40 protein-coding genes are annotated in these 42,380 nt (G+C 73.0%); 20 read left to right on the top strand and 20 right to left on the bottom strand.

Features of this window, described 5'->3' with window-relative positions:
- Positions 1-200 precede the first annotated feature (200 nt).
- Genes ACWD12_RS19055 through ACWD12_RS19035 form a run of 5 tightly spaced genes read left to right on the top strand, consistent with a single transcriptional unit; the run spans position 201 to position 5,498 of the window.
- Positions 201-542: a TcmI family type II polyketide cyclase gene (locus ACWD12_RS19055; protein WP_358353350.1), complete on the top strand. Its 342-nt coding sequence runs from the start codon at positions 201-203 to the stop codon at positions 540-542.
- A gap of 39 nt (positions 543-581) precedes the next feature.
- Positions 582-2,375, top strand: coding sequence for an acetyl-CoA carboxylase, carboxyltransferase subunit beta (gene accD, locus ACWD12_RS19050; protein WP_450100489.1), 1,794 nt, complete (start codon positions 582-584; stop codon positions 2,373-2,375).
- Positions 2,375-2,944, top strand: coding sequence for an acetyl-CoA carboxylase biotin carboxyl carrier protein (locus tag ACWD12_RS19045; RefSeq protein ID WP_450100488.1), 570 nt, complete (start codon positions 2,375-2,377; stop codon positions 2,942-2,944). Before accD ends, ACWD12_RS19045 begins: the two co-directional genes overlap by 1 nt.
- Positions 2,945-2,949: 5 nt before the next feature.
- Positions 2,950-4,443: an acetyl-CoA carboxylase biotin carboxylase subunit gene (locus tag ACWD12_RS19040; RefSeq protein WP_450100487.1), complete on the top strand. Its 1,494-nt coding sequence runs from the start codon at positions 2,950-2,952 to the stop codon at positions 4,441-4,443.
- An 11-nt stretch (positions 4,444-4,454) separates the two neighbouring features.
- Positions 4,455-5,498, top strand: a complete 1,044-nt coding sequence (locus ACWD12_RS19035; RefSeq protein WP_450100486.1) for a right-handed parallel beta-helix repeat-containing protein — start codon at positions 4,455-4,457, stop codon at positions 5,496-5,498.
- A 77-nt stretch (positions 5,499-5,575) separates the two neighbouring features.
- On the opposite strand, the gene ACWD12_RS19030 is transcribed toward ACWD12_RS19035, so the two are convergent.
- Complete coding sequence (locus ACWD12_RS19030) at positions 5,576-5,917, bottom strand: chaplin (RefSeq protein ID WP_358353358.1); 342 nt, start codon at positions 5,915-5,917, stop codon at positions 5,576-5,578.
- 289 nt (positions 5,918-6,206) lie between these two features.
- Here ACWD12_RS19030 and ACWD12_RS19025 point away from each other — a divergent pair, with 289 nt between their 5' ends.
- From ACWD12_RS19025 to ACWD12_RS19010, 4 genes are all read left to right on the top strand, one after another.
- Positions 6,207-7,751, top strand: a complete 1,545-nt coding sequence (locus ACWD12_RS19025) for a hypothetical protein (protein ID WP_450100485.1) — start codon at positions 6,207-6,209, stop codon at positions 7,749-7,751.
- Between the two features lie 90 nt (positions 7,752-7,841).
- On the top strand, positions 7,842-9,146 hold the full coding sequence (locus ACWD12_RS19020; RefSeq protein WP_450100484.1) for an AAA family ATPase: 1,305 nt from the start codon (positions 7,842-7,844) through the stop codon (positions 9,144-9,146).
- The gene (locus tag ACWD12_RS19015) at positions 9,143-10,453 is read left to right on the top strand and encodes a vWA domain-containing protein (protein WP_450100483.1); all 1,311 of its coding nucleotides are present in this window, start codon (positions 9,143-9,145) and stop codon (positions 10,451-10,453) included. The genes ACWD12_RS19020 and ACWD12_RS19015 overlap by 4 nt, the downstream gene beginning before the upstream one ends.
- 90 nt (positions 10,454-10,543) lie before the next feature.
- Positions 10,544-11,395: a Mut7-C RNAse domain-containing protein gene (locus ACWD12_RS19010; protein WP_450100482.1), complete on the top strand. Its 852-nt coding sequence runs from the start codon at positions 10,544-10,546 to the stop codon at positions 11,393-11,395.
- Between the two features lie 21 nt (positions 11,396-11,416).
- Here the strand turns inward: ACWD12_RS19010 and ACWD12_RS19005 are convergent, their stop codons facing one another.
- Positions 11,417-11,923, bottom strand: a complete 507-nt coding sequence (locus ACWD12_RS19005; RefSeq protein ID WP_358353366.1) for an Ntn hydrolase family protein — start codon at positions 11,921-11,923, stop codon at positions 11,417-11,419.
- Positions 11,924-12,086: 163 nt separating this feature from the next.
- The gene (locus ACWD12_RS19000) at positions 12,087-12,515 is read right to left on the bottom strand and encodes a PepSY domain-containing protein (RefSeq protein ID WP_450100481.1); all 429 of its coding nucleotides are present in this window, start codon (positions 12,513-12,515) and stop codon (positions 12,087-12,089) included.
- Positions 12,516-12,713: 198 nt separating this feature from the next.
- On the opposite strand from ACWD12_RS19000, the gene ACWD12_RS18995 reads away from it, so the two are divergent.
- The 4 genes from ACWD12_RS18995 to ACWD12_RS18980 all read left to right on the top strand — a co-directional run bounded on the left by ACWD12_RS18995 (position 12,714) and on the right by ACWD12_RS18980 (position 16,677).
- On the top strand, positions 12,714-13,409 hold the full coding sequence (locus ACWD12_RS18995; protein ID WP_450100480.1) for a response regulator transcription factor: 696 nt from the start codon (positions 12,714-12,716) through the stop codon (positions 13,407-13,409).
- A gap of 1 nt (position 13,410) precedes the next feature.
- Positions 13,411-14,982, top strand: a complete 1,572-nt coding sequence (locus ACWD12_RS18990) for a sensor histidine kinase (RefSeq protein WP_450100479.1) — start codon at positions 13,411-13,413, stop codon at positions 14,980-14,982.
- Between the two features lie 146 nt (positions 14,983-15,128).
- Positions 15,129-16,247, top strand: coding sequence for an NUDIX domain-containing protein (locus ACWD12_RS18985; RefSeq protein WP_450100478.1), 1,119 nt, complete (start codon positions 15,129-15,131; stop codon positions 16,245-16,247).
- A 193-nt stretch (positions 16,248-16,440) separates the two neighbouring features.
- Positions 16,441-16,677, top strand: coding sequence for a DUF5302 domain-containing protein (locus ACWD12_RS18980; protein WP_450100477.1), 237 nt, complete (start codon positions 16,441-16,443; stop codon positions 16,675-16,677).
- Between the two features lie 187 nt (positions 16,678-16,864).
- Here the strand turns inward: ACWD12_RS18980 and ACWD12_RS18975 are convergent, their stop codons facing one another.
- Together ACWD12_RS18975 and ACWD12_RS18970 are read right to left on the bottom strand one after the other, a co-directional pair.
- Entirely contained in the window at positions 16,865-17,179 is a 315-nt protein-coding gene (locus ACWD12_RS18975) for an MTH1187 family thiamine-binding protein (protein WP_358353378.1), read from the bottom strand.
- 116 nt (positions 17,180-17,295) lie between these two features.
- A complete protein-coding gene (locus tag ACWD12_RS18970; RefSeq protein WP_450100476.1) occupies positions 17,296-17,718 on the bottom strand; it encodes a hypothetical protein in 423 nt (140 codons plus the stop codon).
- A gap of 55 nt (positions 17,719-17,773) precedes the next feature.
- Here ACWD12_RS18970 and ACWD12_RS18965 point away from each other — a divergent pair, with 55 nt between their 5' ends.
- Complete coding sequence (locus tag ACWD12_RS18965; RefSeq protein ID WP_450100475.1) at positions 17,774-19,126, top strand: TIGR04013 family B12-binding domain/radical SAM domain-containing protein; 1,353 nt, start codon at positions 17,774-17,776, stop codon at positions 19,124-19,126.
- Positions 19,127-19,188: 62 nt separating this feature from the next.
- Here the strand turns inward: ACWD12_RS18965 and ACWD12_RS18960 are convergent, their stop codons facing one another.
- Complete coding sequence (locus tag ACWD12_RS18960; protein ID WP_450100474.1) at positions 19,189-19,734, bottom strand: hypothetical protein; 546 nt, start codon at positions 19,732-19,734, stop codon at positions 19,189-19,191.
- Between the two features lie 298 nt (positions 19,735-20,032).
- On the opposite strand from ACWD12_RS18960, the gene ACWD12_RS18955 reads away from it, so the two are divergent.
- Positions 20,033-21,118 (top strand): CHRD domain-containing protein, encoded by a 1,086-nt coding sequence (locus ACWD12_RS18955; RefSeq protein WP_450100473.1) that lies wholly within the window; start codon positions 20,033-20,035, stop codon positions 21,116-21,118.
- Between the two features lie 31 nt (positions 21,119-21,149).
- On the opposite strand, the gene ACWD12_RS18950 is transcribed toward ACWD12_RS18955, so the two are convergent.
- From ACWD12_RS18950 to ACWD12_RS18940, 3 genes are read right to left on the bottom strand one after another with little or no spacing between them, the layout of a single operon-like run.
- Positions 21,150-22,376 carry a DmpA family aminopeptidase gene (locus ACWD12_RS18950; RefSeq protein WP_450100472.1) on the bottom strand — a complete coding sequence of 409 codons (1,227 nt, stop codon included), beginning with the start codon at positions 22,374-22,376 and terminating at the stop codon, positions 21,150-21,152.
- A 56-nt stretch (positions 22,377-22,432) separates the two neighbouring features.
- Positions 22,433-23,392, bottom strand: a complete 960-nt coding sequence (locus ACWD12_RS18945) for a PucR family transcriptional regulator (RefSeq protein WP_450100471.1) — start codon at positions 23,390-23,392, stop codon at positions 22,433-22,435.
- 25 nt (positions 23,393-23,417) lie between these two features.
- Positions 23,418-24,584 carry an acyl-CoA dehydrogenase family protein gene (locus ACWD12_RS18940; RefSeq protein ID WP_358353429.1) on the bottom strand — a complete coding sequence of 389 codons (1,167 nt, stop codon included), beginning with the start codon at positions 24,582-24,584 and terminating at the stop codon, positions 23,418-23,420.
- 121 nt (positions 24,585-24,705) lie between these two features.
- On the opposite strand from ACWD12_RS18940, the gene ACWD12_RS18935 reads away from it, so the two are divergent.
- Entirely contained in the window at positions 24,706-25,110 is a 405-nt protein-coding gene (locus ACWD12_RS18935) for a glyoxalase superfamily protein (RefSeq protein WP_450100470.1), read from the top strand.
- Positions 25,111-25,363: 253 nt separating this feature from the next.
- Here ACWD12_RS18935 and ACWD12_RS18930 read toward each other — a convergent pair whose 3' ends face one another.
- The 4 genes from ACWD12_RS18930 to ACWD12_RS18915 all read right to left on the bottom strand — a co-directional run bounded on the left by ACWD12_RS18930 (position 25,364) and on the right by ACWD12_RS18915 (position 30,718).
- On the bottom strand, positions 25,364-27,193 hold the full coding sequence (locus ACWD12_RS18930) for a hypothetical protein (protein ID WP_450100469.1): 1,830 nt from the start codon (positions 27,191-27,193) through the stop codon (positions 25,364-25,366).
- Positions 27,194-27,471: 278 nt separating this feature from the next.
- Entirely contained in the window at positions 27,472-27,906 is a 435-nt protein-coding gene (locus ACWD12_RS18925; protein ID WP_450100468.1) for a GlcG/HbpS family heme-binding protein, read from the bottom strand.
- A 76-nt stretch (positions 27,907-27,982) separates the two neighbouring features.
- Positions 27,983-28,480 (bottom strand): RNA-binding S4 domain-containing protein, encoded by a 498-nt coding sequence (locus tag ACWD12_RS18920; RefSeq protein ID WP_450100523.1) that lies wholly within the window; start codon positions 28,478-28,480, stop codon positions 27,983-27,985.
- A 336-nt stretch (positions 28,481-28,816) separates the two neighbouring features.
- On the bottom strand, positions 28,817-30,718 hold the full coding sequence (locus ACWD12_RS18915; protein WP_450100522.1) for an NAD-binding protein: 1,902 nt from the start codon (positions 30,716-30,718) through the stop codon (positions 28,817-28,819).
- Between the two features lie 413 nt (positions 30,719-31,131).
- On the opposite strand from ACWD12_RS18915, the gene ACWD12_RS18910 reads away from it, so the two are divergent.
- Positions 31,132-32,415, top strand: a complete 1,284-nt coding sequence (locus ACWD12_RS18910) for an ATP-binding protein (RefSeq protein WP_450100467.1) — start codon at positions 31,132-31,134, stop codon at positions 32,413-32,415.
- A 90-nt stretch (positions 32,416-32,505) separates the two neighbouring features.
- Here the strand turns inward: ACWD12_RS18910 and ACWD12_RS18905 are convergent, their stop codons facing one another.
- A complete protein-coding gene (locus ACWD12_RS18905; protein ID WP_358353439.1) occupies positions 32,506-32,712 on the bottom strand; it encodes a hypothetical protein in 207 nt (68 codons plus the stop codon).
- Positions 32,713-33,094: 382 nt separating this feature from the next.
- Here ACWD12_RS18905 and ACWD12_RS18900 point away from each other — a divergent pair, with 382 nt between their 5' ends.
- The gene (locus ACWD12_RS18900) at positions 33,095-34,066 is read left to right on the top strand and encodes a hypothetical protein (protein ID WP_450100466.1); all 972 of its coding nucleotides are present in this window, start codon (positions 33,095-33,097) and stop codon (positions 34,064-34,066) included.
- On the opposite strand, the gene ACWD12_RS18895 is transcribed toward ACWD12_RS18900, so the two are convergent.
- The 6 genes from ACWD12_RS18895 to ACWD12_RS18870 form a co-directional block, all read right to left on the bottom strand.
- Positions 34,051-34,887 carry an acyl-CoA thioesterase domain-containing protein gene (locus ACWD12_RS18895; protein ID WP_450100465.1) on the bottom strand — a complete coding sequence of 279 codons (837 nt, stop codon included), beginning with the start codon at positions 34,885-34,887 and terminating at the stop codon, positions 34,051-34,053. The two genes, ACWD12_RS18900 and ACWD12_RS18895, sit on opposite strands and share 16 nt — an antisense overlap.
- A 209-nt stretch (positions 34,888-35,096) precedes the next feature.
- Positions 35,097-36,242, bottom strand: a complete 1,146-nt coding sequence (locus ACWD12_RS18890; protein ID WP_450100521.1) for an NAD(P)/FAD-dependent oxidoreductase — start codon at positions 36,240-36,242, stop codon at positions 35,097-35,099.
- Positions 36,243-36,331: 89 nt separating this feature from the next.
- Positions 36,332-36,520 carry a ferredoxin gene (locus ACWD12_RS18885; protein ID WP_358353445.1) on the bottom strand — a complete coding sequence of 63 codons (189 nt, stop codon included), beginning with the start codon at positions 36,518-36,520 and terminating at the stop codon, positions 36,332-36,334.
- A gap of 58 nt (positions 36,521-36,578) precedes the next feature.
- Positions 36,579-37,463 (bottom strand): fumarylacetoacetate hydrolase family protein, encoded by an 885-nt coding sequence (locus tag ACWD12_RS18880; RefSeq protein ID WP_450100464.1) that lies wholly within the window; start codon positions 37,461-37,463, stop codon positions 36,579-36,581.
- A gap of 66 nt (positions 37,464-37,529) precedes the next feature.
- Positions 37,530-38,414, bottom strand: coding sequence for a DODA-type extradiol aromatic ring-opening family dioxygenase (locus tag ACWD12_RS18875; protein WP_450100463.1), 885 nt, complete (start codon positions 38,412-38,414; stop codon positions 37,530-37,532).
- A 1-nt stretch (position 38,415) separates the two neighbouring features.
- The gene (locus tag ACWD12_RS18870) at positions 38,416-39,912 is read right to left on the bottom strand and encodes an aldehyde dehydrogenase (protein WP_450100462.1); all 1,497 of its coding nucleotides are present in this window, start codon (positions 39,910-39,912) and stop codon (positions 38,416-38,418) included.
- A gap of 135 nt (positions 39,913-40,047) precedes the next feature.
- Here ACWD12_RS18870 and ACWD12_RS18865 point away from each other — a divergent pair, with 135 nt between their 5' ends.
- Positions 40,048-41,532 (top strand): aldehyde dehydrogenase, encoded by a 1,485-nt coding sequence (locus ACWD12_RS18865; RefSeq protein ID WP_450100461.1) that lies wholly within the window; start codon positions 40,048-40,050, stop codon positions 41,530-41,532.
- Positions 41,529-42,275 (top strand): gamma-glutamyl-gamma-aminobutyrate hydrolase family protein, encoded by a 747-nt coding sequence (locus tag ACWD12_RS18860; protein ID WP_450100460.1) that lies wholly within the window; start codon positions 41,529-41,531, stop codon positions 42,273-42,275. Before ACWD12_RS18865 ends, ACWD12_RS18860 begins: the two co-directional genes overlap by 4 nt.
- Positions 42,276-42,380 lie beyond the last annotated feature (105 nt).

The raw sequence follows: 42,380 nt of genomic DNA, 5'->3' as shown, positions 1-42,380 counted from the left end.
GCGCCCTCTGGGTTGGGGCGTCTCGGCGGGGGCGTCCTTCGCGCGCGCGGCCGGGGGGGTAGGCCGCGGCGCCCCCCGACCGGTCCACGGGCCCTGCCGCCGCTCCGATCCGATCCCGACGCCCGGCCCGATCCGGACGGCCGATCCGATCCGGACGGCCGATCCGATCCCGACGCCCGATCCGAAGCGAAGGACCTCTCGTGACCACGTACCGAAGCCTCATCGTCGCCCGCATGCGCCCGGGAGCCGCCGACGACGTCGCGGACATCTTCGCCGCGTCCGACCGCGGTGAGCTGCCCGGTCTCGTCGGCGTCACCGGACGCAGCCTGTTCCGGTTCGGCGACGACCTGTACCTGCACCTGATCGAGGCGGACCGTCCTCCGGCGGCGGGCGTCGCCGAGGTGGCCGGCCACCCGGAGTTCATGGCCATCAGCGACCGGCTCTCGGCCCACGTCAGCGCGTACGACCCGGCCACCTGGCGTGGTCCCAAGGACGCCATGGCCCACGAGTTCTACCGGTGGGAGCGGCCGCGCAACGGCTGAGTCCGCGACGCCCCGACCCACCGACTCTCGGAGGAACCCGTGGTCGACATCGACAACCGGCCGCACGCGCCGGACGCAGGGCCCGCGGCGACCGCGGCGGCCGACTGGGTGCGGTGCACCGAGTGCTGCGACCTCGTGTACGGCAAGCGCTTCGCCCGTGCCCTGCAGGTGTGCCCCGGCTGCGGTGCGCACGCCCGGCTGACCGCCCGGCAGCGGCTCGACCAGCTTCTCGACCCCGGCCTGCGGATCCCGCTCGAGACCGGGCCCGCCCCGCACGACCCGCTGGGCTTCACCGACTCGCGGCCGTACCCCGACAGGTTGGCCGAGGCGCAGGCGGCGACCGGGATGCCCGACGCGGCGCTCGCGGTCCGGGCCACCATCGCCGGCCATCCGGTGGTCGTCGCGGTCATGGACTTCCGGTTCCTCGGCGGCAGCCTCGGCTGCGCCGTCGGGGCGCTGGTCACCCGGGCCGCCGAGGAGAGCCTGCGCGAGCGCGTGCCGCTGCTGATCGTCACCGCCTCGGGCGGCGCGCGCATGCAGGAGGGCGCGCTGTCGCTCATGCAGATGGCCAAGACCGCGCAGGCTCTCGCCGAACTCGACGAGGCCGGGATCCTGGTGGTCACGCTGGCGACCGACCCGACGTACGGCGGGGTCGCCGCGTCGTTCGCGACGCTCGCGGACGTGATCCTCATCGAGCCGGGTGCCCGCATGGGGTTCGCGGGACCGCGCGTGATCGAGCAGACCATCGGCGAGCGGCTGCCGGAGGGGTTCCAGAGCGCCGAGTTCCTGTTGGCGCACGGCATGGTCGACGCGGTCGTCCCCCGGGACCAACTGCGGCGCATGCTCGGGCACTTGCTGGACGTGGCGGACCCCGCGAACAGCGCCGAGGTCGACCCGGACGCCGACCAGGGGACCTGGCGGCAGCGCGTCGAGCCGTACCCGCGGGCCGCTCTCCGGTCGGAGCCGTCCGGCGGCGAGGGCGCGGCGGCGGGTGGCGCCGCGTGGGACGTGGTACGCCGCGCCCGGCACCCCGAACGGCCCTCGGCCCTCGACTACGCCGGCCGTCTGCTGGAGGGCTTCGAGGAACTGCACGGCGACCGCATCGGCGCCGACTGCCCGGCGGTCGTCGGCGGCGTGGGACTCCTCGCGGGGCAGCCGGTCGTGCTGATCGGCCACCACAAGGGCGGATCGGACCTCCAGGAACGCCGCCGCCGGCACTTCGGGATGGCCACCCCCGCGGGCTTCCGCAAGGCCGCGCGGCTGATGAACCTGGCCGCGAAGCTGAAGATCCCCGTCGTGACGCTCGTCGACACCCCGGGGGCCAATCCCGACCTGGACGCCGAGCGCGGCGGGCAGGCGGTCGCGATCGCCGAGAACCTGCGCCTGATGTCGCGGCTGCCGGTGCCCGTCGTGAGCGTGGTCACCGGCGAGGGCGGCAGCGGCGGCGCTCTCGCGCTGGCGGTCGCCGACCGCGTCCTGATCTGCGAACACGCCGTCTACTCCGTCATCAGTCCGGAGGGGTGCGCGGCCATCCTGTGGAAGGACCAAGACGCCGCCCCTACGGCGGCCGAGGCATTGCGGCTGCGGGCGTCCGACCTGCTGCGGCTGGGCGTAGTGGACGAAATCGTGCCCGAGCCGGCGGGCGGCGCCCACACCGACCCGGAGACCGCCGCCGACCTCATGCGTGCCGCCCTGGTGCCGGTCCTCACCGAGCTGCGGCACCGCGACCACGACCGGCGGATCCGGGAACGCCGCGACCGCTACCGGAAGTTCGGCGCGTCGCCCGCGGTGGCGGGCGCCGGCGCCGGGGACACGTATCCAGGAGGGCACTGATGAGCATCGAGTGTGAGGGCGGCGCGAACGGCGCCGGCAACGAGGTCGTTTCCCGGGTGCCGAGGCGCTTCCGCCTGCAGGCCGGGGACACCGTGATCGAGATCGACTGGCTCCCCGGGGAGTCCGCGGCCCCGGTGACGGTTACCGCGAACGGCACCGCGGTCCTGCGGGAGGCTCCGGCACCCGCCGCGATCTCCTCGGCGTCGCCCGCCGCCCACACCGCGTCCCACGCCGCTTCGTCCGCCGCGACCGTCATCGCGTCCGTCGCCGCGTGCCCGGCCACGCCGGCCGGGGGTCCGGCCGCGGTGCCGGAGGCCGCCGCGTTGTTCGTCCGGGCGCCGATGGTCGGCACGTTCTACCACTCGCCGGACGCGGGAGCGCGGCCGTTCGTCGGCGTCGGCGACATCGTCCGGCCCGGCCAGACGATCGGGATCCTGGAGGTGATGAAGATGATGAACCCCATCACCGCCGAAGTCACCGGACGCGTCGTCGACATGGTGGCGGGCGACGCCGAACCGGTCGAGTACGACCAGCCGTTGATCGCCCTCGAACCCGTCGGCAGCGGGTGAGGCGCATGTTCTCCACGGTTCTGGTCGCCAATCGGGGCGAGATCGCGCTGCGTGTCGTCCGCGCCTGCCGCGAGGCGGGCATCCGCAGCGTCGCGGTCTATTCGACCGCGGACCGGGACTCGGCCGCCGTGCGCTGCGCCGACGCCGCCGTGCACATCGGGCCGCCGCCGGCGAAGTCCAGCTACCTCAGCATCCCCGCGATCATCGAGGCCGCCCGGGCGGTCGGGGCCGACGCCATCCACCCGGGCTACGGGTTCCTCTCCGAGGACCCGGACTTCGCCGAGGTCTGCGCGGCGCACGGCATCACCTTCATCGGTCCCCCGCCCGAGGTCATGCAGCGCCTCGGCGACAAGGCCGCGGCGCGCGCGGCGATGGCCGACGCGGGCCTGCCGGTGCTGCCCGGCAGTTGCGGCGCGCTGTCCTCGCCGGGCCAGGCGGCCGAGATCGCCGACCGGATCGGCTTCCCGGTCATCCTCAAGGCCGTCGCGGGCGGTGGCGGCCGGGGCATGCGCGTGGTGCGCGAACCGGGCGCGTTGGCCCGGGCATACGGCGAGACCCGGGCTCAGGCCCGCGCGGTGTTCGGCGACGAGCGCGTCTACATGGAGAAGTTCGTCGACAACGCCCGACATATCGAGGTCCAGGTGCTGTGCGACATGCACGGCGGGGCCATCCACCTGGGCGAGCGCGACTGCTCGGTGCAACGGCGGCACCAGAAGCTGATCGAGGAGGCACCGGCGGCCGGTCTCGATCCGGGCGTACGCGACGCGATGTGCGACGCGGCGCTGCAAGGCGCCAAGGCGGTCGGCTATGTGGGGGCGGGCACCTTCGAGTTCGTCGTCTCGGCCGCCCAGGAGTTCCACCTCATGGAGGTGAACTGCCGTCTCCAGGTGGAGCATCCGGTGACCGAGATGGTCACCGGGATCGACCTGGTGCACGAGCAGTTGCGCATCGCCGCCGGGGCACCGCTGACGATGCGTCAGGACGACGTGGTGATCCGGGGGGCCGCGATCGAGTGCCGCGTCAACGCCGAGGACCCCGAGAACGACTTCGTGCCCACGCCCGGGACGCTCGAGGAATTCGTGGCGCCCGGCGGCCCGTTCGTACGCGTCGACACGCACGCCTTCGCGGGCTGGCGGATCGGCCCCGACTACGACTCGCTCCTGGCCAAGGTGATCGCCTGGGCACCGGACCGCGAGGCGGCCCGGGCGCGTGCCGCCCGAGCCCTCGACGAGTTCCGGGTGGAGGGGGGCGGGGTCCGCACCACGATCCCGTTCCTGCGCCGCATCATCGACCACCCGGCCTTCGGCGCGGCCACGCACACCACGACCCTTGTCGACGCGATTGTCCGCGGCGACGAAGGGTCCGACGTCTCCCCCGATCTCCCTCAGCCGCAATGGCTTTCGCATTCGACACAGTACGCAAAGGCGGGCTTGGCACCATGGGTCAGCAGCGACGAAGCATCACCGAACGGTCAGGACGCGCAACCCGCGGTGTTGTAGCCGCCGCGTCCGTGCTCGTGGTCCTGGCGGCCGGGTCCGCGGAAGCCGCCGGACCTCGTGACGGGGCGACACCTGCCGTGCGTACGGTCGCGCCCGGCGAGTCCGTGCAGGCCGCGGTCGACGCCGCGGCGCCGGGCGAGGTCGTCGAACTCGCGGCGGGCACCTATCGCGGCAGTGTGCTGATCGCGAAGGACGGGATCACCCTGCGCGGCCCGCGCGAGGGCGAGGCAGTCATCGCACCGGCCGACCCGAACGACCCGGCCGGTGCGGGCGCCTGCGCGACGGGCGGCTTCGGAGTGTGCGTGTTCGGCACCGCGCAGAAGCCGGTCGTCGGAGTCGGCGTCGAGTCGCTGACCGTGACCGGGTTCCGCAAGACGGGTGTGAAGGGCCTGCACGCGGACGGCCTCTCCGTCGCCGGCGTGCGCGCCCACCGCAACGGCGAGCACGGCGTCGGCCAGGAGTTCTCGGTCCGCGGCCGGTTCGTCGGCAACATGACGGATTCCAACGGGCAGTCCGGGGTGTTCGTGGGCGACGAGCCCGACGGGAGCGGCACCTCAATCGTCGGCAACAGCGCGGCGGACAACCGCATCGGCGTGCATCTGCGCCGGGCCCGGCACGTCACCGTGACCGGGAACCGGCTCACGGCCAACTGCGCCGGGGTCTTCGTGGTCGGCGACGAGACCCGCCCGGTCGCTGGCGACCTCGACATCGTCGGCAACACGATCGCGGCCAACAACCGCTTCTGCCCGGGCAACGAGCGGATCGCCCACATCCAGGGCTCCGGCATCGTCCTGACCGGCACCGAGGGCGTACGCATCCACGCCAACACCGTCGTGGACCACAGCGGTGACTCCCCGATGTCCGGCGGCATCGTGATGGTCCCCAGCTTCAGCGGCGGCGGCACCTCCCATCAGGAGGTCACGGGCAACACGCTGCTGCGCAACGCCCCCGCCGACCTGGCCCAGCGGGATCCGCGGGGCGTCGGCAACACCTATGCGGCCAACACGTGCCTGAAGTCGGAACCTGCCGACCTGTGCGGGCCGCCGGCCGGCTGACCGCCGGTGACGTGTGACGCGCCGGTGCCCGGGAGTGGAGGGCCGGGCACCGGCGCGGCGCGTTGTCGCGGGGTCGGCTACCAGTTGCCGCCGTGGCCGCCGTGACCGCCGTGGTGGCCCGGGGCCATGGGGGGCGTCACGCCGGGCTTGGCGTCGTCGCCGTCCACGTTGGCGCACACGTTGCCGAACGCCGGGTTCAGGAGGCCGATGACGCTGACCGTGTTGCCGCACACGTTGACCGGCACGTGCACCGGAACCTGGATCAGGTTGCCGGACAGCACGCCGGGCGAGCCGACGGCCGCGCCGTCCGCGTCGGAACCCGCGAACGCCGCGCCGCCGCCCGCGAGCACGAGGGCCGCGGCACCGGCCGAGACAATCGTCGCCTTCTTCATGATCGCCACGAAACTTCTCCGTTTCATCGGTCCAGACTGCGGCGCCAGTTGGGGCCGCATGCGGAAGCAACGACAGGGCCGGCGTGCTGGTCACGGCCATCACTTCCGTGTCATCCACACGCAGCACCCCGGAGACGCCGCGGGACCGACCGAGCGCCCGTACGGAAACCTCCCAAACGGTCGTCGCACGGAGGTGCCCGACATGACGCGGGGCGGGAGTTCCTGGCCGGACGGGGTCCGGGGCGCTATGGTCATTCGTGATGACCACTCAATTCGTTGTGAGAATGGGGGTCCCGTCCGCGCAAGGTGAGTGCTGATGCACACTCACATCGCGAACGGGGATTCCCGGCTTTCCTTCTGGCCGCGCGTGCGCGAGTTCGCCGTGCCGCCCCCCATGATCGAGTCCGCGACCGCCCGCCGCCTTTGCGGCGATTGGGCCGGTGCGTGCGCCACCGCGGGCATCGACGTCGACCTGAACCTCCGTGCGCTCGCCCGCGACCACGGGCACGAACTCGCCGCCCGGGTACGCGCCGACCTGCGCCATCTCGCCCCCGATCTGCTGCGCTGGCACATGCCGCGCATCGCACCGGACGGGCTGCTACGGCCCGGCCTGACCATCTCCCTGGCCCGCTACGGGACCGACTCCGGTCGCCGAACGCGCGGCGTACACCTGGTGGTTCGCACTCCGCCCGGCTGGGCGGCCGCCGGGCAGCGGATCAGCCTCGCGTTGTGGGACGGGTCGGACCGCGCGTCCGGCGCGTACCTGTATCCGCATCCCCATCCGCACCGGCGGTTCCGCCTCGACCTGCACCGGCACCTGTGGGACGCGCGACGGTCGCACGAACTGGGTGTCCGCTCGGGTGCCGGTCCCGCGGGTCCCGCGGGTTCTGCGGGTTCGGCGGGTTCTGCGGGGCAGGCGCGGCAGGCCGGTCCGGCGGGACAGGCGGGTCCCGCGGATCCGCCGCCGTGGGCGGACCGGTCGGCCGGCGCCGCCCCGACCGGTTCGGCGTCGGACCTCCTGGACCTGGTGCCGCAGGACCAGCCGTGTGCCGTCGACCGATGGGCCGCCGAGGCCGAGATCCTGCTGCGGGCCGACGGCCGTCCCCCGGGAGCCGTCCTCGTCCGGCTCGGAGCCCGGCACCGGCTGATCGTCGAACCGGACACCGACCCGGGCGACGGCACCGGCCACTGGGACAGTGACGTCGGCAACGGCGTACGGCTGCCGGGACTTCGGCTCGCGAGAGCGTCCGCCTCTGGGCGGGGTCCCGCGCTGCCGGTGCTTCCCGACGCGGCCACCTGGGTCCTGCCCGACCTGGAACTCCTGCGCGCCGGCGCGATCGACGCGGACCGGCTGCACCCGCTGGTGGCGGAGGCGCTGATCCCCGGCTACTCGTCGGACACCACCCGGACCGTACGCGACCCGGGGCACCCCCGCTTCGTGGACTGCCGGGGCGCGCGGCATCGGATCGGGCTGGTCGACGGCGTCCTCACCGCCCTGGACCACGATCCCGACGAGATCCGGCGCGAGGAACTGCTCGCCGCCCTGACCGGAACCCCGGTGCCCTGCCTCCAGGCGATCGACGCGGCGCACCGGCGTCCGGACTGCCTCACAGGTGTCCGCGAACGCCTCCACCACGGCGACAGCTCCGGTGCCCTGGCGGTCGTCGAGGACCTGTTGGGGGCCGAGGCGGTGCTGCGCGACGGTGCGCTGCTGGACAGTCTGGAGGCCGCCGCGCGGGGGCGGATCACGTACGGGCTGTTCCGGGCCGGGCTGATCGGCCGCACTCCGCCGCTGCTCTGTCCCAGGCCCGTCCGCCCGGGCACCCGCGGCTCGCGCGGACGCCGTACCTCCGTCCGCTGACGGCAACTTCGCCGGATTCCGTTCTGACCGGCCGTCGGACGCCCGGCCCTGGTCCACGCCATCAACCACGAACCCCAAAGGTGATCCCACATGCTCGCATTCACGCGGCCCGCCATGCCCGAAACCGCCGCGGCGGCCGGCCCCGCGCCCGTTCCGGCGCCTGCCTCCGCTTCCGCATCCGCCTCCGACCTGGAGACCGCCGGTGAGTTGCTGGCCATGCTCCGCGACACCGCCACCGAGCCGCGGCCCAACGGCCAACTGGAGGCCCTGACCCTTGCCGTCGCCGCCGACCTGCCCGTACTGCTGTGGGGCGAGCCGGGCATCGGCAAGACCGCGGCCCTGACGCAGCTCGCCGCCACCCTGGACCTGCCCCTCACCACGGTCATCGCCAGCGTGCACGAGCCCTCCGACTTCTCGGGCCTGCCGATTGTCGGCGACGACCCGGCGCGGCAGGGCGTGCCGATGGCGCCGCCGGACTGGGCCGTACGCCTGGTCGAGGCCGGGCGCGGACTGCTGTTCCTCGACGAACTGTCCACCGCACCACCCGCGGTCCAGGCCGCCCTGCTCCGCCTCGTGCTGGAACGGCGTATCGGTGCCCTGCAACTGCCGCCCGGCGTGCGGATCGTGGCGGCCGCCAACCCCCGGTCGTCGGCCGCCGACGGCTGGGAGCTGAGCCCGCCCCTGGCGAACCGCTTCGTCCACCTGCAGTGGACCCACGAGCACGAGGTGGTCGTACGCGGCCTCGGCGGCATCTGGCCCCTCGCGACGCTGCCGCGGCTGGACCCCGCGAAGCTGCCGCAGGCGGTGGAGTTCGCGCGCCGCGCCGTCTGCGGCCTGCTGACCGCCCGCCCCACGCTCGTCCACCGGCTGCCCACCACCGAGACGCGGCGCGGCGGTCCGTGGCCGTCGCCCCGCAGTTGGGAGATGACGTTGGCGCTGATCGCGTTCGCCACGGCGGCGGACGCGTCCCGCGACGTGCTCTCCCAGCTCGTCAGGGGTACCGTCGGCGACGGTCCGGGGCTCGAACTGCTCGCCCACATCGACCGCATGGACCTGCCGGACCCCGAACTGCTGCTCGCCGACCCGGACACCGCCCCGCTGCCCGAACGCGGCGATCTGCGGCAGGTGGTGCTCGACGGGGTGGTGCAGGCGGTGCGCAACCGGCCCGACAAGTCCCGCTGGGACGCGGCGTGGGCGCTGCTGGCCCGGGCGCTGGCGACCGGCGCGCCGGACCTCGTGGTCGTTCCGGCGACCACGCTCGCGTCACTGCGCCGGGAGGACTGGGACGTCCCGGACACGATCGGGCGGCTCACCGGCGTCGTCGCGCTGTCCCGCCGCGCGGATCGGGCCGCGGAGCGTACGTCGGCCTCGGCGTCCCGGAAGGTGGGCCGATGACCACAACCCCGACGACGACCCCGGCTGCATCGGCGACGACCCCGACGGTGACGGCCGCGGAGGAGCCGCGGGCCCTGGACCGCGACAAGCTGTTCGCCGCGCGCCTGCACGCCGCCCGAGTCCGCCCCTACCTCGCGACCGCGCTGTTCGCCCTGCATCCGGTGGAATCCCGGCATGTGCCGACGATGGCGGTCGACCGGTTCTGGCGGTGTTACGTCTCACCGGCGTTCGTGGCCCGGATGCCGGTCGAGGACCTGGCCGCCGTGTGGGTGCACGAGGTGTCCCACCTACTGCGCGACCACCACGGGCGCAGCGACCGGGTCGCGCGCGAACGCGGGCTGACCGGACCCGGCGACCGGCTGCGCATGAACATCGCCGCCGACTGCGAGATCAACGACGACGTGTACGGCGACGGTCTGGTGTGGCCGGAAGGCGCCCTCCACCCACGGCACTTGGAGCTGCCCGAGGGCGAACTCATGGAGGACTACCTGCGGCAGTTCAGCCTCGGGCCGCTGACCCAGGACTTCACCTGGCTGGAATGCGGCAGCGGCGCCGACGGGCTGGAACGCCACTGGGACCTCGGGGCGGACGGTGCGTACGGTCTCAGCGAGCAGGAGCGCGACGCGGTGCGGTTCCGGGTGGCCGAGGGCATCAAGGGCCGGCCGGGGGACGCTCCGGCGGGCTGGCGCCGGTGGGCCGAGGAGGCCTTCCAACCACCGCAGCCGTGGCGGGAGTTGCTCGGGGCGGCGGTCCGCTCGGCGGCGTCCGCGGGCGGTGCGGGCGGTGCGGGCGAGGACTACACGTACGGCCGTCCGTCGCGCCGCTCGCCGGTGGTGCCGGGCGCCGTCCTGCCCAGCCTCCGGCGTATGCCGCCCCGGGTTTCGGTGGTCATCGACACCTCCGGCTCGGTCAGCGACGCCGAACTCGGCAGCGCGCTCCAGGAGGTCGCGGCCATCTCGCGGGCGGTCGGCGGGCGCCGGGACCTCGTCACCGTGCTCTCGTGCGACGCCGCGGCCCAGTCCGTGAGCCAGCTGTGCCGCGCCGAGGACATCCCACTGGTCGGCGGCGGCGGGACGGACCTGCGCACCGGCTTCGCCAAGGCGCTTCGCGGCCGCCCCCGGCCGGACGTCGTCGTGGTGCTCACGGACGGCCAGACACCGTGGCCGGAGAGCCGGCCGCCGTGCCGGACGGTCGTCGGCCTCTTCCCGCGCCCGCGATCCTCCCGGACTGCGTCCATGACCGAGAACGACCCGGACTACGTCCCCGATTCCCCGCCCGATTGGGCCCGGACCGTGGAGATCGGGTGAGCGTCGCGCGGGCGCGTGGCCGGCGCCGCACACGGGCCCTCGGGCGGAAAATTCCCGGCCTCGGGAGCGCGCCGATGCCATGCTGACGGCATGTCCGGATCTGACCCCCTCGGCGGGCCGAACGTCGCATCTGCCGCGCCCACCGTCACGCTCACCCTCGCCGACGACCTGCACCGGTTTCTGCCGCCCCGGCTCCGTGCGGGGTGTGTGACCGCGGCGGTCGCCGACGATTCGACGCTCGGCCATGTGGTCGAATCGGCGGGCGTGCCGCTGCCGGAGGTCGGGTGGCTGGTGGTGGACGGGGCGCGGGCGGACGCGGCGTACCGTCCACAGGGCGGCGAGGCGGTCGAGGTGTACGCGGTCGCCCGGCCGCAGCAAGTCCCCGGCCCCGGGCTGCGCTTCCTCCTGGACGTACACCTCGGCGCGCTGGGCCGCCGCATGCGACTGGTCGGGCTCGACACGGCCTACCACAACGACTGCGACGACCCGGTGCTGGTCGAACAGGCCAACGCCGAGCGCCGCGTGCTGCTGACGCAGGACCGCGGCCTGCTGCGCCGCCGCAATCTGTGGTTCGGGGCGTATGTGCGCGGCACCCGGCCGGACGCCCAACTCGACGACCTGCTGCGCCGGTTCGCCCCGGACCTGGCGCCGTGGACGCGCTGCACGTCCTGCAACGGCCCGCTGGCCGCGGTCACCAAGGAGTCGGTCGTCGACGACGTGGAGCCGCGTACGCTCGCGTCCTTCGACAGGTTCGCGCGCTGCACGGCGTGCCGTCGCGTCTACTGGCACGGCTCGCACGGCGGACGGCTGGACGAGATCGTCGACACGGCGCTGCGAACCGTCGCGGACACCGCGGAGGCCGCTGGGGCCGCAGAGCCCGCTGAGGCTGCGCGGGCCGCGGACACTGCGCAGGCCCCGGGTGCGCCCGGCACCGCGGGCTGAACCGCCGTACGCAGCCCGGCGTCAGGCGCCTTCGGCGGTCTGGCGCGTGATGCTGAACTCGGTGACGGGCGGCGCGCAGAAGATGGTGAGGTCGCATGCGACCTGGACCGCCTCTTGCGGCGAATGGCCCAGGTGCAGCGCGGCGCGTGCGTACTCCCAGCCGGAGCCGATGGCGGCGAAGTCGGCATAGGTGACGTCGAAGTCGGAGTCGATCTCGAACAACTTGCCGTCGAATCCGAAAAGGAACGACGAGTGCGCCTCGAAGCCGCTCATCTTCCGCTTCGCCCACTCGATGTACTCGGCGTAGAACTCCAGGACGTCGCGCTCGTCCGCGGAGGCCGGCATGTGGGTGTCGAGGAAGAGGCGCATGAGGTTGACGTCCCGCAGGTGGCCCGAGCCGCCGAAGACCAGGTTCTCGCCGATTTTGTAGAGCTTCGTGCCCTCGGTCTTCGCCTGGCCCCAAGTCACCTGCGAGTCCGCGGCGATGACGATGCGGTCTTCGAGGATCTTGCCTGCTATGACGGTCACGCACGCAGAATGGCAGATTCCGGAGGCGAGCGCCGCAGCGAACGGCCTTTTGCGGCTGATCAGTTGGTTTGCGCGGCGGGAGCGGAAGCCGGGCCCCGCCCCCGCCGCGCAGCCGGTCGCCTGTCCCGGCGTACGCGGCCGGGTGTGCGCGCCGGGCGACGGCTCAGTCGTCGTCGGGGCCGTCGTCGTCGGGGCCGTCGTCGTCAGGGCCGTCGTCCGGGCCGTCGTCCGGGCCGTCGTCGTCGTGGTCGTCGTCGGTGGCGCCGTCAGGGCCGTCGTCCTGGTCGTCCGGTGCGACCACCAGGACCTTGAAGCCCGCGTCGAGGCGTACCTCGGCCCGGGTCCCGTCGGTCCGGGTGACGTCGACCTCCCACACCGCGCCGTCGTCCTCGCGGTCGTCCTCGCGCTCGACCTCGCCCGCGACGCTTCCCGCCCCGGCGGCCTGCACGGCGGCGGCCCGTGCGGCGTCCGCGTCCGCGGCCGCCACCGGCTTGTCGTCGTCCTCGGACGCGGACGCGACCGCAAACGTCCCGGCGGTCGCCCCTCCGGCCAACGCGAGTGCCGCGGCGCCGATCACCAGCTTCCTGCGCATGTCGTCCTGCCTCCTCACGGATTCCGCGGCCACCCTTCCGGCACCCACGGCTGCCGCCATCGTGCGACGGCGATCCTGAAGGCCCGCTGAACGCCGCCGCCCGGGTTCACCCGTACGGCCGAGTCCCACCAAGTCGCCGCCACGCGGCGGCGGCCCGCATTCAGCTCCCGTTCAGGTGCGGCGTGACACCGTTGGGGTGTGCGCATCCTGGTGGTCGAAGACGACACGGACCTGGCCCTGGCCCTCAAACGCGGTCTCGAACACGAGGGCTTCGCCGTCGACGTCGCATCCGACGGGACGGACGGGCTGTGGCTGGCGACGGAGAACCCGTACGACGCCCTGGTCCTCGACATCATGCTCCCCGGGCTGGACGGCGGCACCCTGTGCGCACGCCTGCGCGCCGCCGACAACTGGGTGCCCGTCCTGATGCTCACCGCGAAGGACGGCGAACTCGACGAGGCCCGCGCACTCGACGCGGGCGCCGACGACTACCTGTCCAAGCCCTTCTCGTACGTCGTGCTCGTGGCCCGGCTGCGCGCCCTGCTGCGCCGCGGCCGCCGCACGCGCCCGCTCGTCCTCCAGGTCGGCGACCTGACCCTAGACCCCGCCGCGCACCGTGTCGCGCGCGGCGACCGGCCGATCGACCTGACACCGCGCCAGTTCGCGCTGCTGGAGCTGCTGATGACGCGGGCGGGCGAGGTGCTGTCCAAGGCGACGATCCTCGACGGCGTGTGGGACTTCGCGTACGACGGCGATCCGAACATCGTGGAGGTCTACGTACGCCAGCTCCGGCTGCGCATCGACGCCCCTTTCGGCCGCAACTCGCTGCGCACCGTGCGCGGCGTCGGCTACCGGCTCGACGACGACTCCCCCGCCACCGACGGCGGGAGCTGACATGCTGCCGCGCACCGTCCGGGGCCGGGCCACCGCCGCCGCCTCGCTTGTCGTCGCCGTGGCGCTCGCGGTGGGCGCGTTCGGCCTGCTGGCCATCCTGGAGTCGTCGTTGCGGGACGGCCTCGACCGTGCGCTCGGCGACCGCGCCCGGGACCTCGCCACCGTCGCGCCGGGCATCGCCCCCGACACCGAACTGGACACCGCCGGGGACGAGGACATCGCGCTGGTCGTGTCCGCGGACGGCCGCATCGTCGCCGCGTCGTCGGACGAATTCACCGCGGCTTCCCCGCCGTTCCCGCTCTTCCTGAGCGGCTCCGGAGAATCCGACGACTCCGCGGGCTCAACCGGCTCCGACGACTCCGGGGGTTCTCGGGACTCCGGGGACCCCGGGGACTCGGGCGAATCCGACGGCTCCCGCGACGAGGACGACCCCGATCTGCGCACCCTCCGCGGCCACGACGAGGACGGCGACGCCGAGACGTACCGCGTCGCCGCGCAGGCCGCGGGGGACGGCGGACGCACGGTCTACGTGGCGAGCAACCTGGACCGGGTCACCGAGCCGGTGGGCACCGTACGCCTGACGCTCCTCGCCGGCCTGCCACCCCTGCTGGTCGTCCTGACCCTCACCACCTGGTTCATCGTGGGCCGCTCGCTGCGCCCGGTCGAGGCCATCCGAGCCGAGGTCGCCGACATCTCCGAACACGCGCTCGACCGCCGCGTACCGGTGCCGCCGGCGAACGACGAGATCGGACGCCTCGCCCGCACGATGAACGCAATGCTCGCCCGGCTGGAACACGCCGGCGACCGGCAGCGGGCGTTCGTCGCGGACGCCTCACACGAACTCCAGACCCCGCTGGCGTCCTTCCGGGCGCAGTTGGAGGTCGCGCTCGCGCATCCGGACGCGACGGACTGGCCCGCCACCGCGCGCGGCCTGCTGGACGCCGACCTCGCGATGGAACGTCTGGTCAGGGACCTGCTGTTCCTGGCACGCGAGGACGAGGGCGGGCCACCGCCGCGTACCTCGCTGTTCGACCTGGACGACGTGGTGCTCGAGGAGGCCGCGCGGCTGCGGTCGGTGACCGCGGTACGCGTCGACACGTCGCGGGTGTCGGCGGCCCCCGTACGCGGTTCGCGCGACGACCTGACGCGTGTGGTCCGCAACTTGCTCGACAACGCCGAGCGGCATGCCGATGGCGTCGTGACGGTGTCGCTGACCGCCGATGCCCGGACGGTGACCCTGGTCGTGGAGGACGACGGACCGGGCGTGCCACCGGAGTTCCGCCCGTACCTGTTCGAGCGGTTCACCCGCGCCGACAGCGCCCGGTCCCGGGCCAGGGACGGTTCGGCGGGAGTTTCCGGCGGCGGAAGTGCCGAGCCGGGCAGCGGCCGACCTTCGGGCACGGGCCGACCTTCTGGTGCGCGGCCGGCCGCGCGTTCGGGCGGCACCGGTCTCGGGCTGGCGATCGTCCGGACCATCACGGAACGGCACGGCGGCACGGTCGAGGCCGGCGACCGGCCGGACGGCGCCCGCGGCGCCCGGTTCACGGTACGGCTCCCCGCACCCTCGATCTGACCGCAGCCGCCCGCGTGGTGTGCCGGCCTCGGCAACGCCCGGCGGACCCCCGGCAACGCCGGGAACACCTTCGGCGGTCGAGCCCGGCAGACTGGTGGGCACACGGCCCGGCGACCGAGCGGGGGCCTGAACGACGGGGGTGGCCGATGGCCGGCGGCAATGCGCGGTTCCTGGGGGCGACCGACGTCCACGTCCTGATAGTCGACGACGGCCGCGTCCTGCTGCTGCGCCGCGGACCGGACGCCGAGTACGGACCGGGCCTGTGGACGCTCCCCTCCGGCCACGTCGAGGACGGCGAGGACGTCGTCACGGCGGCCGTACGCGAGACGCACGAGGAGACCGGGGTGGCGCTGACCCCCGAACTCCTGCGCTGCGAACTGGTGATGCAGCACCGCGGCCCGCGTGCCACGGCCAAGGCCCGCACCGGCTGGTTCTTCCGCGCCGTCGGGCTGACCCGGGCCACCGGCCGCCCGTACAACGCCGAGCCGCACAAGCACAGCGAGCTGATGTGGGCCGACCTCGACGACCTCGACTCGGTGCCGGGCGGCATGGTCGCGTACGTGCGCGCGGGGCTGGACGCGATCGCCGAAGGCCGCCCGTACGCGTTGCACTTCCAGGAGCCGGGCACCGCCGTCGCGCACGTCCCCGGCACGTCCGCGCTGGTCCCGTTGGCCGCCGCCGACCACCACAACGTGCCGCTGCGCCGCGCGCTCGGCGTGCGGGAGTGGCTGCGGATCGGCGGTCCGTGGACCTGGCACGCGGACGAGCCGGTGCCGGACGGGCTGCCGGTCGGCCAGTCGTGGGGCTGGCTGTTCGCCCCCGACGGGCGCGCGCTGGTGCTCGCGGCACCCGACGGCGGCCTCAACATGCCGGGCGGCACCGTCGAGCCCGAGGACGCCGACGCGCTCGCGACGCTGCGGCGGGAGGCGTACGAGGAAGCCGGCGCGGTCCTGGCGGACTCCGTGCACGTCGGCTACCTGCACGACCACCAGGGACTGATGTACCGGGGCGTGCCCAGTGCCCGCGTGCGCATCGCCGCCCGCCTGGCGTCGCTCGGCCCGGCCGGGGTCGATCCCGCGACCGGGGTCACGTGGCGGCGCCTGCTCGCGCCGCCACGGATGATCGCCGCGCTGCTCGGCGGCGGGCAGGAGTCGCTCGCGGAGGCGCTGGCGGCGCAACGCACCGCGCACGAACGGCTGGGCGTTCCCCTCTGCGACGCCTGGACAGTCGAGGAAGTCTCCAAGGAGGGCACCGACTTCGAGTAGAGGCAGAGGGTTGGCCACGTTTCGACCCGCCGGCGAATCCTCCCTCGCGCGTACGGCAGACAGAGCAAGGTCCGACCGTCCGCGGAGCGCGGCGAAGCGGCGGGTTGCGAGCCGGATCGCGCGGTCCGTGGTTGGCTGGGGGCGTTCGGCAGTACCGGTGCCCGGTGGGCGCCGTACCGGCAAGGAGGGCTCCATGGCTGACGACAAGACTGACGCGAAGACCGAAGAGCAGAGCGCGGACACCCCCGCCGAGGCGGCGGGCGGCGCGAACGACGACGTCAAGCGCAAGTTCCGCGAGGCACTGGACCGCAAGCGCGGGGTGAAGACGGACTCGGTCGACGTCGGTCCCGACGACCACCCCAAGGTGCACGGCGGCGCCCACGGCCCGGCCGCGCAGCAGCGCACCTTCCAGCGCAAGAGCGGCGGCTGACCGCCGGGTAGACCGCCCGGAGTACGGGGGCGGGACCGGGCTTGGAACCCGGTCCCGCCCCGTACTCACGCCACGGGCGGCCAGGTCTTCGACGACCGGGCCCTCGACAACCAGGCCCTCGACGACCGGGCTTTCGACGACCGGGTTCAGGAAGGTCGGGCCTTGGCCGGATTCAGGCCGCAGGCGACTATGCCGTCGGGCCGTCCGGGTGCGCCGCGAGGTAGCGCTCGACGGTCTCGACCTTCTTCGTCAGCCCGTCGGTCACGCCGTCGCGGATGTCGGCCTTGAGCGTCATGCTGACCCGCCCGCTGCGCGCGCGGACCGCGTCGACGGCGTCCTTCACGACCGCCATGACCTCGTCCCACTCGCCCTCGACGCTCGTGAACATCGCATCGGTACGATTCGGCAACCCGCTCGCGCGGACCACCCGCACGGCTTCGGCGACGGCCTCACCGACGTCCTCACCGATGCCCAGCGGAGTAACGGAAAACGCGACGATCACGGACAAACCTCCTGACGCGACGGTTGTCCCGCCACCCTAACGAGGTGCCGCCGCCGCGTCCGCCTCACAACGCCGCGCCACGAAGCCGCGCCACGAAGCCGCGGCACCATGTCGCGTCACAGCCGGAGGCGACGCCAGTTGTGGGCGCCCTTCCAACCTTCCTCGCCGCGCGCCCAGCCCACGAAGACCGCGAGCACGTCCGCGGTCGACTCGACGTCGGCCTGGAAGTGCGTCTTGGCCGAACCCTCGCGGTACTCGACGACGTACGGCTCCCCCTCGTCGCGCCGCGTCTGCACGTAGTACTGCTCGTCGTCCGGGATCCGCTCGACGACCAGGAACGTGTCGCCCTCCGCCCCGATCCGGTCGAGGAGCCGGTACAGCCCCGGGACGCTCGGCCAGTCGACCGTGGTCCCGTCCTCGCTGCGCACCGAGACCGCCAGCAGTTCGCGCCCCTGGTCCGGCAGCTCCGCACCGCGCACGTCGTCCCGCACTTCCGCCTCCTCGATGTCTTCCCGGCCGTCCCCCGCAGGTGCGGTCATGCCCGCATCCTGGCACTCGCCGGGGACACCGGTCCCGGGCCGGTACCGTGACGGCATGCCCGCGTACGACCTTCCCCCGCTCCACCTGCCCGCCCAGACCCGGCGTCCGCCCGACGTCGCCGTGGTGGTGCGCTACCGCAAGGCCGTGACGTACGGCATGCACGCGCTGCTGGGCGCGCTGGAGGCGAACCCGCCCGAGGTGGCGCACGAGGTGTGGCTCGGCCGCACAGCCGCGGAGACCGCCGAACTGGTCCGCACGGCCCTCGACGCCGGCGCCACCCGCGTCCTGGTTCCGTGGTCGTTCTACTCCCCCGACGCCGAGGCGATGGCCGCCGAACTCGCCGAAGTCCGCACCGCGGTCGACGATCCGCGCGTCGTGCACGTGGCAGGCGGCGTGCATGCGACCGCCGAACCGCAGCAGATCCTCGACGCCGGCTGGGACCTCGCCGCCATCGGCGAGGGCGAGGCCACCTTCGTGTCCCTGGTCGCCGCACTCGGCCGCGGCGAACCCCTCACCGGCGTCCCCGGCCTCGCCCTGCGCGACACCGACGGCACCGCGCTGCGCACCGGAACCTCCGTACGCGGCGCGCTCGACGACACCCCCTCCTTCGCCCTCGGCCTGCACCGCTTCGGCCCCATCGAGATCACCCGGGGCTGCATCTACAGCTGCCGCTTCTGCCAGACGCCGTTCGCGTTCAGTGCGCGCTTCCGGCACCGGAGCGTGGAGAACGTGCGGTGGCACGTGCGCGAGATGTCGGAGCGCGGGCTCAAGGACGTGCGGTTCATCACGCCGACGTGCCTGTCGTACGGGACGCAGGACGAGACGCCTGACCTGGACGCCGTCGAGGAGTTGTTGGCCGGGTGCCGGGAGGAGATGCTGCCGCACGGGCGGTTGTTCTTCGGGTCGTTCCCGTCCGAGATCCGGCCCGAGCACGTGACCGTCGAGGCGATGCGGCTGCTGAAGCGGTACGTCTCCAACGACAACATCATCATCGGCGCGCAGTCCGGTTCGGACCGGATCCTGGCCGCCGCGAAGCGCGGGCACGGCGTGCAGCCGGTGCGCGACGCGGTGCGGATCGCGGTGCAGGAGGGGTTCCGGCCCAACGTCGACTTCATCTTCGGGATGCCGGGCGAGCGGGAGGCGGACGCCGACGCGTCGTTGGCGCTCGCCGACGAGTTGACCGGCCTGGGCGCGCGCATCCACGCGCACACGTTCATGCCGCTGCCCGGGACGCCGTGGCGGGACGCCGAACCGGCGGTGGTGGCGCCGGCCACCATCCGCCGCTTCGACGAACTGGCCGCGCGCGGCGACCTGTACGGGCACTGGCAGCGCCAGGCCGAGCACGCCAGGCGGCTGGCGGAGACGGCGAAGGCGTACCCGCGTCGCGAACGCCGCCGCCGCGTCTGACCGGTCGGGTGGGCCCGCGACGGCGGGCCGGGTCCTGACTGGGTCCGGGCCGGAACGGCAGGCTAGAACGGCAGCGGTACGAAGCACTGCGAGACGACCGAGTCGACGGGCGCGACCGGCCACAGCGTCAGGCTGCCGTGCGGCGGGATCCACGTCGCGGCCCCGTCGGCGGTCGTGACCCACACGATGGCGTTGGTGCGGTTCTCGACGGACGAGGTGATGTACGGGGACCTGAAGTACTCGCTGCCGCACTCCGGGATGAGGTAGGGCTCGGGTGCGGCGATGCCGCCCGGGAAGAGGCAGACGTACCCTTCCGGGCACAGGCCCGACTTCTGTACGCGGCCGTCCGCGGGTGCGCCCTCTCTCGAGGCCGCCGCCGCGCTGCCGGGGCCGGCGACGAGGGCGGCCGCGGCGAGGGCAAATGCCGCGAGGGCGCCGCTGATCCGGCGTACCGCAGTGCGTGCGCGGGCGGTGGTCGTCCGTGCGGCGTCGGCGCGGGTCGCGCGCAGACGCATGGCGGTCGTCCGGGTGCCGATGGTCTCGTTGGCGGTCGTCCGGTTGACGGTCGTCCCGTTGGCGGTCAATTCGGCGGTGGTCGCGGTACGCATGGCTGCCTCCAGCAGTCTTCCGAGGGCCGTTCCGGGCATGCCGGGGAGAACTCCGGGCTCCCACACGGCCCTTCACCCTCGACCCCATCGGTTCGCTTCCGCGCGCCGCAATCGCGTCCACCCGTACGGCCCAGTGCGTCCACCCGAACGGCTGTGCCGTGCGCGGACGCTGGGTGGGAGGCCCCGGCAGGTGCCCGAAAAAAGTTATCGCCCGTTTGAACCCGGCGACGGGGCGGCCCCGTACTGAGGCGCGACAAGACATCGAGTCAATCTGGCAACTCCGCCATGGGGGTCCACCATGTCCGTTCGCAGGTTCACGCTGCCCGCAGCCATGCTCACCGCGGTCCTTATGACCGGTTTGACGGCTTGTGGGGCGTCGGACGACGACGCGAAGTCCACCACGCCGCCCGCCAACGCGCCTCAGAACGCCCCTGCGGGTGCGGGCGACGCGCCGGCCACGACGTCGCCGGACGCCGGGCACGGTTCGGGCCATGATCCGGGCACCTCCGGACAACCCCCGGCGCCGGCCGACCAGGCCAAGGACACCGGTGCGGCGGAACCCGCCGACGGCGACGCGGCGTTCTTCGTCGCGAACCTCACCGGTGCCGAGGAAGTCCCCGGCACCGACGGCAAGGCGGTCGGCGACCAGGACGGCAAGGCCACCGCGTACGTGCGCATCCAGGGCAACCAGATGGCGTTCTCCGTCAAGTGGGAGAAGATCGCCGCGCCTTCGGCCGCACACATCCACCAGGGCGTCAAGGGCGCGAACGGCGCCGTCGTGGTCCCGTTCTTCGCGTCGCCGCTGCCCGACGGCGCCACCGCCACCACCGGCAGTGTCGCGGTCGCCGACCCGGGCCTGCTCGACCGCATCCGGAACAACCCCGGCAACTGGTACTTCAACCTGCACACCGGCGAGTTCCCCGGCGGCGCGGTGCGCGGCCAACTCACCAAACTGGACAACCCCGTCGACATGAACGCCGTGCTGAAGACCGGCAAGCCCGAGGGCACGCTCACGGTGAACGCGAACGGCGCGCAGGAGGTCCCGAACAAGGACAACAAGGCGATCAACGACCAAGACGGCCGGGCCGTGACCGCCATTCGCCCATGGGGCAACTGCGTTGACTACGCCTTTAGTTGGAAGGGCGTCGCGCCTCCCACCCTGGGCCACGTGCACAAGGCGCCGACGGGCCGGAACGGGGACGTCGTCGCGCCGTTGTGGGCGGCCGACAAGGGGCTCCCGCAGTCCATCACCGGCCTGTCCGGCACCGTCGAGGGCATCAAGCCCGAGATCGTCGCGGAGATGACGGCGAACCCGGCGGGCTTCTACACCAACGTGCACACCGCCGAGTTCCCCGGCGGCGCGGTCCGCGGCCAGCTCGGCTGACACCCGTCCCCCGCTGGTCATCGGGCACGAACTACCCCGGGCACTCCGAAAGGAGCGCCCGCAGACGGTCGATCGGCAGGGCCGGGCTCCGATGCCCGTCCCTGCCGACAGTCGTGTCCGCGGCGACCAGGGCGTTGACAACCGCTTCCTCGACGGACTCGACGACCGCCTCGTAGAACGGGTCCATACGCCCCCACGGGACGAACCGCAGGGTGTCGAACTCGTCGTCCCCGAGCTCCCCTTCGGGGAACGAACTGGCCAGCGCGCCGGCGTTCGCCGTCGAGAACGCCAGAAAGATGTCGCCCGAGAAGTGCGAACCGCTGGTGCCGGTACGTGCCAGCCCGAGCGGCACGCGCCGCGCCAGCGCCTTGCACTGGCCGGGCAGCAGCGGTGCGTCCGTCGCCACGACCACGATCACCGAGCCGGCCCCTGGGGGCGCGAACCAGTCCGTCGTCTCCATCGGGTTGTCGTCGGCCAGTTCACGTCCGACCGGCACCCCGGCGACGACGAGTTCCCGGCGCGCGCCGAAGTTGGCCTGGACGAAGGCCCCGACCGTGAAGGTGTCCCGACCGTAGCCGACCTGTCGCGACGCGGTCCCCGAACCACCTTTGAATCCGTAGCAGTTCATGCCGGTGCCGCCGCCGACGCAGCCCTCGGCGACCGGCCCGGGGCGGGCGGCGTCCAGCGCCGCGACCGTGTGCGCGGGGCGTACGTGGTCGCCGTTGATGTCGTTGAGGTACCCGTCCCACGTCTCGGCGGCGACCGGAAGCAGCCATGCCCGGGCCTGCTCCGGCCGTTCGCGTACGATCCAGTCGATCGTGCCCCGGTGTGCGGCGCCGATCGCGTGGGTGTTGGTGATGGTGACCGGGGTGCCCAGCGATCCGGTCTCCTCCAGCCACGACAGCCCGGTCATCTCGCCGTTGCCGTTGAGCGCGTGTACCCCTGCCGCTACCGGGCGGCCGTCGGCTCGCCCGCGCGGGTGGATCGCGGTGACGCCGGTACGCACCGGCCCCTCGCCGACAGCCAGGGCTCCGCTGCCGTGGACGAGCGTGACGTAGCCGACCTCAACGCCCGGGACGTCGGTGACGGCGTTGCAGGGTCCGGGTGTTCCCGTGAAGGGGATGCCGAGACCGCGCGCCCGGGGACGACCTGAGGCGGCGAACGAACGGGAGTCGTGCGCGGCTCTGTCGTGCGGGCCCGAGGTGCCCCCAGTGCCCGTATTGCCCGCAGCGCCGGTAGTGCCAGTGGTGCCGGTCATGCCTGAGGTGTTCTCCTGCCGGATTCGTCAGCCGAGTTCGTCAGCCGTGTCCGCCCTCAGCGCGTTTCCGCGATCCGGTAGGCGTCCAGTGCCAGGGACAACTCCACCACGGACACCGGGTCGCCGAGCAGGCGGCCCGTCAGCTGCTCGTAGCGCCGCAGCCGGTTGAGCACCGTATTCGGGTGGTAGAAGAGGCGGTTCCCGGCACGCCGCGTCGAACCGCCCGACTCCAGCCAGGCCCGCAACGTGCTCAGCAGCGAGTCGCGGTCGGCGCACGGCAGTTCGAGGACCGGCCCGAGGGCGCGGGAGATCAGCAGCCGGGCCAGGTCCGGGCTGTCGGCGACGACGGCCGCGGGCAGGCGTTCCTCCAGTACCGCGACCGGCGCGTCCGGGTTGGCCCGCAGCGCGCGTTCGGCCAGTACCCGTCCCCGCGCCAGCTTCGCGGGGCCGTCGACCGCCGGACTGACGCCGACGCGCAGTCCCGGCGGCGGGTCGAGCGCCTTGACCAGGTCCGTGAGTTCGGCGTCGCCGAGGTGCACGATCGCGTGCGCCCGGACGACCGGCCCCGCGTACCGCTGGCCGGGCGGTGGCGGTGGTGGCGGCGGTGCCGCGCACCACACCGTGCGCATCCCGGAGCCCACCTGGAGGCCCCCCGGGGCGCCGGCCGGGCCGGAGGTGGCGCCCAGGGCGCCCGGAGCGCCGGCTCCGCCCGCCGACCGGGCGGCGTCCCGGGACGCCAAGTGCCCCTGGGGGCCGCCGTCGTCGACCACGCTGGTGAGCGCCAGCACGGCGTACGGCCCGTGCTCGGGCAGCCCGAGCAGCACCGCCGCCATCTCGGCGCCGACCGGTCCGACCGGCCCGACCGGACCGGGATCGCGGGTGTTCGCGGCGCCGACCGCCGCGCCACGGCCCCCGTCGTGCGGGCCGTCTCCCGGGACGCCGCCGAGCAGCGCCCCGACCAGGTCGTCCGAACTCACCGGGGCGTTGCCCACCCCGACCGAGGACACGGGTGCCATAGCGTCATCCCTCGCCGTCGAGTCGTCAGACCTGGCCGAGCCTGGTGTAGCCGCGGAGCAGGTCACGGGAGATGATCAGGCGCAGCATCTCGTCGGTGCCCTCGAAGATCCGGTACAGGCGGACCTGGCGGTACGCGCGCTCCAGCGGGAGTTCGCGCGTGTAGCCCATGCCGCCGTGGATCTGCAGTGCGCGGTCGACGACGCGGTTGACCATGCCGGCGCCGTACAGCTTGGCCATCGAGGAGCTGTGCCGCGGTTCGAGGCCCTGGTCGATGGCCCAGGCGGCGCGCAGCACGAGCAGCCGGGCGGCCTCGAGTTCGACCTCGGAGTCGGCGATCATCCACTGGATCGCCTGGTTCTCACCGATCGGCCGGCCGAACGTCTCGCGCGTGTTGGCGTGGTCGACCGCCATCTGGAGTACGCGCTCGGCGATGCCGATGCCGTTGGAGGGGATGACGTAGCGGCCCTTGCCGATCCACTTCATGCCCAGGGCGAAGCCCTGCCCCACCTCGCCGAGGACGTTGCGGGCCGGGACGCGGACGTCCTCGAACACCAGGGAGGCCGGGCCGCCTTCGCCCATGGTCTGGATGAACTCGGACTTCCAGCCCATCTCGCGGTCGACCAGGAACGCGGTGGTGCCGCCCCCGCGTACGCCCTTGTCCTTGTCGGTCACCCCGACCACGATCGCGAAGTCGGCGTCGTTGCCGTTGGTGATGAAGGTCTTCTCGCCGTTGAGCACCCACTCGTCGCCGACCTGGCGGGCCGACAGCTTGATGTTCGCGGCGTCGGAGCCCGCGCCCGGCTCGGTGATCGCGAAGCACGAGATGCGGTCCCCGGCGATCGTCGGGAGCAGGTACTCCTTCTTCTGGTCCTCGTCGGCGAAGTAGAGGATGTTGTCGGCCTCGCCGCCGAAGCGGAACGGCACGAAGCAGCGGCCGATCTCGGTCCAGATGAGCGACTGGGTGACGGCCGGCAGGTCCATCCCGCCGTACTCCTGCGGCGTCGACAGGCCCCAGAAGCCGAACTTCTTGGCCTTCTGCTGAAGTTCCCGCAGCTCGCCGAGTTCGAGGCCCGGTTGGTGCGCCCGTTCCCGGCGCAGCACCTCCTGCTCCAGCGGCATCACCTCCTTGGCGATGAACGCCCGGGCGGTGTCGCGTACGGCCTTTTGCTCGTCGGTGAGCGCGAAATCCATGGCTGCCCTCTGGTGCCGGCGCGGCCCCCGCGGTGCCGCGCGCCGTTTCTGGTTAGCAGTGCTAATTTAACGCAGGCTAGCTGGAGCGGCGGCGTCTGGGAAGACCCGCGATGATGGCGCCATGAGCGAGATCGACAACGGGATCGGGAACGCGATCGAGAACGAGGCCGGCAACGGGGGAAGCAACGAGATCGTCGAGGAGGCGATCCCGGTCCTCCGGGTCGCCGACGCGGAGGCGGCCGTCGCCTGGTACGCCAGACTCGGCTTCGTGAAGGAGTGGGAGCACCGGTTCGAGCCGCACTTTCCGGCCTTCGTGGAGGTGGCGCGGGGCGGCGTACGGCTGTTCCTGTCCGAGCACGAGGGGGACGCGCGTCCCGACACCCTGGTCTACCTGCGGATCAAGGACGTCGACGCGGTCGCCAAGGAGTTCGGGGCGCGCATCGAGGAGCAGCCCTGGGCGCGCGAGGTGCACCTCACGGACCCGGACGGAAACCGCCTTCGCCTCGGCACTCCGTCGTTGTTCTAGACCCATCCCAGCCTCGTCCCTGAACCGGACGCACCGGAACCCCCGTGCCGCTCTTTCCAGGCGCAGTCGACGGTCAGTAAATTACCGCCAAGTAACCCGCGAGGCACCCGAAGTTGCGTGGGAGGCACGTCGAAGGCACACCGCGGGTGACACACGCGGGCACCGGCGGCGGACGCGCGCAAGCGCCCCTCGCCTTGGGCGAGGGGCGCTTGCGTCCGTCGGCGTCGGGACGGGTCGGATCGGGTCGCAGCGTTCAGCGGTAGTCGATCGTGTTTTGGTAGACGCTCTTGAGCGCACCCGTCCAGGCCGCATTGTAACCGTCCGCCTTCCGGTGCTCCCAGAACTCGCGGAAGGTGTTGGAGCGGTGCTTGAGGAACGTCTGCCAGATGTTCCCCGGGTCGCCCTCGCCGTAGATGTCGTTGCCCTCGTTGGTGCTGTCCGAAATATCGATGAGCGCCCCGGCGATCCGCCCCTCGACGGTGTCGCCGTCGTCCCAGTCGGGAGTGCTCTTGTTCGGCGTCTCCAGGTTCATCGACGCGCCGCTCGGCCACCGGTAGTACGGGTCGTTGTAGACGCTGGCCGGCACCCACTCCGCGAAGCCCTCGACCCACGCGCAGCCGGTCGACGACTTGGCCGACACGCCGTGCGGGCTGCAGTTGGGGATGGGCGGCAGCTGGTCCTCGTACACGTCGTCCATGAGCGCGTGGGTGATCTCGTGGGCGACGGTCATGCGGGAGTCGGGCGCGGTGCCCTTGAGGAAGAGCTGATTGGTGGAACCGCGGTAGAAGTTGCCCTCCTGCGAGCCGGGCGCCCAGTTCAGGATCAGCTGGCGGCAGGTCGTGTCGAGGCTGTCCCAGCAGGTGCTGCCCGGGACCCACAGCCACACGTCGTTCGCGACGTCGAACGCCTGGAGCGCCCGCATGAGGCTCGCGTCGCTGGGCTTGGTGGTGCCGAGGTTGGCCGTGGTGCCGGTCTTGACGTTCACCACGGTCTTGGTCTTGAACACGAAGCTGTCGGTGGTGCCGGTCTTCTGCACCTTCCAGCGGGAGTTCGTGGTGAACATCTTGACGTAGACGTCCTGCCCGGCCGACGTGCCGTCGGTGTTGGCGAAGCAGACCTTGTACGTCCCCGTCGAGCCGGTCACGCCGCTGCCGAGCAGGTCGTGCGCGTTGCTCTCGTCCGAGTCCCACGCCTGCACGCTCGCGTTGACGACCGGACGGGTCTTGCCCTTGTTGTCGACGTAGACCCACTTGCCGGTCACGCACGCCTGCGGCGCGGCGGCCACGGCGCCGGGCGCGGCGGTGGCGGAGCGGGAGTCCGAGGGCGCGGTGCCGGTACGCGGCTGCACGTCGTCGCTGGTCGGCGCCGGCTTCGCCTCGTCCGGGACCTCCTGCGGCTGCCGGAACGGCGTGACCGGCTGCGGCTCGACGGCGGCGGGGGTGTCGACGGCCTCGCCCTCGGCGGGCGGCACGATGCCGAGCGCCGAGGGGCTTCCGGCGGCCCCGACCGTGAGGAAGACCGCGTCCTCCGCGGCCGAGACGCCGCGTGCCTCGTCCTTGAGTGCGCGTATTCGGATCTCGGCGGGGCCGGGCGCGGACGCGGTGACCTTGCCCTCGTAGGTCCTGGCCTCCCCCTTCTTGAACGAACCGGTCGCGTCGGCGCGGTTGATCCGGCCGCCGTTGACGGGCGTGGCGTCGTCCTGGGTCCGGGAGGCGAGTCCGGCGGGCGGCGCGGCCCAGGTCAGGCCGGCGGGGAGGTCGGCTTCGATGCGCACGCCCTTGGCGGCGTACTGCGAGGTGACGGTGAAGCGCACGGTCGCGGTCTCGCCGACGGCGGGCGTACGGTCCACGCTCGCGGCGACCGAGAAGCAGGTGCGCTCCTCGCTCTCGACCGGCGTGTTCGGGTTGGGGAGCAGGGTGCAGGGTCTGGGCCCGGCGGACTTGCCGGACGGGCTCTGCTTCGCGTACGCGGCGACGCCGGTCGCTCCACTGATGAGCACGGCGCCCGCGGTGACGAGCAGGATGCGCTTGCGGACGATCCGCCGCGGCGGCTTCTTGTGGTTGTTGCTCCCCGAGTGACCCATGATCACCCGACCCTAGCGACGGGCGAAATCACGCCACTATCCAGGGCGCGAGAGGTTGGGGCGGCGTGATCTGACCTATGAGGAGCCGGGAAGGCGACGGGACTTCCGCTATTTGTCCCGCTTTGTCCGCCAGGCGTCTTGCTCGTTCCGGTGCCTTGCCGGTCGGCGTCTTGTCGCGGTCCGGTGCCTTGTCGCGGTCCGGTACCTGGTCGCGGTCGGGTGCCTCGTCGCCGTCCGGTGTCTCGTCGGGCCGGTGCCCGGTCGCGGTCCGGCGCCCGTCAGAATGCCCCGGACGCCTCGCGGGCGAGTTCGTCCTCGTAGTCGGCGGCGTCGCCGCTCACCCCGATGCCGCCGACGGGCTTGCCGTCGCGCAGCAGCGGGTGGCCGCCACGCCCGAGGTACCAGCCGCCGATCTCCGTGAAGCTCTGTGAGAAGGCGGGGCGGTCGGTCATGAGGCCTTCCATGAAGGCGGTGGTCCGCCCGAACGACGCGGAGGTCCGGGCCTTCGCGACGGCCAGGTCCGCGCTGAAGCGCAGCGCGCCGTCCATGCGGTGGAAGGCGACCAGCGTCCCGGCCGAGTCCACGACCGCGACGCTCACGGCCCGTCCGGTCGCGGCGCATTTGGCGACGATGTCGGCCACGATCGCGCCCGCCGCGTCCGAGGAGACGTCGTACGCCGCCACCACACCCTTGCCCGTGCCGTTCTCGCTCATCCCGCCGCGCCCCTTTGACCGTCATGCGATTGATCGTCGTGCGATGCGCGGACGCTAACGGCAGGCCCCTACGGCTTCAAGGGGCGCCCGGACCGCTCCGCAGTTGGTCCATCAGGCGGCGGTCGCGCTTCGTGGGCCGGCCGGTGCCCCGGTCGCGGATGCCGACGGCCGCGGCGACCTCGCGCGGCGGGGGCGGCGGGCTGTTGTCGGTGTAGCACTCGACGGCGACGGGCGCGCCCACGCGCTTCAGGATCAGTTTCGTGACGACGACGATCCGCTCGCGGCCGTCGAGGCGCATCCGCACCTCGTCGCCGATCTTGAGCGACTGCGCCGGTTTGACGCGGTCGCCGTTGACGCGGACGTGGCCCGCCTTGCACGCGGCGGCGGCGATCGAGCGGGTCTTGGTGAGCCGCACGGCCCAGATCCAGGCGTCCACGCGCACGCTGGTCGGGGCGTTCCCGTCAGTACCTGCCATGCGTCCGACTCTAACCCGGGGCGCGGCGACGGTTGTGCGGGTTTCGTGCGCACCACAAGTGGACCCGCCAACTCCATTGACGCGCCCCCTGGTTCGCAGGAGTCTGCGCGCAGGACGCCGAGTCGGACCATGTGCCGGTGGAGGACGGGAGCCAGGAGGCCGGCACGGAGACGGACTCCTCCCCGGGTTCCGCGTCGGGCTCCTGAGCGGAGGAGTCCGACGGCCGGGCACCGGAGAACCGGGGCCCGGAGAACCGCAGAGGGGTCTGCACAGGGGCGCCGGGTAGGGGAAGGGGCCCGGCGTCCCGGCACGTCAGGCACATGTCGGGGACACGTCGGATTGGCACCTCAGGGCCACTCAGAGACGCATATCAGGGACGCATTTCAGGGACGCATCTCGGTGACGCACGTCCAGAGCGCACGTCCAGAGCGCACGTCACGCACGCGTGTCAGCGGGGTTGGCCCCCTCGGCCGCCTGCGCCTGGGCATCGCCCGCGGCCTGCCGTACGCCCCCGCCGCCCCCGCCTCCTCCCCCGTTCGGACGCCGCTGGAGCAGGTCCGCCAGGCCGCGCCGCGTCGTGGCCAGGACCACCCGGTCGCGGGCCTGGAGCACGTACCCCTGGTGCAGCCCCCAGGCCAGCTCGGGCTGCCGGTGGCCGTCCCCTATGGTCGGCGACAGGGCGCGCCGGTCCCGCGGGTCGGCGAGGTCGAGGGCGAGGATGCGCCACGCGCCGGGCCGGAACGCCTCGTCGACGGTGCGACCAAGTAGCTCCGGGTGGTTGCCGACCTCCAGTGCCACGAAGACCAGCACCTTGCGTTCCACCGGCAGCGCGCCGAGGATCTGACGTCCCATCATCGCCGCCGCGAACGACGGTGCCGCGAGGGTGGAGACGCTGCGGCTGCGCGTCGTGGCCTGCGGGAACGACGCGCGCATCGCCTGGTTGACGACCGCCGCGAAGTCGTCCTCGAACAACCGCATCACCACGCGGATGGCAGGGTTGAACTCCCGGGCATACAACGCGGTTTCGAGGTTGCTGCCGTCGCTGCTGGTGAGGGCGAGCACGGCCTGCGCGCGTTCGATCAGCGCCGACTCCAGTACGCCTTCCTGCGTCGCGTCGCCTATGACGACCGGCACGTGCAGCGCCCGGGCCAGGGCCACGCCGCGTGCCTTGGGATCGCGTTCGATGCAGACCACCGCGACGCCGAGAGCGTGCAGGCGGTCGAGGACGCGGCTGCCGACCCGGCCGAGCCCCATCAGCACGATGTGGCCGGTCAGGCCGCGCGGGGGCGGGCGCAGCGACGTCGCGGTGCGGAACGAACCGAGCGCCTGCAGGACCACCGCGAACAGGACCGGGAGCAGCGCCAACCCGGTGAGTCCGGACAGGAGTTGCAGGATCTGGCGGCCCTTGCGCTCGCCGATGGCCGGGTCGCCCAGGCTCAGCAGGTCCAGGATCGACAGGTACGCGGCCCGCAGCGGCGGCTCCCGCGTGACCTGCCACGTCAGCACCGCGAAGAGCGCTTCGAGTGCGACGAGTATGGCGACGGCCAGCATGAGCCTGCGGGAGAACAGTTCGCGGAACGGCACACGCGGCAGCTTCCCCAGCGGACGCCGCGGCGGGACGTTGTCGGGACGCGCCGACTCGCGCGTGACCGCCTCCAGCACCACCCGGCTGCGGGTCAGCGACGCGGTCTCCACCTCGTCGTCGTCGGGCAGCAGCATCGGGCCGCGCGGCGGCACCGGGCCCTCACCGCGGCGCTCCGATGCGGTGTCGGACAGCAGTGCGAGCGTGCAGAGTTCGCCCAGCTCCATGGTGACGACCGGGTCCCCCGCGGCGCGGTCCGCGGCGCGCAGGAGCAGGCCGTCCGCCTCCACGATCCGACTGCGCTGACCGGCCAGCGCCGCCGCGACGAGGGCCGGGGCGGCGGTGTCCGCGTCCGAGAGCACGGTCACTTCGGCGGCCGACGCGTGTGCGGTGGCACGGGAGAGCAAGTCCTCCACGTAGCGGCCGAGTTTGCGGTTGAAGATCCGGATGACCAGGCGCACGGACGGGTTGATGCGGCGGGCCCGGAGAGCGGCGTGGATGTTGGTCTGGTCGTCGGTGTACGTCAGGGCGACCGCTTCGGCGTGCTGCACCCCCGCCGACAGCAGGGCCGCCTCGCTGGGCTCGGCGGCCTCGCGTACCGTCACCGAAAGCCGTTCACCGCGGGCGAGTTCGGCGATCAGCGGACCGTTGCCGGACTGCGTGGAGGGCACCAGCGCGGTGACGGGCTGGTCGTAGAGGCGTACGAGTTCGGCGGTGAGCCGGTACGCGAGTGCGTCGTCGCCGCACACCACCATGGCCGCCGCGCCCGAGGTCCGGCGCTCGGCGGGCGCGTGGGCGGCCGCCGGATCGGGGATCGCGGACCGGTCGGGCGCCTCCGGCCCGCCGGGGACCGCGGCCGGGTCGGCGACCTGGTCCCGTGGCGGAGCCGGGGCCTGGGCCGGGACGGCCGGAGCACTCGGTGGAGCCTGGTCGGCGGCTTCGCCGCCTGCGTGATCGGGAGCAATCGCCACCCCTCCACCCTGCCGCAACCGTTCGGCTGCGGGGCGTGAACGACGCGGTCAATCCGCACACCGGCGCAATCCGGCTGCCGCACTTGTCCACTTGGGAGGAGTCGCGCGCCCCTCGACCGCGCCTAGCCTTCGGCACTCGACCACCGCGTCCGACCCCCTGCCCGGGGTCGGTCGCGCGCGCCGCTGGAGGTTTGCCGATGGGCTGGATCGTTCAGGACTACCGCGAGGACGACCTCGCGGCCGTCGTACACCTCATCGACACGACGTCGGGCCTGGGCCCGGACTCCGTCTTCTCCGTGTCGGAGTGCATCACCGCCCTCACCGCGCGCCAGCCCGCCGTCGTCGCGCGCCGCGACGGGGAGGTGATCGGGGCCGCGCTCGCCACCGTCGCGGAGGGGCGCGCGTGGGTGATGCGCATCGCGCTGGCGCCGTCGCTGCGGGGGCTGGGCCTGGCCAGCGCGCTGCTGCTGGCATTGGAACGGCGCCTGGTCGAGATGCGGGTGCGGCGCATCGCGTACGTGCTGCCGGAGGAGGACCTGCTCCAGGAGGGCCTGGTCACCGCCGGGTACGACCGGCGCCCCGCGGTGGCGTACTTCGAGAAGGTGGAACCGGTCGACGACCGGGCCGCGGACGTCCTGGAGCGGCTGGGCGGGCGAGTGCTGGCGGGCGACCTGTGGTCGCGCCTGGCCGGCATGGAGGAGGAGAAGACGCTGATCGAGCGCCGGGTGGTGCTGCCGCTGGCCGATCCCGAGCGGGCCGAGCGGCACGGTGTCGAACCGCCGCGCGCCATCGCCCTGTTCGGTCCGCCCGGCACCGGCAAGACCACGTTCGCGCGCGGCATCGCGTCACGGCTGGGCTGGCCGTTCGTCGAACTGCTGCCGTCCAGGCTGGCCGACAGCGGCAACCTCGCCGCGGCCCTGCGGGAGGCGTTCGCGCGCCTGGCCGAACTCGACCGCGTGGTGGTGTTCATCGACGAGGTCGAGGAGATCGCGCCGGTGCGCCAGTTCGAGTCCACGACGCCGCCCGGCGGCACGCACTCGGTCACCAACGAACTGCTCAAGCTGATCCCCGCGTTCCGCGAGCGCAACGAACGGCTGCTGGTCTGCGCGACCAACTCCGTACGGTCGCTGGACCCGGCGTTCCTGCGGCCGGGCCGGTTCGACTACGTGATCCCGATCGGCACACCCGACAACGCGGCGCGGCGGGCGATGTGGGGGCGGTACGCGCACGCGCGGCGTACCGACGTCGATCTTGAGGCGCTGGTGCGCGCCAGCGAGTTGTTCACGCCTGCGGACATCGAGCACGCCGCGCGCATCGCGGCGCAGGCGTCGTTCGAACGGGACCTGGACCTGCCCGCGTCGACGGTCGCGGGGGCCGGTACGCGGGACTACCTGGAGGCGGTGGCGCAGTGCCGCCCGACCGTGACGCCGGGCATGGTCGCGGACTTCCGGGTGGACATCACGACTCACGCGCGCGTGTAGGGGGTACGCGCACAAGCCGGAGGGGCGTCGAGCCGAGGTCCGGCGACTCGGGGCGCGTCGGGTCGGGCCCGGCCAGCCGGCCGTGGCGGCTCAGGGGGTTGCGGCGTCGAAGCCGTACGACAGCGGCTCGCCGTTCCGGCGCCGGTAGACGTACAGCGCCTGCACCTGGGCCTCCGAGGCCGGGGTGTCGACGGCGCACGGGTAGACGACCTGGAGCACGGACGGCCGGTCCACCACGCGTACGGTGAGCCCGTCGGCGGGTCCGCCGCCCAGTGTCGCCACTTCCCAGTCCACCATGGTTCCTCCGGATCGAGCGGTGCCCCGTGCAAGGAATCGAGCCAACTGTAGAGACAGTTCGCTGCCGCCCCTGCGCCGGGGCGGCCGACGGCGTTGGCTGCCGCCGCCGCGTCCGGATATCTGCTCCGGCACCCGCGCATGCGCGCAGGCCCCGGGGCGGGCGTCCGGGCGCGGCCCAATCTACATGACCGTAGATCTTGCTGCCCCGCCTGTCCGCCTATCGAACTACCGCAAGGTTGCCGCTGGTTGGCCGTCGCCTGTCCGGACCGCGTGGAACAGGGTGCATTCCGCGGCACGAGGCGGATCGAGCGGCGCGGGCCCGGCCCGCCGCCACCCTCGACCCCCAGGGAACCGTCGCGCGGGGACGTCCGTCTCACCCCGCATGGACCACGCACAGGCCACCGAACCGGAGCCCCACGATCCGCGCGACGACGGGCGCCACCTCCTCACGGTGATGGCCGGAGTGATGGTCGTGCTCATAGCGATCGCGGTCGTCCTCGCGGGGGACTGGTGGAACGAGGAGCGGCCCGGACGGCCCGGCGGCTCGCGGATCGACACGCGGACCCTGACCTGGGACCCCCAGGACCACGGCACGGGGTTCACGGTCGCGGGGTCGTGGCGCGAGTACGTCGCCACTCGCACGGACGACGACAGTCGGGCCGCCGCCATGACCGCGCCCCCGACCGACTTCGCGCGCAATGTGGTGGTCACCGCGTCCGTATCGACGAAGTGCGTGCCGGCCACCGCCATGCGCCTCTACGCGGACGGCAACGAACTGGGCGTGGACGTGGACGTGCCCGGCGGCGACACCGATGACTGCGACCGGTACAACTTCGCCACGGCCGACTTCGAGGTGCCGCGCGAACTCCTGCCCGCCGCACCGGTCTTGGACGGGAACACGCCGCGCAGCGCGGGCGTCGGCATACTTCGCAGCACCACCCTGGTCACCGCGCAGCCGGACCTGGGTGTCGTCGCAGCCGAGGTCCCGGACGAGGAGGCGGCGCGCTCGTGGCTGGCCGGCCTCGGCGGACTGCCCGGTACGCAGGGTGTGTCGGCCCCGAAAGACCTGGCGGCGGCGTACCGGAACCCGGAGGCGGCGACCTTCGACCTGTCGCGCGAGCGCACCTTCGCGTTCCTGTACCCGGTGTGCGAGTCGTACGCCGCGCAGTTGCGGCACGGGCCGGACGGTCGACTGGAACCGGCGAAGGCGGAGACTCCGAAACCGGGCGCGGGAGCGATGCCGGCCGCGACGGAGTCGTGCGCGCCGACGGCGTACCGCCTGGCTGTGTTCTCGCTCGCCCCGGAGGAGGTTCCGGCCCACCCGCCCATCCTGCACATCTACGTGCGCGGGTAGACGCGGCACTGGCTCGTGCCGGTGGCCCGCACCGTGCCGTCCGGCGTGACGAGCGTCCCCTCGGTGGCGGCGAGCAGGCCGTCGACGCGGCCGCGTGCCTCGAAGAAGGTCAGGGCCGGGTGGCGGGGTCGCGCGTACCAGGTGGCCGTCAGGTCGAGGGTCATCATGGCGATGTCCGGCGTGGTGCGGTGGGCGGCGTCCATGAGGTGGGTGTCGAGCATCATCAGGTCGCCAAGGCGCTCGGCGACACCGTCGGGCGACCCCCCGACGTGCCCGTCGAGTACGCCGGGTACGCCGTCCCGCACGTCCTTGGCCGGGGCCGTCCACAGCGACAGCACGTCGCCGCCGTCGACGAAGGTCGTCTGGAACTCCTCGTTCGACAAGGGGAATTCCACCGCCCACTCGGCGAACCCGGCGAGGCAGGGGATAAACTCCTCCGTCCAGTGCACACGAGGGCACGCGGACACCGGCGGCACGTCGGCGAGGCGATCCGTCGCGGGACCGCTCTCGGCGAGCAGCGAGGCGTCCACGAACCAGCACTGGGCGGCCAGCACGACGGCGCCCTCCTGACGGACGGTCACCTGGTACGCGGCGGCGGTGCGCCCCTCCACGAGCGGCTCGGCTTCGATCCGGAGTTCACCCACGCGCGCCTGCCGGGTGAACACCGCCCGGAACGTGTGCAGCACGCGGTCGCCGGCGGCCCGGACGGCCGCCAGAGCCGCGAGAGCAGCCGTCCATCCTCCGAAGCCGCGGCCGTCCATGCACTGGAGGTCCGACAACTCGCTGGAGAGAGTCCCGTCGGCCAAGCTGCGCAACACCATGTCCCCGAGCGGTGTGGCGACCTTCGTATCCCCGTCCAACCCCCGGCCCCCGTCCAAGTCCCGTCCCGCGTCCAGGTCCCGAACCCGTACACGGTCACCGTCGGATCCTGCCACGACCCCGTAACCACATACAGAGCGACATTCAGGCTGCCACGTTCAACCCGCCGCAGGTCGGCGCGCGACGCGGGGCCGGGGCCGGCCCGGCCCCGCTACAGGAGCGCCCCCCGGTAGCGGGCCGCCGTCGCCGCGGCGCCGCCGCCCAGCGCCACGACACCCACCAGGCGCCCTTCCGCGTGGTAGCCCACCACACAGTCGGCGTCCAACTCCCCTTCCAGCACCCGGATATCGGCGGCTCCCAGGCCCGGTGCGCCGAACGACTGGAGCCGTTCGGCGTATTGGTCGGACCAGAACGTCGGCAGCGGGGCGAACGGCGCATCGTCCGGCTCGGCACCGGTAAGGTGCGCCACGAGCGTGCGGGCGGCACGCTTGGCCGAGTCGGTCGGGATGCTCCAGTGCTCGACGCGCCGCGGCACGCCGTCGTAGCGGGCGTTGGGGAACCGGGCGATGTCGCCGACGGCCACCACTTCCGGGCGGCCCTCGACACGCAGGAGCGCGTCGCACAGCACGCCGTCGGAGAGGTCGAGTCCGTTGCCTTCGAGCCACGCGGTGTTGGGGCTCGATCCGACCGCCTCCACGACTACGTCGGCGGGCAGGTGCGTCCCGTCGTCGAGGACGACACCTGTCACGGCGTCAATGCCCCTGAAATGACCGATGGTTCGGCCCAGGTGGAAGGCGACGCCACGGACCTCGTGCCGACGGCGGAGTGCCGCACCGAGTTCGGCGCCCAGCGGCCGCAGCATGGGTTCGGCCTCCGGGGCGACCACCGCCACCTCCGCACCGAGTCCGCGTGCGGTGGCGGCGACTTCGCAGCCGATGAACCCGGCGCCGACCACCACGACGCGGGAGCCGGGAGTCAGCGCGCCGCGCAGGCCTTGGGCGTCCTCCAGGGTCCGGACGACGTGGCGGCCCTCGGCCGGGCCGGGGCAGGGCAGCCGGCGGGGGCGGATGCCGGTGGCCACGACCAGTCCCGCGTACGGAAGTCGCGTGCCGTCCGCGAGGGAAACGTGCCGGGCGTCGAGGTCGGCGGCCACCGCCCGCACGCCCAGCCGCCACTCCACGTCGGCGGTGGCGGACCGGGCACGGAAGGCGACCGCCTCGTGCGACACGTCGGACGCCAGGACCTCCTTGGACAGCGGAGGCCTGTTGTACGGCATGTGCTTCTCGTCGCCGACCACGGTGATCGGCCCTGACCAGCCCGCGGCGCGAAGTTGTTCGGCCGCTCGCAGGCCGCCCATCGAGGCGCCGACGACCACGACTCGGCGGGGGTGCAGGGCGTCCGAAGTGTCCCGGGCGACCGGGGCGACCACTTCGTGTGCCGCCACCGTCAGTCCTCGATGGTGATGGCCTGCAACGGGCATACGTCGGCGGCGTCTTCGACCGCCTCGCGCAGCGCGTCGTCGGGCTCGGCGACGTATTCGAGTCGCCCCGCGGCGTTGATCTGGAACACCTCGGGTGCGGAGAAGACACACTGCCCGTGGTCCTGGCAGCGCTCCATGTCGACGACGATCTTCACCGTTCGGCTCCTTCTGATCGCACCGGCGCTTCCGCCGGAGGGACGTGCGGATTCGGTTTCAGGGGCGCTTGGGCGCCCGGATGCCGCGGAACTCCCAGTCGCCGCCGAGGGCCGTGGACAGGACTTCTTCGGACTCGGTCGGCTGCGCACCGCAGTCGTCGCGGACCGGGACGGGCCCGGTCACGATGCGGTTGGTGAGGCGCCCGAGGCCCTCGGCCTCCACCTCGACGACATCGCCCGGCTGGACGGGCCGCGACCCGGCGGGCGTGCCGGACAGCAGGACGTCTCCCGGGTGGAGCGTGATGGTGCGGGCAATGTCCGCGACGAGGTAGTGCATGTCCCACTCCATCTCGTCGGTGGAACCGTCCTGCACGACCTCGCCGTTGACGTACGTGCGCAGCGTCTTGCCGCGGAAGTCCCAGCCTTCGACGAGTCCCGGGCCGAGCGGGCACAGCGTGTCCGAGCCCTTGACGCGGAGCATCGAGCCCGCGTCGGTGTCGCGGAAGTCGTGCAGGCCGTAGTCGTTGGCCAGGGTGTAGCCGCGGATGTACGCCCCCGCCTCAGCGGGCGACACGTTGCGGCACGTGCGGCCGATGACGATGGCGATCTCGCCCTCGTAGTTGAGGTACTTGCAGCCCTCGGGGCGCACGACGGCGCCGCCGTGCGAGTTCAGTGCCGAGGTCGGCTTGTGGAAGTACGTCGGCGCGGGCGGCAGCGAGGTCTGGAACTCCTGGACGCGGCTGCGGTGGTTGAGGTGCACCGCGATCACCTTGCCGGGCACCACGGGAGGCAGGTGGTGCGCGTCGGAGGTCTTGACGCGGCGGCCGTCGGCGGCGATCAGCTCGTCGCCCTCGCGGACCACCTCGACGGTCGCGCCGTCGAGCAGGATCCGGCGGTACTCCGTGGTGGGCTGTGGGGTGGTGGGCTGTGGGGTGGTGGTCAACGGTGTTCCTTCGGAAGTGTGCGGTGCACGGCGGTAGTTCGGCGGGAGTCCGGGCGAGGGGCCGCGTCAGGTGGCCCAGCCCGCCGCGGGGCGGTCGAACCACATGTGGGCCTGGCCGGTCCCGGTGGCGTTCTCGTACGTGCCGTACATGCGTCCGGGCGCGGTGCAGCGCTCCTCGCCGAGGGCGCCCAGCATCATGAGGTAGTGACCGAAGCGCGCCTCGGGCTTGTACTGCATGAAGTCCGGCATGGCGCGCAGGATTTGCGCGTGGTCTCCCTGCTCCATCCAGCCGAGGCGGTCCTCGTCGGCCTTGCGCGCCTCGGGTGTGCGCACGTGCCGGGGGTGCGAGGCCTCGTGGTCGCGCAGTTCGCGCAGGTTCCAGAAGGTGTGCGAGAGTGCGCCGGAGGCGACGAGGAGGACCTTGCGGTCGGTCTCCGCGATGGCGTCGGCGAGCGCGCGGCCGAGTCGCAGGTTGTCCTCGACGTCGGCGGTCTGGCAGCAGCCGACCGACATCCAGCGCTTGCCGGGGACGCCGAGGTAGTGCCACAGGTTGACGGTCGCGTAGTGGATGGGCAGGTACGGGTCGTCGATCGGGGTGATCCACGTTCCGTGCTTGTCCGCGAACTTGGCCGTGTTGCGGGCGAGTTCCGGGTCTCCAGGGAAGTCGTACCGGATGCGGCACATGCCGCGCGGGAGTTCCTCGGAGGTGTAGAGCCCGGCGCGGTGGTGGTGCGCGGCGATGACGTACTCGACGGTGGTGGCCCAGTGCGAGTCGAAGACGACGACGGTGTCGTAGTCGAGTTCCGGGTTCGCGAAGACCTGCTCGCGCAGCTCGCGCAGTCCGGTGACGAGGCTGATCTCGCGGCCCTCGTTCAGCTCGAACCGTACGTCGCGCGGCAGCATGATGGTGGGCGCGTGCGCGACGAGGCCCGCTCCGACGATCTCCCCCATGTCAGTGCCATCCGTTCGGCGAGGTGACGGTGTTCTTCACGTCGCAGTAGAAGTCGAAGCTCCAGGTGCCGCCTTCGCGGCCGACGCCGGACTGGCGCGAGCCGCCGAAAGGCGCCTGGAGGTCGCGTACGAAGAAGCAGTTGACCCAGACGGTGCCCGCGACCAGGCGGGCGGTGACGCGGTCCGCGCGCTCGCGGTCGCCGGTGGCGACGGTCGCGGCGAGGCCGAAGCGGGTGTCGTTGGCGAGGGCGACGGCCTCCTCCTCGTCGGTGAAGGCCTGGAGGGTGAGGACGGGGCCGAAGACCTCCTCCTGCACGATCTCGGCGTCCTGGGCGACGTCGGCGAGGAGGGTCGGGCGGTAGTACAGGCCGCCGAGTTCGGTGTTGGGGCCGCCGCCGACGACGACGCGGGCGCCGGAGTCGACCGCGCGCCGGACGAAGCCGTCGACGCGGGCGAGGTGGTCGGCGTGGATGTTGGGGCCGATGCCGGTGGCCTCGTCGCGCGGGTCGCCCTGCACGAGCGCGGCGGCGCGTTCCACGAAGCGGGCGGTGAACTCCTCAACCACGGACTCCTCGACGAGGATGCGGGTGGCGGCGAGGCAGACCTGTCCGGCGTTGTCGTACTGCTCGACGGCGAGGTCGGCGGCGAGGTCGAGGTCGGCGTCGGCGAAGACCAGCAGCGGTGACTTGCCGCCGAGTTCGAAGCTGGTGGGGGTGAGGTTCGCGGCTGCGGCGGCGCCGATGGCGCGGGCGGTGGGGACCGAGCCGGTGAAGCTGATGCGGCGTACGTCGGGATCCTTGACGAGCGCCGCGCCGACTTCCTCGCCGTAGCCCTGGACGACGTTGAACACGCCCGCGGGCAGCCCGGCTTCGGCGGCGATGTCGGCGAACAGCGAGGCGGTGAGCGGGGTCCACTCGGCGGGCTTGAGGACGACGGTGTTGCCGGCCGCGAGGGCCGGGCCGATCTTCCAGGTGGCCAGCATGAGCGGCGCGTTCCAGGGCGTGATGAGCACGCACGGTCCGGCGGGGTCCCAGGAGACGTGGTTGTTGTGGCCGCGTGTGTCGAAGTCGCCGTGGTCGAGGCGGTCGGTGAGCCAGTCGGCGAAGAAGCGCATGTTGTGCGCGACACGCGGCATGACGCCGCGCAGGTGCGAGCGCAGCAGCGCGCCGTTGTCGGTGGTCTCGACGATGGCGAGGTCCGCGAGGCGCTTCTCGACGCCGTCCGCGACGGCGTGCAGGATCCGGGCGCGCTCGGCGGGCGGCGTGGCGGCCCACCCGGGGAAGGCCTCGCGGGCCGCGGCGACGGCGGCGTGGGCGTCGGCCGCCGTACCGCGGGCGATGCGGGCGATGACGGTGCCGTCGACGGGCGAGACGTCGGCAAAGGTGTCCGCCGACCCGACCCGTTCGCCGCCGATCCAGTGCCGGGTGTCGACGGCGACGCCGGCGACGGTCGCGACGGCCGCGGGTGCCGCGGCGCTCACGGCGGTGGCCTCGGTCATGGGGAACCCTCCATATCGTTTGACCCCAAACAATTTACTGAGGGCCGAGGACGCAGGTCAACCCCTTGCCCCGGACGTACGGCTGAGTATCGTTTGACCTCAAACAATAACCTCGACCCGCGGGAGCCGGACGCCATGACCGACCTCACCCACGCCGACTGGCAGGCCCGGGCCGCCGCCTTCCGGCCCGTGACGCAGCACCAGATAGCCGGCGCCGAGCACGCGGGCGGCGGCGCGTCCTTCACCGTCGTCTCGCCGCGCGACGGCAAGGTGCTCGCCGAGGTCGCCCGGGCGGGCGCGGCCGAGGTCGATCTCGCGGTAGCCGCGGCACGCCGCGCCTTCGACGACGGGCCGTGGCCGCGACTGTCCCCCACCGACCGCGGCCGGGCCCTCGTACGTCTCGCCGACCTCGTCGAGGCACACCGCGAGGACCTGGCGCTGGCGATCTCGCTGGAGATGGGCAAGCCGGTCACCGAGGCGTACGGCATCGAGCTCCGCGCGGTGGCCGACACCTTCCGCTGGTACGGCGAGACCGCCGACAAGCTGATCGACGAGGCCCCGCAGACCGCGCACGACGCCGTGGCGCTGGTGACGCGCGAGCCGGTCGGCGTGGTGGCCGCCGTAGTGCCGTGGAACTTCCCGCTGACCATGGCCGCGTGGAAGGTCGCCCCGGCGCTCGCGGCGGGCTGCACGGTCGTCCTCAAGCCCGCCGAGCAGTCCCCGCTGTCCGGCCTGCTGCTCGGCCGCCTCGCCCGGGAGGCGGGCCTGCCGCCGGGCGTCTTCAACGTCGTCGCGGGCGAGGGTCCGGAGGCGGGACGGGCGCTCGGCCTGCACCCGGACGTCGACGTGCTCGCCTTCACCGGATCGACGGCGGTCGGCCGGCACTTCCTGCGGTACGCCGCCGACTCCAACCTCAAGCGCGTCTGGCTGGAACTGGGCGGCAAGTCGCCCAACATCGTGTTCCCGGACGCCCCCGACCTGGCCGCGGCGGCCGCCACCGCCGCATGGGGAATCTTCTTCAACCAAGGCGAGATGTGCACCGCCCCGTCCCGGCTGCTGGTACACGCGTCGGTCGCGGACGAGGTCGTGGACGCGATCGTCGAGCGCGGCCGTACGCTGCGCGTCGGCGACCCGCTGGACCCCGCCACAGAGATGGGCGCGCTCGTCACCGAGGACCACCTCGCGCGGGTGCGCGGGCACATCGAGCGGGCGTCGGCGGAGGGCGCGCGACTGCGGTGCGGGGGCTTCCGCGTGGACCGGGCCGGGTCGTACCTGGAACCGACGGTCTTCGACCGCGTGACGCCCGGCATGGCCATCGCCCGCGAGGAAGTCTTCGGACCGGTCCTGTCCGTCATGGCGTTCGAGACGGAGGCGGAGGCGGTGCGGCTCGCGAACTCGACCGAGTACGGCCTCGCGGCCGCGGTCTGGACGTCGAACCTCGCGACCGCGCACCGGGTCTCACGCGCCGTCAGGGCCGGGACAGTGTGGGTGAACTGCTACGAGGAAGGCGGCCTGAACGTGCCCTTCGGCGGCGTCAAGCAGTCCGGCCACGGCCGCGACAAGTCGCTGCACGCGCTCGACAAGTACACCGACCTCAAGACGACCTGGATCCAGCTGTGACGCGGCCGTTGATCGCCCTGCCGTGCCGGTTCGCGGCGCGTACGTCGGCGCTGCGCTACTCGGCCGAGGTCACCGCGCGGGCGCTGGCCGAGGCCGTGTACCGAGCGGGCGGCGAGCCGTTCATGATGCACCCGGCCGAACCGCGGCACGCCGCGGAGCGGTTGGCGCGCTGCGACGGCCTGCTGCTGCCGGGCGGCGGCGACCTCGCGCCGCACACGTACGGCGCGGCGGACGTACACGAGGAGGTGTACGACGTCGACGACGCCCAGGACGCCTTCGACCTCGCCGCGATCCGGTACGCGCTGCGGTCCGGACTGCCCACGCTGGCCGTCTGCCGCGGCATGCAGGTGCTGAACGTGGCCCTGGGCGGCACCCTGACCCAGGACATGCCCACCCACCACCGGCACCTCGTGCACCCCGTGCGACTGCGGGAGGGCTCCGCGGTGGCGGCGGCGATGGGGACGGATGTGGGGAGGGCTGTGCGGAGGGCTGTCGGGAGGGATGTGGGAACGGAGAAGATCGAGGCGTCCTGCTACCACCACCAGTCCCTCGACCGCCTCGGCCGCGGCCTGACCGTCACGGGGCGGGCCGCGGACGGCACCGTCGAGGCAGTCGAACTCCGGGAGGCCAAAGGGCTGTTGCTGGCAGTCCAGTGGCACCCGGAGGACACCGCGGCGACGGACGAGGCGCAGCACGGCCTTTTCACCGCCCTCGCCGAGGCCGCGTCACGGCACCACGGGTAGGCGGCAGCCGCGAGGCATTCACCGGGATACGCCGGCCGGGACGCGTAGGCCGGGCGCTTGGCCCGGACCCATCTGCTGGCACCCGTGGGCCGGACGCGGCAGCCG

The organism is Streptodolium elevatio, from assembly GCF_053592165.1.
The sequence above is the reverse complement of the archived record's forward strand: the minus strand, read 5'-3'. Positions and strand labels throughout refer to the sequence as shown.

Coding starts and splice junctions, on each gene's coding strand:
- ACWD12_RS19045 (WP_450100488.1), top strand. CDS start 2,375: ATGAGCATCGAGTGTGAGGGCGGCGCGAACGGCGCCGGCAACGAGGTC.
- ACWD12_RS19040 (WP_450100487.1), top strand. CDS start 2,950: ATGTTCTCCACGGTTCTGGTCGCCAATCGGGGCGAGATCGCGCTGCGT.
- ACWD12_RS19030 (WP_358353358.1), bottom strand. CDS start 5,917: ATGAAACGGAGAAGTTTCGTGGCGATCATGAAGAAGGCGACGATTGTC.
- ACWD12_RS19025 (WP_450100485.1), top strand. CDS start 6,207: ATGCACACTCACATCGCGAACGGGGATTCCCGGCTTTCCTTCTGGCCG.
- ACWD12_RS19020 (WP_450100484.1), top strand. CDS start 7,842: ATGCTCGCATTCACGCGGCCCGCCATGCCCGAAACCGCCGCGGCGGCC.
- ACWD12_RS19015 (WP_450100483.1), top strand. CDS start 9,143: ATGACCACAACCCCGACGACGACCCCGGCTGCATCGGCGACGACCCCG.
- ACWD12_RS19010 (WP_450100482.1), top strand. CDS start 10,544: ATGTCCGGATCTGACCCCCTCGGCGGGCCGAACGTCGCATCTGCCGCG.
- ACWD12_RS19000 (WP_450100481.1), bottom strand. CDS start 12,515: ATGCGCAGGAAGCTGGTGATCGGCGCCGCGGCACTCGCGTTGGCCGGA.
- ACWD12_RS18990 (WP_450100479.1), top strand. CDS start 13,411: ATGCTGCCGCGCACCGTCCGGGGCCGGGCCACCGCCGCCGCCTCGCTT.
- ACWD12_RS18985 (WP_450100478.1), top strand. CDS start 15,129: ATGGCCGGCGGCAATGCGCGGTTCCTGGGGGCGACCGACGTCCACGTC.
- ACWD12_RS18980 (WP_450100477.1), top strand. CDS start 16,441: ATGGCTGACGACAAGACTGACGCGAAGACCGAAGAGCAGAGCGCGGAC.
- ACWD12_RS18970 (WP_450100476.1), bottom strand. CDS start 17,718: ATGACCGCACCTGCGGGGGACGGCCGGGAAGACATCGAGGAGGCGGAA.
- ACWD12_RS18965 (WP_450100475.1), top strand. CDS start 17,774: ATGCCCGCGTACGACCTTCCCCCGCTCCACCTGCCCGCCCAGACCCGG.
- ACWD12_RS18960 (WP_450100474.1), bottom strand. CDS start 19,734: ATGCGTACCGCGACCACCGCCGAATTGACCGCCAACGGGACGACCGTC.
- ACWD12_RS18955 (WP_450100473.1), top strand. CDS start 20,033: ATGTCCGTTCGCAGGTTCACGCTGCCCGCAGCCATGCTCACCGCGGTC.
- ACWD12_RS18950 (WP_450100472.1), bottom strand. CDS start 22,376: ATGACCGGCACCACTGGCACTACCGGCGCTGCGGGCAATACGGGCACT.
- ACWD12_RS18945 (WP_450100471.1), bottom strand. CDS start 23,392: ATGGCACCCGTGTCCTCGGTCGGGGTGGGCAACGCCCCGGTGAGTTCG.
- ACWD12_RS18940 (WP_358353429.1), bottom strand. CDS start 24,584: ATGGATTTCGCGCTCACCGACGAGCAAAAGGCCGTACGCGACACCGCC.
- ACWD12_RS18935 (WP_450100470.1), top strand. CDS start 24,706: ATGAGCGAGATCGACAACGGGATCGGGAACGCGATCGAGAACGAGGCC.
- ACWD12_RS18930 (WP_450100469.1), bottom strand. CDS start 27,193: ATGGGTCACTCGGGGAGCAACAACCACAAGAAGCCGCCGCGGCGGATC.
- ACWD12_RS18925 (WP_450100468.1), bottom strand. CDS start 27,906: ATGAGCGAGAACGGCACGGGCAAGGGTGTGGTGGCGGCGTACGACGTC.
- ACWD12_RS18915 (WP_450100522.1), bottom strand. CDS start 30,718: ATGGTGGTGTGCGGCGACGACGCACTCGCGTACCGGCTCACCGCCGAA.
- ACWD12_RS18910 (WP_450100467.1), top strand. CDS start 31,132: ATGGGCTGGATCGTTCAGGACTACCGCGAGGACGACCTCGCGGCCGTC.
- ACWD12_RS18905 (WP_358353439.1), bottom strand. CDS start 32,712: ATGGTGGACTGGGAAGTGGCGACACTGGGCGGCGGACCCGCCGACGGG.
- ACWD12_RS18900 (WP_450100466.1), top strand. CDS start 33,095: ATGGACCACGCACAGGCCACCGAACCGGAGCCCCACGATCCGCGCGAC.
- ACWD12_RS18895 (WP_450100465.1), bottom strand. CDS start 34,887: ATGGTGTTGCGCAGCTTGGCCGACGGGACTCTCTCCAGCGAGTTGTCG.
- ACWD12_RS18890 (WP_450100521.1), bottom strand. CDS start 36,242: ATGGGCGGCCTGCGAGCGGCCGAACAACTTCGCGCCGCGGGCTGGTCA.
- ACWD12_RS18875 (WP_450100463.1), bottom strand. CDS start 38,414: ATGGGGGAGATCGTCGGAGCGGGCCTCGTCGCGCACGCGCCCACCATC.
- ACWD12_RS18870 (WP_450100462.1), bottom strand. CDS start 39,912: ATGACCGAGGCCACCGCCGTGAGCGCCGCGGCACCCGCGGCCGTCGCG.
- ACWD12_RS18865 (WP_450100461.1), top strand. CDS start 40,048: ATGACCGACCTCACCCACGCCGACTGGCAGGCCCGGGCCGCCGCCTTC.